At 50.0% G+C, this 57,671-nt stretch carries 58 protein-coding genes (2 of these 58 running past the window's edge); 36 read left to right on the top strand and 22 right to left on the bottom strand.

The features are described 5' to 3' along the window. Positions 1-921: the 5' portion of a hypothetical protein gene (locus H6624_11535; GenBank protein MCB9084971.1), read on the bottom strand. Its footprint begins 390 nt before the window's first position; the window shows 921 of its 1,311 coding nt (coding positions 1-921); the start codon lies at positions 919-921; its stop codon lies off the left edge, out of view. Between the two features lie 50 nt (positions 922-971). Next, positions 972-1,421 (bottom strand): hypothetical protein, encoded by a 450-nt coding sequence (locus tag H6624_11540; protein MCB9084972.1) that lies wholly within the window; start codon positions 1,419-1,421, stop codon positions 972-974. Between the two features lie 252 nt (positions 1,422-1,673). Between H6624_11540 and lexA the strand changes: the two genes are divergently transcribed. From lexA to H6624_11560, 4 genes are all read left to right on the top strand, one after another. Beyond that, positions 1,674-2,489, top strand: coding sequence for a repressor LexA (lexA, locus tag H6624_11545; GenBank protein ID MCB9084973.1), 816 nt, complete (start codon positions 1,674-1,676; stop codon positions 2,487-2,489). 175 nt (positions 2,490-2,664) lie between these two features. Further along, on the top strand, positions 2,665-3,309 hold the full coding sequence (locus H6624_11550) for a hypothetical protein (GenBank protein ID MCB9084974.1): 645 nt from the start codon (positions 2,665-2,667) through the stop codon (positions 3,307-3,309). Beyond that, the gene (locus H6624_11555; protein ID MCB9084975.1) at positions 3,257-4,567 is read left to right on the top strand and encodes a hypothetical protein; all 1,311 of its coding nucleotides are present in this window, start codon (positions 3,257-3,259) and stop codon (positions 4,565-4,567) included. The genes H6624_11550 and H6624_11555 overlap by 53 nt, the downstream gene beginning before the upstream one ends. Further along, the gene (locus H6624_11560; protein MCB9084976.1) at positions 4,551-7,835 is read left to right on the top strand and encodes an error-prone DNA polymerase; all 3,285 of its coding nucleotides are present in this window, start codon (positions 4,551-4,553) and stop codon (positions 7,833-7,835) included. Before H6624_11555 ends, H6624_11560 begins: the two co-directional genes overlap by 17 nt. A 39-nt stretch (positions 7,836-7,874) precedes the next feature. On the opposite strand, the gene H6624_11565 is transcribed toward H6624_11560, so the two are convergent. The 4 genes from H6624_11565 to H6624_11580 all read right to left on the bottom strand — a co-directional run bounded on the left by H6624_11565 (position 7,875) and on the right by H6624_11580 (position 10,375). Continuing rightward, positions 7,875-8,258, bottom strand: a complete 384-nt coding sequence (locus H6624_11565; protein ID MCB9084977.1) for a hypothetical protein — start codon at positions 8,256-8,258, stop codon at positions 7,875-7,877. A gap of 220 nt (positions 8,259-8,478) precedes the next feature. Continuing rightward, a complete protein-coding gene (locus tag H6624_11570) occupies positions 8,479-8,847 on the bottom strand; it encodes a DUF86 domain-containing protein (protein ID MCB9084978.1) in 369 nt (122 codons plus the stop codon). Beyond that, positions 8,840-9,397 (bottom strand): nucleotidyltransferase domain-containing protein, encoded by a 558-nt coding sequence (locus H6624_11575; protein ID MCB9084979.1) that lies wholly within the window; start codon positions 9,395-9,397, stop codon positions 8,840-8,842. Before H6624_11575 ends, H6624_11570 begins: the two co-directional genes overlap by 8 nt. A gap of 636 nt (positions 9,398-10,033) precedes the next feature. Further along, complete coding sequence (locus H6624_11580) at positions 10,034-10,375, bottom strand: CPBP family intramembrane metalloprotease (protein MCB9084980.1); 342 nt, start codon at positions 10,373-10,375, stop codon at positions 10,034-10,036. A gap of 64 nt (positions 10,376-10,439) precedes the next feature. Between H6624_11580 and H6624_11585 the strand changes: the two genes are divergently transcribed. Then, positions 10,440-10,883, top strand: coding sequence for a hypothetical protein (locus H6624_11585; protein ID MCB9084981.1), 444 nt, complete (start codon positions 10,440-10,442; stop codon positions 10,881-10,883). Between the two features lie 89 nt (positions 10,884-10,972). On the opposite strand, the gene H6624_11590 is transcribed toward H6624_11585, so the two are convergent. Together H6624_11590 and H6624_11595 are read right to left on the bottom strand one after the other, a co-directional pair. Beyond that, positions 10,973-11,347, bottom strand: coding sequence for an alpha/beta hydrolase (locus H6624_11590; protein ID MCB9084982.1), 375 nt, complete (start codon positions 11,345-11,347; stop codon positions 10,973-10,975). A gap of 226 nt (positions 11,348-11,573) precedes the next feature. Next, the gene (locus H6624_11595) at positions 11,574-12,068 is read right to left on the bottom strand and encodes a thermonuclease family protein (protein MCB9084983.1); all 495 of its coding nucleotides are present in this window, start codon (positions 12,066-12,068) and stop codon (positions 11,574-11,576) included. A 262-nt stretch (positions 12,069-12,330) separates the two neighbouring features. On the opposite strand from H6624_11595, the gene H6624_11600 reads away from it, so the two are divergent. Together H6624_11600 and H6624_11605 are read left to right on the top strand one after the other, a co-directional pair. Beyond that, a complete protein-coding gene (locus H6624_11600) occupies positions 12,331-13,179 on the top strand; it encodes a diaminopimelate epimerase (GenBank protein ID MCB9084984.1) in 849 nt (282 codons plus the stop codon). Positions 13,180-13,185: 6 nt separating this feature from the next. Then, positions 13,186-14,316: a ferredoxin--NADP reductase gene (locus H6624_11605; protein ID MCB9084985.1), complete on the top strand. Its 1,131-nt coding sequence runs from the start codon at positions 13,186-13,188 to the stop codon at positions 14,314-14,316. Between the two features lie 9 nt (positions 14,317-14,325). Here H6624_11605 and H6624_11610 read toward each other — a convergent pair whose 3' ends face one another. Next, complete coding sequence (locus H6624_11610) at positions 14,326-14,754, bottom strand: MerC domain-containing protein (GenBank protein MCB9084986.1); 429 nt, start codon at positions 14,752-14,754, stop codon at positions 14,326-14,328. A gap of 198 nt (positions 14,755-14,952) precedes the next feature. On the opposite strand from H6624_11610, the gene H6624_11615 reads away from it, so the two are divergent. Beyond that, complete coding sequence (locus H6624_11615; GenBank protein MCB9084987.1) at positions 14,953-15,255, top strand: DUF4156 domain-containing protein; 303 nt, start codon at positions 14,953-14,955, stop codon at positions 15,253-15,255. A gap of 103 nt (positions 15,256-15,358) precedes the next feature. Here H6624_11615 and H6624_11620 read toward each other — a convergent pair whose 3' ends face one another. Together H6624_11620 and H6624_11625 are read right to left on the bottom strand one after the other, a co-directional pair. After that, complete coding sequence (locus tag H6624_11620) at positions 15,359-15,877, bottom strand: hypothetical protein (GenBank protein MCB9084988.1); 519 nt, start codon at positions 15,875-15,877, stop codon at positions 15,359-15,361. 164 nt (positions 15,878-16,041) lie between these two features. Beyond that, positions 16,042-16,764: an esterase gene (locus tag H6624_11625; protein ID MCB9084989.1), complete on the bottom strand. Its 723-nt coding sequence runs from the start codon at positions 16,762-16,764 to the stop codon at positions 16,042-16,044. A gap of 111 nt (positions 16,765-16,875) precedes the next feature. Here H6624_11625 and purT point away from each other — a divergent pair, with 111 nt between their 5' ends. The 3 genes from purT (at position 16,876) to H6624_11640 (ending at position 19,688) form a co-directional block, all read left to right on the top strand. After that, the gene (gene purT / locus H6624_11630) at positions 16,876-18,036 is read left to right on the top strand and encodes a formate-dependent phosphoribosylglycinamide formyltransferase (protein ID MCB9084990.1); all 1,161 of its coding nucleotides are present in this window, start codon (positions 16,876-16,878) and stop codon (positions 18,034-18,036) included. A 235-nt stretch (positions 18,037-18,271) separates the two neighbouring features. Then, a complete protein-coding gene (locus H6624_11635) occupies positions 18,272-18,457 on the top strand; it encodes a hypothetical protein (protein ID MCB9084991.1) in 186 nt (61 codons plus the stop codon). Between the two features lie 100 nt (positions 18,458-18,557). Then, complete coding sequence (locus H6624_11640; protein ID MCB9084992.1) at positions 18,558-19,688, top strand: DUF2914 domain-containing protein; 1,131 nt, start codon at positions 18,558-18,560, stop codon at positions 19,686-19,688. A gap of 5 nt (positions 19,689-19,693) precedes the next feature. Here the strand turns inward: H6624_11640 and H6624_11645 are convergent, their stop codons facing one another. Further along, positions 19,694-20,254 (bottom strand): nitroreductase, encoded by a 561-nt coding sequence (locus H6624_11645; GenBank protein MCB9084993.1) that lies wholly within the window; start codon positions 20,252-20,254, stop codon positions 19,694-19,696. Between the two features lie 116 nt (positions 20,255-20,370). On the opposite strand from H6624_11645, the gene H6624_11650 reads away from it, so the two are divergent. Next, positions 20,371-20,850, top strand: coding sequence for a low molecular weight phosphotyrosine protein phosphatase (locus H6624_11650; protein MCB9084994.1), 480 nt, complete (start codon positions 20,371-20,373; stop codon positions 20,848-20,850). Next, positions 20,847-21,683, top strand: coding sequence for a fructosamine kinase family protein (locus H6624_11655; GenBank protein MCB9084995.1), 837 nt, complete (start codon positions 20,847-20,849; stop codon positions 21,681-21,683). Before H6624_11650 ends, H6624_11655 begins: the two co-directional genes overlap by 4 nt. 101 nt (positions 21,684-21,784) lie before the next feature. Here H6624_11655 and H6624_11660 read toward each other — a convergent pair whose 3' ends face one another. Then, positions 21,785-22,624 (bottom strand): hypothetical protein, encoded by an 840-nt coding sequence (locus tag H6624_11660; protein ID MCB9084996.1) that lies wholly within the window; start codon positions 22,622-22,624, stop codon positions 21,785-21,787. A gap of 175 nt (positions 22,625-22,799) precedes the next feature. Continuing rightward, complete coding sequence (locus tag H6624_11665; GenBank protein ID MCB9084997.1) at positions 22,800-25,685, bottom strand: M20/M25/M40 family metallo-hydrolase; 2,886 nt, start codon at positions 25,683-25,685, stop codon at positions 22,800-22,802. Between the two features lie 172 nt (positions 25,686-25,857). Between H6624_11665 and H6624_11670 the strand changes: the two genes are divergently transcribed. From H6624_11670 to H6624_11710, 9 genes are all read left to right on the top strand, one after another. Beyond that, positions 25,858-26,295, top strand: a complete 438-nt coding sequence (locus H6624_11670; protein ID MCB9084998.1) for a DNA-binding protein — start codon at positions 25,858-25,860, stop codon at positions 26,293-26,295. Between the two features lie 3 nt (positions 26,296-26,298). Then, positions 26,299-27,300, top strand: a complete 1,002-nt coding sequence (locus H6624_11675; protein ID MCB9084999.1) for a YhdH/YhfP family quinone oxidoreductase — start codon at positions 26,299-26,301, stop codon at positions 27,298-27,300. An 87-nt stretch (positions 27,301-27,387) separates the two neighbouring features. Then, positions 27,388-28,362 carry a deoxyhypusine synthase family protein gene (locus H6624_11680; protein ID MCB9085000.1) on the top strand — a complete coding sequence of 325 codons (975 nt, stop codon included), beginning with the start codon at positions 27,388-27,390 and terminating at the stop codon, positions 28,360-28,362. Positions 28,363-28,586: 224 nt separating this feature from the next. Next, on the top strand, positions 28,587-28,892 hold the full coding sequence (locus tag H6624_11685) for a helix-turn-helix transcriptional regulator (GenBank protein MCB9085001.1): 306 nt from the start codon (positions 28,587-28,589) through the stop codon (positions 28,890-28,892). Positions 28,893-29,089: 197 nt separating this feature from the next. Beyond that, positions 29,090-29,956, top strand: coding sequence for a ChaN family lipoprotein (locus H6624_11690; protein MCB9085002.1), 867 nt, complete (start codon positions 29,090-29,092; stop codon positions 29,954-29,956). A 162-nt stretch (positions 29,957-30,118) separates the two neighbouring features. Then, positions 30,119-32,311: a PAS domain S-box protein gene (locus H6624_11695; GenBank protein ID MCB9085003.1), complete on the top strand. Its 2,193-nt coding sequence runs from the start codon at positions 30,119-30,121 to the stop codon at positions 32,309-32,311. Positions 32,312-32,331: 20 nt separating this feature from the next. Continuing rightward, positions 32,332-32,955 carry a hypothetical protein gene (locus H6624_11700; protein MCB9085004.1) on the top strand — a complete coding sequence of 208 codons (624 nt, stop codon included), beginning with the start codon at positions 32,332-32,334 and terminating at the stop codon, positions 32,953-32,955. Between the two features lie 66 nt (positions 32,956-33,021). Beyond that, positions 33,022-33,849, top strand: a complete 828-nt coding sequence (locus H6624_11705) for an aspartyl/asparaginyl beta-hydroxylase domain-containing protein (GenBank protein MCB9085005.1) — start codon at positions 33,022-33,024, stop codon at positions 33,847-33,849. Next, the gene (locus H6624_11710) at positions 33,839-34,594 is read left to right on the top strand and encodes an aspartyl/asparaginyl beta-hydroxylase domain-containing protein (protein MCB9085006.1); all 756 of its coding nucleotides are present in this window, start codon (positions 33,839-33,841) and stop codon (positions 34,592-34,594) included. Before H6624_11705 ends, H6624_11710 begins: the two co-directional genes overlap by 11 nt. Here the strand turns inward: H6624_11710 and H6624_11715 are convergent. Beyond that, entirely contained in the window at positions 34,588-36,645 is a 2,058-nt protein-coding gene (locus H6624_11715) for a radical SAM protein (protein ID MCB9085007.1), read from the bottom strand. The genes H6624_11710 and H6624_11715 overlap by 7 nt on opposite strands. Before the next feature lie 223 nt (positions 36,646-36,868). On the opposite strand from H6624_11715, the gene H6624_11720 reads away from it, so the two are divergent. Then, positions 36,869-37,531 (top strand): hypothetical protein, encoded by a 663-nt coding sequence (locus tag H6624_11720; protein ID MCB9085008.1) that lies wholly within the window; start codon positions 36,869-36,871, stop codon positions 37,529-37,531. A gap of 63 nt (positions 37,532-37,594) precedes the next feature. On the opposite strand, the gene H6624_11725 is transcribed toward H6624_11720, so the two are convergent. Further along, positions 37,595-37,990: a hypothetical protein gene (locus H6624_11725; protein MCB9085009.1), complete on the bottom strand. Its 396-nt coding sequence runs from the start codon at positions 37,988-37,990 to the stop codon at positions 37,595-37,597. A gap of 342 nt (positions 37,991-38,332) precedes the next feature. Here H6624_11725 and H6624_11730 point away from each other — a divergent pair, with 342 nt between their 5' ends. After that, positions 38,333-38,986: a hypothetical protein gene (locus H6624_11730; protein ID MCB9085010.1), complete on the top strand. Its 654-nt coding sequence runs from the start codon at positions 38,333-38,335 to the stop codon at positions 38,984-38,986. A gap of 31 nt (positions 38,987-39,017) precedes the next feature. Here the strand turns inward: H6624_11730 and H6624_11735 are convergent, their stop codons facing one another. Continuing rightward, entirely contained in the window at positions 39,018-40,022 is a 1,005-nt protein-coding gene (locus H6624_11735) for a fatty acid desaturase (protein MCB9085011.1), read from the bottom strand. Positions 40,023-40,065: 43 nt separating this feature from the next. Then, complete coding sequence (locus H6624_11740) at positions 40,066-41,088, bottom strand: hypothetical protein (GenBank protein MCB9085012.1); 1,023 nt, start codon at positions 41,086-41,088, stop codon at positions 40,066-40,068. A 143-nt stretch (positions 41,089-41,231) separates the two neighbouring features. On the opposite strand from H6624_11740, the gene H6624_11745 reads away from it, so the two are divergent. Beyond that, a complete protein-coding gene (locus H6624_11745; GenBank protein MCB9085013.1) occupies positions 41,232-42,152 on the top strand; it encodes an SDR family oxidoreductase in 921 nt (306 codons plus the stop codon). Positions 42,153-42,171: 19 nt separating this feature from the next. On the opposite strand, the gene H6624_11750 is transcribed toward H6624_11745, so the two are convergent. Continuing rightward, the gene (locus H6624_11750) at positions 42,172-43,059 is read right to left on the bottom strand and encodes a LysR family transcriptional regulator (protein ID MCB9085014.1); all 888 of its coding nucleotides are present in this window, start codon (positions 43,057-43,059) and stop codon (positions 42,172-42,174) included. A gap of 112 nt (positions 43,060-43,171) precedes the next feature. Between H6624_11750 and H6624_11755 the strand changes: the two genes are divergently transcribed. From H6624_11755 to H6624_11775, 5 genes are all read left to right on the top strand, one after another. Further along, positions 43,172-43,561 (top strand): hypothetical protein, encoded by a 390-nt coding sequence (locus H6624_11755; protein MCB9085015.1) that lies wholly within the window; start codon positions 43,172-43,174, stop codon positions 43,559-43,561. Between the two features lie 11 nt (positions 43,562-43,572). Then, positions 43,573-44,274, top strand: a complete 702-nt coding sequence (locus tag H6624_11760) for a pirin family protein (protein ID MCB9085016.1) — start codon at positions 43,573-43,575, stop codon at positions 44,272-44,274. A 106-nt stretch (positions 44,275-44,380) separates the two neighbouring features. After that, complete coding sequence (locus tag H6624_11765) at positions 44,381-45,997, top strand: S8 family serine peptidase (protein ID MCB9085017.1); 1,617 nt, start codon at positions 44,381-44,383, stop codon at positions 45,995-45,997. Continuing rightward, on the top strand, positions 45,997-47,184 hold the full coding sequence (locus H6624_11770) for a hypothetical protein (protein ID MCB9085018.1): 1,188 nt from the start codon (positions 45,997-45,999) through the stop codon (positions 47,182-47,184). The genes H6624_11765 and H6624_11770 overlap by 1 nt, the downstream gene beginning before the upstream one ends. A gap of 184 nt (positions 47,185-47,368) precedes the next feature. Continuing rightward, a complete protein-coding gene (locus H6624_11775) occupies positions 47,369-49,093 on the top strand; it encodes a hypothetical protein (protein MCB9085019.1) in 1,725 nt (574 codons plus the stop codon). Here H6624_11775 and H6624_11780 read toward each other — a convergent pair. Continuing rightward, positions 49,090-50,685 carry an FMN-binding glutamate synthase family protein gene (locus H6624_11780; protein ID MCB9085020.1) on the bottom strand — a complete coding sequence of 532 codons (1,596 nt, stop codon included), beginning with the start codon at positions 50,683-50,685 and terminating at the stop codon, positions 49,090-49,092. The genes H6624_11775 and H6624_11780 overlap by 4 nt on opposite strands. Before the next feature lie 107 nt (positions 50,686-50,792). On the opposite strand from H6624_11780, the gene H6624_11785 reads away from it, so the two are divergent. Beyond that, positions 50,793-51,557, top strand: coding sequence for a CPBP family intramembrane metalloprotease (locus H6624_11785; GenBank protein MCB9085021.1), 765 nt, complete (start codon positions 50,793-50,795; stop codon positions 51,555-51,557). On the opposite strand, the gene H6624_11790 is transcribed toward H6624_11785, so the two are convergent. Together H6624_11790 and H6624_11795 are read right to left on the bottom strand one after the other, a co-directional pair. Continuing rightward, positions 51,543-53,042, bottom strand: coding sequence for a hypothetical protein (locus H6624_11790; protein MCB9085022.1), 1,500 nt, complete (start codon positions 53,040-53,042; stop codon positions 51,543-51,545). The two genes, H6624_11785 and H6624_11790, sit on opposite strands and share 15 nt — an antisense overlap. A 63-nt stretch (positions 53,043-53,105) precedes the next feature. Then, positions 53,106-53,723 carry a hypothetical protein gene (locus tag H6624_11795; protein ID MCB9085023.1) on the bottom strand — a complete coding sequence of 206 codons (618 nt, stop codon included), beginning with the start codon at positions 53,721-53,723 and terminating at the stop codon, positions 53,106-53,108. Positions 53,724-53,753: 30 nt separating this feature from the next. Here H6624_11795 and H6624_11800 point away from each other — a divergent pair, with 30 nt between their 5' ends. The 5 genes from H6624_11800 to H6624_11820 form a co-directional block, all read left to right on the top strand. Next, positions 53,754-54,434 (top strand): PIG-L family deacetylase, encoded by a 681-nt coding sequence (locus H6624_11800; protein MCB9085024.1) that lies wholly within the window; start codon positions 53,754-53,756, stop codon positions 54,432-54,434. Between the two features lie 97 nt (positions 54,435-54,531). Continuing rightward, the gene (locus tag H6624_11805) at positions 54,532-54,912 is read left to right on the top strand and encodes a response regulator (protein ID MCB9085025.1); all 381 of its coding nucleotides are present in this window, start codon (positions 54,532-54,534) and stop codon (positions 54,910-54,912) included. Between the two features lie 86 nt (positions 54,913-54,998). Further along, positions 54,999-56,135 carry an aminotransferase class V-fold PLP-dependent enzyme gene (locus H6624_11810; protein ID MCB9085026.1) on the top strand — a complete coding sequence of 379 codons (1,137 nt, stop codon included), beginning with the start codon at positions 54,999-55,001 and terminating at the stop codon, positions 56,133-56,135. Continuing rightward, the gene (locus H6624_11815) at positions 56,132-57,190 is read left to right on the top strand and encodes a branched-chain amino acid aminotransferase (GenBank protein ID MCB9085027.1); all 1,059 of its coding nucleotides are present in this window, start codon (positions 56,132-56,134) and stop codon (positions 57,188-57,190) included. Before H6624_11810 ends, H6624_11815 begins: the two co-directional genes overlap by 4 nt. Continuing rightward, positions 57,187-57,671: the 5' portion of a hypothetical protein gene (locus tag H6624_11820; GenBank protein ID MCB9085028.1), read on the top strand. It continues 505 nt past the right edge of the window; the window shows 485 of its 990 coding nt (coding positions 1-485); the start codon lies at positions 57,187-57,189; its stop codon lies off the right edge, out of view. The genes H6624_11815 and H6624_11820 overlap by 4 nt, the downstream gene beginning before the upstream one ends.

Genomic DNA, 57,671 nt, shown 5'->3' on the forward strand with positions numbered 1-57,671 from the left:
CCATTTAAACAACTCCCGATCAGAGCCGGCAAAAAAGGCCTCCCCTCCTTCGGCCTTGGGCAACTCTCCCTTAAGGCGAACCAGGTCGCGCATCAGTTGAGCTCCTAAGATACCCCATATCCGATGCACCAAGAGGGAGTGCTTCCAAAAGCCCTTCAATGTCGAACGAGTCAGATCCGCCAAAGCCTGACGTTTCTCAATAATCTCATGGGCCTTTTGGATCTCCTCCTCACCCCAGTCTGCGGTGCGTATCAGGTGTTCAAAATGGCTGAGGCGCACTCCGTCTGGCAACCAACCGGCCTTGTTGTTTTCCTGCCCACTCCAAATTTCATGAATACCATCAACAAAGACCACGGCATCAAAAGCTTCGCGAAAGTAGGAAAACACCTGTTGGGAAATGGTGCTGTTGTGGCCGCCGGCAGCCAGGTTGATCACGCGAACAGTTCGCCCCTTCAACCACCCACCGATAAGCTGCTCTAATTTATCTGCTTGTTCACCCACCATGTGGGCAAGGCTGCCGCCAAAGATACCAACAACAAAAGGGCGGCCCTGCTCTCCATCGGCTCCCGGCACACAGTAACCGGATTCACAGGAGCGAAAATCATAGCGGGTTTGAAAACCAAAGCGGTTCACCTCACCTTCTCCCTGTCGGTAGACATAGCCAAACAAGGGATGGAGTTTCAGGCGGGATTCCCAGGCCTTTTTGTCAGTTCCGACAGTAAAGAGATTGGTCAGTGTGCCCAGTAGCTCATTGCGCTCAACAATGTGAATTTCCCGATCCCAGCTTTTCCACTGCTGGTAGGATTGTATGGAAAGAAACCCTTCCAGCAATAAAATCCCGAGAAGAATAATTGTTGGCACCAGGACCAGAATCAGGCCCAGTCGTTTGAAGCGGAATTTAAAACGAAATTTGGCCGCCATGATGTCCTCTGTACTTGTTAATGCTCGCGACGTTGCCTTTTATGACTTCATTAGAGTGGGTACCGGACGCGATCTCTTTCCATGGGACTGAGCATAGGGTTTTGAACACTTTTTTTCCAAACGCCTTTAAGAGTCGCCATGGGGTGCCAGGAGTGAGTGGTTGCTTGAGAGTCACCTTCTCCCACCTTGATGTGTTGGTAATTCACAGTGGATGTTTTTCCGGTAACAAAGGGTATTAGCTCCATCGCCTGATAACGAAAGACATCAGTCGCCGTCGAACTTGCTCCGTAGGCAATTTCACAACGGGGCCACCAACGGGGAAAATTCCATTTCATTGTCAGTCCGTCCGGTAGCTGAATTTCAATCTGAGGACGAACTTTCTTCTCTCGGATGCGATGATGGACTTGGCTCTCGTCTTCATTGAGAGGAATTTGAAAGTTCTGATGTAAATGGATCTCCACCAGTCTCGTCATGTATCTTTTTAAATCTTCGATCTGCATTCGCTTTCCCCTCAATGGTGTCCAATTATAGAAGGCGAATCCCAAGAGGAACAGTCTCTCGACCTTGGTGCCACCAATTTAAACAGAGCATTAATGTAAGTCCTATTCCCCTTGAAGCCCGGCAGCATGGGTCTATGTAGGCGATTGCTTTGGCCTTTCTAAAAACACCTGGACCTTAGAACTTACATAATACCTACACTTGACTTACAAACTACTTACACATAACTTATACCTTACTTACAGAGGTGAAGCATGAAAAACTCTAAGACCGACTCTTCTCTCCGTCCCCTGACCAAGAAGGAAAAAAAGGTCCTGGAGTTTATTGAGAGCTATATGCAGAGCCAACAGGTGGCCCCTTCTTACCAGGAGATCCAGGATCATTTTGGTTTTAAGTCCATCAATTCGGTTCAATCTTATCTGCGCCAGCTCCAAGCCAAAGGTTACATCCATAATCCGGGTGGCAACCAGAAACGCGCCATCTCTCTTTTGCAGTCGGCCCAAACCGTTTCGTCTTCCCTAGGTTTAAGCACTCGTCGCTCCACTTCCCAGGAGCGACACCCTTCCAACTCCTTCTACCCTTCCAAAGAGGAGACTCCGGCTCTCGTTGCCCGACCACAGCCGGAGTCTCTCTCTTTGCCCCTTTTGGGTCGAGTGGCAGCTGGTGCACCAATTGAAGCTTTTGATCATGATGAGTTTGTCGAAGTGCCGGCCAACATGGTCCGCAACCCCAGTAAAACTTTTGCTTTGCGGGTTGAAGGACAATCAATGATCGAAGATGGCATTTTAGATGGTGATCTTATTTTTGTTCAGCAACAGTCCTATGCCAACAATGGGGAAATCGTTGTGGCAATTGTAGACAATGAGGCCACTGTTAAACATTTTTATTTGCATCGCGGGGACAATTTAAAAGTTATCCCCAAACATCCACAGAGTTCTTCACATCGCGGATCTGCATCTCGACAACAAGTGGAATTGCGTCCGGCAAATGCCACCATGGAATCCATGTGGTTTCAGCCGGAGCAAGTGGAAATTCGCGGCGTAGTGGTGGGTCTACTTAGGCATTATTGATCTAAGCCGGTCCCACGCTATGACTCTTGGGCGCAACACTTTCTGTGTATGCAACCAAGAGGTCAGCACCTGACTTTTTTTACTTTAATTTGTTTTGGCTTTGCCAGAACTGTGAGGATTTATGTCTTTCGGCGAAAGGCCTAGGGGCATCTTATTCTCTGAATAATGGATGACTATGAAGGACTCTTTACAAGCACTGTTTGTTCGCCCTCACGAACTGAAAACCCGGGAAGGTCTTCCCACCGGCTCGACCGAGTTGGATCAATTTTTGATTTGGCAGGGCATTCCTAAAGGTGCCGTTAGTTTACTTGTCAGCTCTCATGGCAGAGGTGCCACAAGCCTATGGGGCGATACGGCCATCCCCCTCACCCAACAAAAGAAGTGGGTAGCCTGGATGAACAGCAGTGAGCACCACTTGTGCCCATGGAGTTGGTGGCAAAAGAAGATGGACTTCTCACGCCTGCTCGTTGTCTCCTCCCCGGATAACCGCAAAAAATTCCTCTGGGCTTTACATGAGCTTTTGTCTTTGAGTCTTTTCGATCTCATTGGTTGTGACTTGGGGGAACTCCAACTCCGGGATAGCGATGTTCTTAAACTTTCCCGCCATGCCCGCCGCGCCCAGGCGGCTGTGGTCCTGACCAGCGCCAATCGCTTTGTCCGGCGCAGCTCTTTTTACAGTTTGATTCTTAATTTCAACAGTCCCCGCCTCAAGATTGAGCGTGCCCAACATCGACTCACCCCCCACACCATAAAAAGGAGAAACACCTATGCGGACCTTGTGCCTCAACTTGCACAGAACCGAAAAGCCCTCAGTAGCTGAAAACTTTTTGACCTTCAGCCCACGGGTGCAGTTCCGTGAGCCAGGCCTGGTCTTTGCTGATATCACGGGCACCAGTCATTTGTTTGGCTCAGAGAAAAAGTTATTGAGTGAGGCTCTGCAAATTGCCCGTGACTTTTACCCCCAAGCCACCGGAGCTATTGCTGACACTCCCGCTCCCGCGCAGGTTTTCACCTTTCTCCAGGACACCACCATCGTTCCCCCCACCCAGGAATCTGATGACTTAAAGACTCTACCCCTGGACTCTCTTTTACACCTTGAAGGCCTGATCACCTGGCACAGCACTCGCGAAGTGGAAGACATCATCTCTTTCTTTCAAGTGTTGGGCATGAAAACCATCGGCGATTTGGATCGTTTCCAAATGGAATCCCTGCGCGAGCGCTGGGGGGACACAGGAGCCACTCTGTGGAAGCGCCTCCATGGTATGGAAAGGCAAGTGATCTCGCCCCTGCTACCCACGGAATCTTTGGTAGACTACATCCACTTGGATTTTCCAGTTTCTCTGCTTCCTTTTTTACTTCACTGTCTGGAAAAATCCCTACGCCACCTGTGTCGCCGCCTGCAGGGGCGGGCCGAGTTTGTCCGCAAGGTTCGCATTCATCTGTATTGTGAGTACTCGTCTAAATGTCATGTCCTGGAACTCACACCGGCCAGCCCGGGGCGAAACCTGGAACTTCTTATGAAACTCATGGAAAACAAATTGGCTGAAGTGGATTTGGAAAATCCCATTCGTGAAATGGAAATTGAAATTGTCCCCTGTCCGGAGAAAATCCAACAGCTCGACTTTTGGGAGCCACGCACCCGGGATCAGGACAAACTGGATCAACTGGTTAGTCTTTTTAACCAGGCCTCTTTGACCACAGGTTTTTTTAAACCCCACAATGAGATTTTGCCGGAAAAGTCATGGGACCTGACTCCTGAGTTTGAAGATTTTGACGCCATTGAAGACGAAGTGGAGGTCGAGGGGCAGTCTTTTCGTTTAAGACCTGCTTACAGTCACCAACTGGCTCATTCACCCCGCCCCACTCGTTTATTGAAAAAACCCAAGCGCCTTGCCCAGCAGGAGCTGCGGCAGTTGCACTTTTTAAGCTCTTACCCCGTGGAGCGCCTTGAGGACGGTTGGTGGGACGACTCCCGAGGACGCGATTATTACTTCGCCCTGTCTTCACAGGGCCAATGCCTGTGGCTGTTTATGGACCGAATCGAAAACGAGTACTATCTCCATGGCTACTTTGATTAGAAAAAACTCCCAGCTTGTTTCAGCTGGGACTTCAATTGAGTACGTGGAGCTTTTAGGTCGCAGCAATTTCTCCTTTCTCCAGGGAGCCTCCCATCCAGAGGAAATGGTTTTACAGGCAAAAGCTCTCGGTTATCGTGGATTGGCCATCTGTGACATCAATGGCCTGTATGGTGTGGTTAAAGGTTTTGAGGCCGCAGAGAAACCCTCCCACTTTAGCGTTCAGGAAATTCACACGCAGGCCGCCCGCAATAAGAACTTTCGCTATCATTTGGGGGCAGAACTCACCTTAGCCGACAAGAGTTCACTGGTTCTTCTCCCCATGAACAAAGACGGTTATTCGCGCCTGTGCCAACTGATCACTCTGGCCCGGCGTAAAGCGCCAAAGGGATATTCGGACCTCACTCTTCAGGAGATTCTCCTTCACAGCGACGACCTGATTGCCTGTCCACTTCCACCCTGGAACCTAAAGACACTTAAAAGTCTCAGGGAGATTTTTTACCGCCGGCTTTATCTTCCGGTGTGGAAAGACTTCTCCTGGTCGTCGGTGCAGCACTTTCAACAAGGACTACAGATCGAACAACAACTGGGGATCCCACTGTTTGCCACGCAACGTCCTTTTATGCACCACCCGGATCGCAAGCCTCTCCACGATGTGTTGACCTGTATCTTCCATAAGACCAACCTGACGGAAGCCAAATCCCTACTGCTTTCCAACCGTGAGCGCCACCTAAAGCCCCTTCATGATTTGGCTTACCTGTGGCGGGAGCGCCCTGATCTTTTGACCCGTACCGTGGAAATTGCCAATCAACTGGAGTTTTCTTTGACCGAGCTGCGCTACCAGTACCCTCAGGCTAATTTGCCTCCAGGAAAGTTGCCCGCACAGTATTTGCGTGAGCGCGTGGAGGCCGGCGTTCTTTGGCGGTATCCTGAAGGTGAACCCAAGCAGGTTCGCCAACTGATCGAGCATGAGCTGGACGTCATCACTGAGCTTCAATATGAAGATTACTTTCTCACTATCTGGGACATTTGCGAGTTCGCCCGACGGGAAAAGATTCTCTTTCAGGGCCGGGGGTCTGCGGCCAACTCGGTGGTGTGTTATGTCCTGGGACTCACTGCGGTTGATCCCACCCAAATTCAATTGTTGTTTGAGCGTTTTATTTCCAAAGAACGGGGAGAACCTCCGGATATTGACATTGATTTTGAAAGCGGCCGCCGTGAGGAGGTGATTCAATACATCTACAAAAAATACGGGGCCCAGTTCGCCGCCATGGTGGCCACCGTGATCTGCTACCGCACACGCATGGCCCTTCGTGAATCCGCCAAAGTTTTGGAGATTCCCACGGCCACCATTGACCACATGATTAAATTTATGGGCCGCGAGGGCCTTAAACGCCTGATGGAAAACCCGGATAAAGCGGTTGAGTTAAAGATCCCGCCTGAGAAGTTCCAACTGCTGATGGAGGTCAGTGCTTCTCTGCAAGGCTTTCCCCGCCACCTGGGTATTCACACCGGGGGATTTTTAATTTCCCAAAGACCCATCACTGAGTGTGTCCCGGTGGAAAAGGCCACCATGGAAAATCGCTATGTGGTGCAGTGGAACAAGGATGACCTGACCACCTTAAACATGATGAAGATTGATGTCTTGGGCTTGGGAATGCTCACCGCCTTGCAAAAGAGTTTTGCCATGTTGAGTGCGGACAAGGGCCTCTCTCTTGACCTTTCCAGCCTTCCCCCTCGTGACCAGGCCACCTATGACATGATTCAAAAGGCCGACACGGTGGGCGTTTTTCAAATTGAATCGCGGGCGCAAATGTCTCTTCTCCCCCGCTTTAAACCCAACTGTTTTTATGACCTGGTGATTGAGGTGGCCATTATCCGCCCTGGCCCTATTCAGGGCGGAATGGTCCATCCCTTTATTCGCAGAAGACATGGCAAGGAAAAGGTCACCTATCCCCATCCCGATCTAGAACCTATTCTCGGTAAAACCTTAGGAGTTCCCATTTTTCAAGAGCAGATCATGCAGATTGCCTCAACGGTTTGTGGCTTTACTCCAGGTGAGGCTGATGAACTCAGGCGCCTGATGTCCTCAAGTTGGAAGCACCCGGATGTCATGCAAGGTCTTAGACAGCGAATTCTCAACGGCATGCTCAATCATGGGATTAGCCTTCAGGATGGCGAACAGATTTACCGCACCATTGAGGGTTTTGCCTCCTACGGATTTCCCGAAAGTCATGCCGCCAGCTTTGCTTTGATTACCTATGCCAGTTGTTATCTCAAACGCCACCATCCGGAGGTTTTCACCTGTGCTCTTTTAAATAGCCAGCCCATGGGCTTTTACTCCCCTCGCACATTGATTGGCGATGCGCAAAGACACAAGGTGCGCTTTTTGCCCATTCACATTCAACGCTCTGGCTATGATTACTCTTTGGAGAAACTGGTCACACTCGAAGATCGCAGCCGATGGGCCGTGCGCCTGGGGTTTCGCTCGATTTATGGCATTCAGGAAAGGCACATCCAAAGCCTTTTAGAAGAGCGACAATCCAGCGGTGAATTTAAAAATCTGGAAGATCTTGTCCGCCGCACTCGTTTGCCAAAACATATTTTGATTTCCCTGGCCGCAGCCGGGGCTTTTGAGTGTTGGGGACTCAATCCCCGAGCAGCCCTGTGGGCCTTGCAATCCTTGCAACTGGACCAACAGAGTCTTTTGTTTGGTCAGCCCCGTGAAAGCTTTGGCCAGCCCGATCAACTGATGGCTTTGCCAGGCGTGGAATACATCCCCGATGAGAACCAATGGGACAAACTCAGGCGGGAGTATCAGTCCAAAGGCTTTGCTTTAGATCATCACCCCTTAAGTTTGTTACGCCCCTCCATTGATCAGGCCAATGTAGAATTACGCAAGAACAATTACATTTGCTACATTCAGGCGAAAGACTTAGGACAAAAACGCAATGGCTCCAAGGTGCGCGTGGCAGGCCTCTTGAGCATCCAACAGCGCCCCCCTACCGCCAAGGGTTTTGCCTTCCTCACCCTCGAAGATGAAACTGGTTTTTTTAATATTGTCATGACCCCACCCATTTATCAGGCCTACCGCCTGACCCTTATCCAGTCGCCTTTAATTGAAGTTCAGGGTGTTCTCGAAAAGTATGATGGGGTTCTCAATATCAAAGCCATACGACTTTGTCCCTTGCCACTCAGAGGCTGGCTCCAACCAGAACCACCAAAGTCGCTGACTTCTTCAAAGCGAGGTCTTTCGCAAAGATCTTATTGATTTAAAACCGACCTATTTAACTGTTTGTATTGAGCTGAGTTAGCGAGCCGCTTTAGGAGCAGTTTCAGAAGTGGGAAGGCGGGCCGGCTGAGAACCGTAGTAAAGAAGCTCATCCACGCGCTTTTGCACGGAAAGGATTTGCTCTAAATCAGTCGGCAGTGGAATTGCCGTATTGGTGTCGGGCCCATCGCCCTCATTGTCGATCATATTGGGATCGTTTTCCGGTTTAAACTCAATCACCTGTTCGCCAGTAGATAAAGATGGCAGTTCACTGACTCCCTCTTTTTGAACCGAGTCAGCACTGGCTGCCGTCACTTCCTCATCAGCGTAAACAGAAGTATGAAGTAACCCCAAAGCCATCAATCCAGTCACTAAAAGACTGAGCCAGATTGTCTTAGGTTGTTGTTGTTTCAAGTGCCCCATGGGGTCCTCCTGACCTCTCATAGTCCAAGAAGCGCGCCAAGGCCTGTTTTTATTAACCACCTGAAATAACAGAGAATCTTCTGAACCGGGCCAACCCTGATCAACAAAAGCCTGTCGAACTATCAGTCGCCAGCCCATTTCCCAATCAAAAACCCGCAATTATTGACCACTTACACCGTCACCCAGCCAACACCCCTTGGAGCTCATTTCCGTAGAGTGACTACTGCCCATATCGCTTCTTCAGGATTCTGCGCAGGGAGGACTCTAGTTCTTGTGTTTTTTGGGTGACGAAATCCCAGATCATTTGGGCGTCGATTGTCATGTAGGCGTGGCCGATTCTGTTTCTCAGGCCTTTTAGGGCTGGCCATTCTAAGTCTTCGGGAAAGTGTTGGATAATTCGGTCTGGGGAGGATTCTAGGTTGGTTACCTGTTCTCCCAGGTGGGATAGTTGCATGCAGATGGCATCAAAGGATTCACGCTGTTTAAGGAAGTCCTCTTTGCTGGTGTTTGCTGCGTATTCTTGAATCTTTACGCAGGCATTGATCATTTCCGTCAAATAGAGATCGCTTCCTTGGTACTTTTTAGACATAGATTAAATCCTGTCGGGCAGAGGCCAAAACTTCGGGGATCATTTTATCAAATTCAACCAAATCGACTTTGTGTCCGTCTAGAAGGGTTTCTAGAAAGGTTACTACTCTGCCGATGGTGGTGAAGCTGGGTGGTTCTGAGAACCGAACGGCTATATCCACATCTGAATTAGTTTTGGCCTTGTCCCTTGCACAACTCCCAAAAAGGGCGATTTCTTCGATACCGAATTTTTTCTTAAGGACAGGTCGAACTAGTCTGAGAACTTCAAGGATCCGTTTCTTGCGGGGTCGCGACTTGGGAGGTGGTTTTGGTGAAACCACGAAATCCCCAATACGTATTTCCTTGCCAAAGATCTTTAGAATTTCCAATACAGTTGAGAAGCTCACACTGCCAATGCCTTGTTCAAGATTTCTCAAAGCCTTTAAGCTAATGCCGAATTTATTTGCCACTTGGACTTGAGTCATGCCCAGGGTCATACGCTCCTCTTTCAGAGCGGCTCCTATGGCGGTCAATTCTGGCAGATTGCCTGGCATTCGTGGTTGTGCGTTCAATTCGTTAATCCTTACGTTATTATCCCTAACCAGTATAATAACATGTAAGTAGCTAAAAATAATACAGTAAATTTAAATTATCCTAAATTGGGATAATTTGTGTTTTCATTCATAATATCAATAGATTAATGGAATACCAGAAAGCAATAAGGGCTAAGGCGTATAAACTCCATATTTAGCCATCGCTCAATGTATAGCACTTGATGTCAGCCGACTCCCCGATAGAAATCGGTTATGTTACTCTGGACTTCGGGCCGCCGGATTCTCTGATTACGAAAACCTGGAAAACTCCAACTTACCCATAGAAGTGGATATGGTAGCAGATCAGGATCTGGCGACCGACTACCGAGAAAGTGTCGAGCGAGATTAGGTTAGGATTTAGTTTTTAAGACCGCAGCTCAAACGTCGGAGTAGTGGATTGGGCGGCTGACAGGCGCCTGAAATTTGGGAACTCAGATTCTGCACATCTTGGGGGAAAGTTCCCATATGTATTTTGTTGGGTCGGGGCTTCCAGAAGTTCCTTTGTAAGTTAGTATAAATCGGTTGATGTCAAGATCACCTAAATCTAAATGGTGAAGGTAGATGCGCCCCTGTTGGTCTGTAAATAGTTTTCCTAATCGCTTTTGATACTGCCACTCAACAGGTTTTCCAGGCATAAATGGTAAAGGGAATAGCCCAAATTCCTGTTCCGATGGTGTCCCAAAGACCCAATCCCCAGCGCATGGTACCAAAGGCTATACAACAGACGGCGATCCCAAGGCCTGCGCTGAGCTTAGTGGCTTTGAGGTGTTTGATCATCAGTGAGCGAAAAAGAACCTCTTCTGAAACCGCCACAAGCACTAAGCCTATGGTCAAATCAAAATACCGAATCCAATCAGAGGGGTAGCGCGGATACCTGAATAGAGCTCCGAACTTTAAGTTGGGCGGGGGATCACCGGTTGTCATTTCCAAAAGTACTACGGCAAGGATGGAAAGCAAAACTGTGTCTCTCAACAAAACCTTAGGTTTCCAGGGTGTCAACCCAAGCGACCCGAGAGAAAAAGTGCTTCGGGCAAAGGCCAAACAGCCGCCGATGACGGTTTACGAGAGAGTTTTCAGATCCATTTTGAAGAGGGTCGTGGCCTTCCTTGTGGTTTACCTGTTATCTTCCATCTGGCTGTGGGGATCGGGTTGGCTATTTTCCGCAGGTACTGAGATAGTCCTGGCGGCGGCCGTCGCACTTTTGGTGATGGTTGGTGGCCAAGTCGTTCATATCGATTACCCAGGTGAAATTCGAGATACCACACGAGAGTTTGTTCGATGGCTTTTCAGGTTTGAGTACCTAAAGGAACCCAGGCTCGTAGCGTATCTGTTTTTGTTAGTGGTCGTGGTGGGTTTGATTGCGATTTTTAAACCTCATGTTGAACAGGCCGCAAATGGAGATGAGTGGATACTAGCTCCGACTGAAAAATTTTGGATTATCGCCCCTGGGAGCTCGGATGAGTGAGAAAGCTCCAGAGAAACAGCCGGGGAATTTCCCTCGTCGGCAAATAGGCACCAAAAGTGATTTGCTGTTTGCCATCTGGTTCATTGGATTTAGATAGGTACCAGAACAGGCTTTATCTGACATCTCCCCAAGGCCTCCCCAAGATCAGATTGAAGGAGAATGGCCTTCAGCAGGCTCTCATAACAATCATCCAGACCATAGCTCAAGGGGTTATGGCCGCCCTCAGGAACCTTGATGAAGGTCTTTTTCGCCTGGATTTGATTCTCATAGTGGTAGAGGGCTCCAGCCAGCGGGGTGGCCGGATCCTGTTCTCCCTGGATATAGTAGATGGGCACTGGAATTTGCCACTCACGGCTATCATAGAGGCGGGTCACGGGATAGGGCCCACAAGCTGAAGGTCCGAGGGTGACACCTACCAACTCCCCTTTTTGCAGCTCCCACTGGAAATTGCCGGGCAGTCGCATCGGATTACATCCAACCCCTCTGGGGCCCACATCAATTCTTCCCCAAGGTAAAGCCCTCAGCAGTAGTCTTGTCAAAAGGGCTTAGATACATCTATCTGCATATGAGACAGGTCAAATGACCTTAGATGCAAGGCGGACGGTTTGAAGCGAGTGGAATCGTACTAACTGGTACGTTGGAGCGAGATTCAAACCGTCCAACGCCGCAGATGAGGTCATTTCACCTGTCTCAGAGGGAGCACCAGTCGATGACGGGTTTCGTGCCCCCATCATACCTAAACCCCAACTTCCTCCGCAGCAACAAATCCCCAACCGACTTGTTACCGTCATAAATCACATCAGCCAGGATTCGAAAGTACTTACCTCGTCCGACATCAAGGAGATCAATCCGCTTGGCTTTGGACAATTCCGTTTGCACCAACATCTGAGCCCGATAAGCCACATCTCTTTCACAAGGATCGAGAGAGCGCATCTCAGCGGTGTTGATCCCGGCAATGCGAATCTTAGCGTGGTGACCAAGCAGGGGATGAACGTTTTTGATATTAAAAGTCAGTGTGTCGCCATCGTAGTTGTCGACGTACTCCACACAATTGAATCTGGTTTCCGAATGTCGGCAGGTAGCCGCCATTGGGTTCGCATCAGCTTCGGCCAATGAAGTCGATGCTGTTAGAGAAACCACGCTTAAGAGAAGACCAATGTTGAAAATCTGTGCTGCTTTCTTCACTTGTTACCCCCACATCCCTATTAATACCCTTCATCCTGAAGAAGTGATTGGTCTATGGGTACCGCACCAAATTTCAACAATCCACTAGATCTAGTGTTTTAAGCGCTGCATTTCTATGACCCGGGAAATCATGCCTAGTAAGTAGACATCCCTGACGCTGATCTCAGCAAATCCCTACACAATCCTTACCTGGTGCAACTTGTTCCCCATTGACAGTTTGAATCCCCTTGCGGCATAGGCGCCCCCTTAGTAAGAATCACCTATGAAGCCAAACACATTCACATTTACCAAAATGAGTGGGGCGGGAAACGTCTTCCTGATGACCGACCTAAGATCTCCTGAATCCCAAAAGTTGTGGTCCCAGTTTCCGGCCAGCACCATGGATCGCAGCCAACTTTCGGGCCTGCTCTGCCAAAGTCCTTTGGGCTTTAATGCTGATGGTCTGCTATTTGTCGAACCTTGCGAGGGAAGTGAAGACTTCCAGTGGGATTTTTATAATGCCGATGGAAGCCAAGCTGAAATGTGCGGCAACGCCGCCCGCTGCGTGGCCCGCTTTGTTCACGATCTTGGTGACGTGGGACCCTCGATGAACATTCGCACGATTGCCGGACCGGTGGGGGCTCGTATCATTGACGACTCTGAGGTCGAAGTACAAATGCCGCCCATTTCCGGAACAAAGTGGGATCAGTATGTGACCATCGACGACCTGAAAACCCATTACCATTTTGTGAATTCAGGGGTTCCTCATGCGGTAGTAGGAAATGACAATGTGATTTTGACCGAAGAAGTGCGCTTCTTTGCCTCGCGCCTACGCAACCATGAAGACCTCCAACCCGACGGGGCCAACGTCACCTTTTTCAAACCAGTCGCAGCCGGTGAGATTCAAGCGGTCACTTACGAGCGTGGAGTGGAAAACTTCACCCAGGCCTGTGGAACGGGAGCCGTGGCAGCCGCCTGGTGCCACCACCAAAGACAGCAGGGACCCGCAACAGTTAAAGTGGGGATGCCGGGAGGACTTCTTACTGTGAACTTTTCAGGAGACCGCCCTCTTCTGGCTGGGCCGGCGGTTTATCTGGGCGAAATTAAGATCCACAGCGAATTTTTTGGGTAGTGGCTTATGGCAAACAAAGAAAAATTGGCCCATCCCCTTAAAGTCGAAAAAATCATTCAGGAGACCCCTGATACTAAATCATTGGTCTTTACCATCCCCCCAGAGCTGGGCGAGGACTATCGCTATGAAGCCGGGCAATTCACTAGCCTGTTTATGAATGTTGGCGGCGAGGAGATCGTGCGCAGCTATAGTCTTTGCACGGCTCCCGAAACCGATTCTGAATTTAAGATTACGATCAAAAAAGTTCCTCATGGGAGAGGCAGCACTTATTTGGTCGATGAAGTCCAAGTCGGTGACGAGATCTGGTGTGGCAAACCCAAAGGTCACTTTTTTAAAAAACATCCTGATGGCACTCACTTGATCCTGGTGGCGGCCGGCAGCGGGGTCACTCCATTGATGTCGATTCTCAAGCACACCCTGGCAACGACGGCCAAATCAACCGTGAGTCTTGTTTTCTCCTGCCGGGATCAAAATCAAATCATCTTTAAAGATGAGCTGTCCAAGTGGCAAGAGAGTTTTCCGGAGCGGTTTCGCCTGATACAAGTATTGACCCGGCCTCTGCCGGGATGGTCCGGACTGAGTGGTCGGCTCAATGCAGAAGCCCTTGATGCTTTATTTGGACCACAAGAGAATGGTCCCTCGGTTTCCCGCCAAGCCTATGTGTGTGGCCCCACCGAGTTTATGAATATGGTGAAAGAATCATTGGAGTCGATCGGCATGGACAAAAAATCAATTCACAGTGAATCATTTGGCAGCTCTCACCCTCATCAAGCTTCCGCCGGCCAGGCTGGCGAGGGCCCCCAGGCTGACGGTTCAGTTATTGTTGGAGATCCTATGGCCGACGCCGGCGAAAAGCCTGAGGTGATAGAAGCCTATTTTGATGGCGAAAGAGTCGAAGTGCCGGCTAAAGAGAACATGTCGATCCTCGATACGCTTTTAGAGGCTGGCCACAACCCGCCTTACTCCTGCATGAGTGGAGCCTGCACCGCTTGCATGGCAAAGGTGGAAGAGGGTCGCGTTCGTCAGAGGGAACCCGGCTCCCTGTCGCCTGAGAACTTCTCAGCCCGAGAAATTCTCACTTGCCAATCAGAACCCATGAGCAAACGGGTGAAAGTTCGTTTTACATCCGGGGATTAATTTTTCCGATTAGTGGCAGCAGACCGGTTTTTTATCGAGTGTTTTGCACAAGCGGCATTGCTTGCGATTGAGATAGTGGCCGCGCAAGAGAAGCAGGCTTCCCATTATGGTCAAACCATACTCCCAGTTACCATCTAATCCGAAAGTGGCAACTCCCACCACGGTGAGACCAGCAAAGAGCCAGGCAATCGGCGCCCATTTATTATGGCGACGAAAGCCGGCAAAAACAGAAAAACTGGCAATGATGACAAGAAGAAAGAAGAACCATGCGTGACCGTGCCCTTCAGCCTGTACCCACTGGGGCACCAAATTGGGAAGCACCACCAGGAACACTGGAGTCAGCAGGCAATGGACAATGCAAAGCCCGGATAGCAATAGCCCCCAAAAATCCCATTGGGGAATTTCAGCCGTTGGTTGTGTTGACGGGGATTTTTCCATGCCCCAGGTAAATAGAGCCCGGGACTCAGCGAGTCAACGTTAATTCTGTGAGCCGCCCTGAGGTAAGGAATAGGCCCAAATAAGGTGTTTTTACTTCGTCCAGGTGGACGCCAATTGAGAATAGAATTGCACCTGGAGAGAGCTGTTCTAGAATACGACAGTGTCTCAAGAAATCTGGCTCAAACCTGGAGAGTGTTTATGACAAAAAAATTCGTACTCATATTGAGCTTAGGCATCGGCCTGACTGGGCTCATGGGATGCTCGACTCATTCTGTATTACCAGACAAGGAAGACATTAAAACTTCCCGTGAAAAGCCAGACGATGACTGCGAGGCACTGGGCAAGGTCACGGGAAATAGCATCTCCACCAAGGCCACGCCGGAACAAGTGCTGGAAGACATGAAGCAGGAAGCGGCCAATAAGGGCGCCAATTACGTCATGGTGGAGCAGTACTCCCCAACCGGCACCTCGGTGACTGGCCTCGCTTACAAATGTCCCTGATTTAAAAACTCAAGGGACTGGAGATGAGCCAGTCCCTTGTATGACCTTTAGAAAGTAGAAGATAAACAGCCTGCTGCCGCAGGAGAAAAACCCAACAACAAAACTAACGATTCAGTGGCTCAAACTGCCAGTCGCCTGCACGGTTGAATCCGGCCACCATTCTGTCCGGCAGTGTCCCGCCCTGGCGAGCGGCCTCAATAATCTTACTGACCACCTCGGTGTTACGGTCCCAGGGACGGTTCATAAAGGCGACGATGCAGTAGCTTTGATATTCAAAAGACTGGTCTTCATGGTTAAAGCCCTGAACAAAATCAACTCCGGACATACGCCACTCAGAATATACGGCCTGCCCCACATAGCGCATGAGATACTCTTCAGCTAAGGGGCTGACCTTCCCTGGTATGTGGCAAACCTTGCGGGCCTCACCAATTAAAAGATCCAAAGGAGTTTCCGGATTGGCCGCATACGGAGAGGGCTCGGAACTTGAAAGCAGAAGACCAAAGTACTGATCAGGGGTCATTCCCATATAGTGATCAGTCTCACCTTCTCCAGCGCTGGCACCCAGGCAGGATGCAGCCAGAGCCACACAACAAACCCATTGATAGAACTTTTTTGCTTTCATAACAGTCCCCTCTTGGCAAAGAACCCGTTTTACCCATTTGCTTACACAACTGCTTTTGTCACAGCTGACAAAAAAAAATGAGTGCCAACTGGGACACCTAAATTTTTAACATCGGACAATTGGAAATCTTGGATGGGGTTTTAGCCCACCCCTGAAGGGAGCCATTAGGAATTCTTATTGCCGCCCTGGATTATGCCGTGAATGAAGGCCTTGAGCTCCATAAGGACCTGGAAGGGAATTTCGTGCCCCCCGCGAAAGGCCCGCAGGTGGCCTTTCCAGCCCCCTGCGCGGAGGAGCTGCTCAAGCTTTTGAGCTGCGGAAAAGGACAAAAGAGCGTCCTGGGTCCCATGGGATTGAAAGAAGGGGACTGGTGGCCGGCTTTTCACCTTTTCCCGCCAGGCCGCCTGATCCAGGAGAGTTCCTGAAAGCAAAACAGCTCCATCCACCTTCATGGGAGTCGAAAGCACCACCTCGGTGGACAGCATCGCCCCTTGGCTAAAGCCGCCGACAATGACCTTTGAGTAGTCTTCGGGACCCAGCGCTTTAAAGAGCTTTTGGACGTCGAGGAGGACCTTATCCATTTCTACGGGCCGCAGATCCGACATCTCTCGATGGGTGCCAGCTGCCATGGCCTGCTCCAGGCCTTGAACATCAATTTGAAACCAGGCCCGGCCTGTCCAACCGGGGCCAATGGGGACTTCCAGGGTACCGTTGGGAAAAACCCAAGTGGCTCCTTCAACTCCCAGTTCGTGACTGAGAGGGGCCAAGTCCCAGGCGTCGGCACCATAGCCATGAAAAAACACGATGAGCGGTCCACAATCTTCACCTGGAAGATAAACACAGTCCAGTCCACCAATTTTTTCCAGTCGTTGCTTGCGAAGTCCCATGGCAGATTGTTAAACCCTCTTTAGGGAACAAACAAGGGAAATGAGGGACTTTGACATCGGTGCTGAGCCATGTTGTTTTAGGCCCTTCATCCCCACGGCAAGGAGTGAGAAATGAAGTCCATCAACACGATTTTATTGCTTGGCTCAGGTGAACTTGGCCGCGAGCTGACCATCTCGCTCAAAAGACTCGGACAAAAGGTAATTGCCGTGGACAAATATCCTTTAGCTCCGGCTATGCAGGTTGCCGATGGGTTTGAAGTCATCGATATGCTAAACGGAGACGAGCTGCAGAGTTTGGTCGATAAACACCAACCCGATATTATTATTCCTGAGATCGAGGCAATCAGAACCTCTAAGCTTCAGGAGTTTGAATCTCAAGGGACCATTGTGATTCCTACGGCCGAGGCTGCCCACCTGACCATGAACCGGGACGCCATTCGTGATGTGGCCGCCAATGAGTTGGGATTGAGAACTGCTCGCTTTGCTTACGCAGAAAGTGAAGAACAACTGCTTGAAGTGTGTCTGGACATTGGCTTCCCTTGTGTCATCAAGCCCGTGATGTCCTCATCAGGCAAAGGTCAAACTGTCGCCAAAAAACCTGAAGAGGTAAGGGCTTCGTGGCAGGCGGCCCAGGAACAAAAGCGAGGAGACCAACTCAAGGTCATTGTTGAAGAGTTTATTGATTTTCACCTGGAAATTACCCTTCTCACAGTTCGTCAGCGCAATGGCCAGACTCTCTTTGTCGATCCCATCGGCCATCGCCAAGAGAGAGGTGATTATCAGGAGTCCTGGATTCCTGCCGAGATGACACCCAATCAACTTAAAGAAGCCAAGTCGATGGCCAGGAAGATGACTGATCGCCTTGGTGGTGCAGGGATTTTTGGCGTCGAGTTTTTTGTAACTCGGGATAGCGTTTATTTTTCTGAACTCTCGCCCAGACCCCATGATACGGGGATGGTGACCTTGATCTCACAAAACTTCTCGGAGTTTGATCTTCACGCCAGAGCCGTTCTGGGCCTGCCCATTCCTGAGATTGAATACTTTGGTCCGTCGGCCTCAGCTGTGATTCTGGCTGATCGTGAAATGGAAAGTGTTAAGAGTTATGAGGGAGTAGATAAGGCCCTCGGTGAAAAGGGCACTGACATTCGCTTGTTTGCCAAGCCCAATGCCCGCCAGTACAGACGGATGGGAGTCGCTCTGGCGCGCAGTAAGAGCACCAGACAGGCGCGAAACATGGCCGCCAAAGCCGCCTCACAGGTGAGCCTGAAGTAAAAAAGCTGTTTCATCACGAGACAGCTCGATCCTAGTCATTTTGGGAAAAGATCCAAACTATTGACAATTGGCCGTCGAGAATCTTGACACCTGGCCAATTGCTGAACGCAGAAAAAGGCGAATTACTAAATAATTCCGTGGGCTTCTGGCGATATCGTCTAGTCCTTTGTATACTATGTACAGGATTTAGGGGGGACGTCGTTCGCGATCAGTTTTTTTTTCAATGGGGTCACATATGGAAGTCATGGAAAAAATTGTTTACGAAGTTAAGCCCTACGGTTGTCTGGCTCTTGCTTTCTTTGCATTGCAGGTGGCAGACGTAAACTCCACAATGGGTAAGGTTGCAGCCCTCACTCTTCTCATTTTGGGAACTGTGTTGGTCTATGCGCGCCTGCGCGGTCGAGGCATCATTAAGTGGTAAGCGAGGCTTCGTGCCTCTGAACTGAGAGTGCTTGGGGAAGAGTTCTCAGATCAACACCATCCATAAAATGAAGGCTCAAATATACCGAAACATGAGGTAGATGGAACTACCTGATCTTAATCAACAGCCTGAGTCTGTACCGGCTTGGGTCAAAGTCCGCAACCTGTGGGTCAAAAATGAGAAGTACTTGGCCGCCGAGTTCTTTCTTGCCGGTTTTCTATTCGACATCATCACACTAAAGCGCATCGACGAATGGTTGACGATCATTCAGCAGGGGATCTTTCTTTTGGCTGCGGTTTTTCTTCTCATACTCAAAACCAAAAACTGGAGTCCACCAGAAAAATGGCCTGGTTTCCTTCATAAGGGTTGGGGTTATCGGGTAGAAGCCATGCACTTCCTATTCGGAAGTCTTCTCAGTGCCTTTACCGTCTTCTATTTTAAGAGCTCCTCGCTCGTGGTGTCTTTTGGCTTCCTCGCTGTTTTGTGCGCATTGCTTGTTGCCAATGAACTTAAGAGGTTCCAGGGCCTGGAGCTTCCTTTTAAGTGGGCCCTGCTGACCTTGTGCTTGGTTTCCTATCTCTCCTATTTGGCACCTATTGTATTAGGATTCATTGGCGTCACCACATTCCTGGTCTCGGTTGTCCTCACTTCACTGGTTCTCTGGTTGGTCTACAGACACCTGGCCAAAGGCAATCAATCGGGAAATCTGAACCTTAAGAAACTTCTGCTCTATCCTGCCGTTGGCGTCATGGTGTTTTTTATTGTCGCCTACATGATGCAATGGGTACCACCAGTCCCCTTGTCCCTGAAGTTCGTGGGCATTTACCATCAGGTTCAGCGCACCGAGGATGGCCACTATGAACTCCACCACCAAAAACCCTGGTGGAACTTCTGGCACAACGGGGATCAAGATTTTAAGTCGCTCTCTGGCGACAAGATCTACTGTTACTTTCGCTTGTTTTCACCGGGTGGTTTTAAGGATGAGATCCGCCTTCATTGGCTGCTCAAAGATCCCAAACGGGGATGGACCACCCAAGACAAAATCCCCCTTAAAGTGACAGGCGGCCGCGCCGAAGGATTTCGTGGGTTTGGGGCTAAATCCAATTACTCTGCAGGAAAGTGGCGGGTGCAGGTGGAAACCACTGAAGGACGGGAAATTGGCCGCATTTATTTTAATGTTAGCGAAGCCAAAAACCCCTTCGATCGTCAGTTCATGATTGATCGTCAATAACCCTCTTAAAGCACTTCCATTAGGACAGCTGCGAGGTTGGGCCTCTCCATCATCGGGGGAACCCTTAAAGGATAACCAATCCACAAAAAGCCCACCAGCTCCACTAAAGCGGAGTCTGCTCCGAGAATGCGATAGGTTTCCGGGTGCCGGGTTGGCTTTCCTGTGGACCATTTGCAACCGACTCCCTGCTCCCACAGAAACAGAGCCATGTTTTGCACCCCACAGGCAAGCGTGGCGTAGTCCTCTCGGGCCTGAAAGGCGTTTTCACTGCGCTTAATTCCCAGGGCTATCAGAACCGGAGGTTCAACAAATTTTTTTCGGGTTCGCTCAAGCATGGTCGGCGACACTGGGTCTCCAGGAGTTTCCTGTTTGAGTTTTACAGCCAGGTCTGCCAGCTGGGCTCTTGTCTGCCCCTTGGGCCAAAAATACTGCCAGGGGAAAGTCAATTTATGGTTAGGCGCAACAAGAGAGAGCCTTAGAGCTTCCTTTATGAGGTCATTAGCAATAGGATCTGATTTGAAATCATGTATTGTCCGCCGTCCGCGAATAATCTCTTCTAAAACCAAAGTGTCTCCCCTTTTTCAAAAACAGGTTCTACAAATCCTTTTTACTGTTACGCACCAGACTTTTCAAGTTCCCCGGCTGCTGGTAGGCTTGAGTTTCTGACAGGGAGAAGGGTTGTATGGTACGAGTCCTCTTTGTTTGCTTAGGAAACATTTGTCGCAGTCCAGCCGCCGAGGGGATTTTTATTTCCATGGTGGAACAAGCAGGCCTCACCGATCGGATTACCATCGATTCCGCTGGGACTTCCGCCCATCATGTGGGTGAGCCCGCTGATGGACGCATGCAAACCCATGCCCGCGACCGGGGCTATAAACTTCCCAGCCTGGCCCGACAGTTTGACCACAATAAGGACTTTGATCGATTCGATTATATCGTCACCATGGACGAGTATAATTACTCGGACATTATCGATTTGGCTCCCAACCGGGACTACCACAACAAGGTGCGCCCTCTGGTGCAGTTTTGCCGTATTCATAACGTTCCCCGTGTGCCTGATCCCTATTATGGCGGGGACGACGGTTTTCGCCTGGTCCTAGATATCCTGGAAGACGGTTGTACCGAGCTTCTTGAGGAAATAAAAAAAGAAATGAAGATATGAAGTCCAAACTTGAGGATCTGCTCAACAAAAGGATCCTCAACCTGGCGCCTGTCTCTGGCGGCTGTATTGCTCAGTCTTATCGGGTGAGCTGTGAGGACGGAACTCAGTTTTTTGTGAAGACCCACAATCAAGATTCACCCCGACTCTTTGCCTGCGAGGCCCACGGACTCAGTGAACTGGCCAAGGCCGAAGCAGTACTTGTTCCTTTGCCGATCGGTAACTCCAAGGATTTTTTGATTTTACCTTTCATTGAAACCTCCTCTCCGAAATCCGGATTTTGGCGTGAGTTTGGTATTCAACTGGCCCACCTTCACAAATACAAGGCTGATGAGTATGGCTTCTATGAAGACAATTTTATCGGCTCAACCCCTCAGTCCAATCGCCCTCACAAATCTTGGCTAGATTTTTTCTGGCAAGAGAGACTTCTCGTTCAACTTCATCTGTTAGAACAAAACGGCCTCGCCGATAATGAGATTCGCCAGGGAATGAAACGTCTGGAATCTCGTCTCCCCCAACTGCTTGGGGAGCCGGAATTCCCCAGCCTCCTGCACGGTGATCTTTGGAGTGGGAATTTCATGTGTACCGCCGCCAACGACCCGGTTTTGATAGACCCGGCCGTTTACTATGGGGATCGGGAGGCTGACCTCGCCATGACCCGACTGTTTGGCGGATTTCATGGCGACTTTTACTCAGGTTACGAGGAGGTTTTTCCACTGCGCGAAGGATCTGAGGACAGGGTTGATCTTTACAATCTCTACCATGTCCTGAACCATCTCAATCTCTTCGGCAGCAATTACTATGGCCAAGCAGTAAACCTACTTGGCAAACTCTAAAGGTGCCAGGTTCCGAATATGCGTCCGTATGCGACAAATCTGAGGATCATTTTCATTCCTAGATTTGTCGCATACGGACGCATATTCGGAACCTGGCACCTTTAGAGAAGCTTTTGCAGCTCAACCACTTCGGCCCAGAACTTTCCGGCAGCACCGGCAAGACGATGATCCAAGGCCAAGGGAGCCTGATTGGATTCTGACAAATAGCCTTGGCGCAAATACTCGGCAATATTCCAATTGAGCTGCGCCAGTCGCAGCAAGGCCGCGATGGTTCTTTGTGTGAGGGGATCCCCTTGGGTGGCTTTGAGGTTGGCCAAAACTCCATCGTAGTGGCTCACCTGAGAATGCCAAAACAAAGTCTCCAGGTAATACTCGTAGGCCTTTTGGCCGGCGACCCTCTGGCCATTTTCAGACTCACGTCCGTGCGACAAATCAAGGCGTGAATAGAAATCCCTTAGGTGAGCAGCCAATTCCCCGGGTAGGCGACCCAAGTAGGGGTCTTTGGCCGAAAGGGCTGGTGACCAACGCAAAAAATCCCGCAAATGGTTTCGCGATTTCTCAAAGCGAGTCGAACCCATCGAGTGATAGGTACTGAGAGCGGCATTAGCTGCAAGATCGGCAAGAAGCTGTTGCGCTTCATAAAAGTCATCCCTAAAACTCCGATCCTGCTGGGATCTGGAAACCCGTTTCATCTGTCTATTGGCGAATTGCCCCCACTCCTGGTACTGCCACTGCTCAAAGCTGATGTCCTTGTTGGCGAGAATCTGGCGAATGTGATCTCGATAGGTGCGCTCGGCCTTGCGAGCGGCGGCCTTGGCCTGGATGGTGGCGTACCAGGTACCAATCCCACGCCGACAACTGCCGATTAAGTCCGCCCTAGCGGAAGGGGCTGCTATCAGCACGAATACTAGAATTGCATATATGAAAGCACAGCGGATCAAATCTTCACCTCGAATCAGTGATCCTTCATAGCAATGATAGGGCCAGGCGAATGGGCCCTAGCCCTCTGCTGACGGCTGGGTATTTCGTGATCTTTGGGAATCAATTGGTCACTGGGCCCAAATTTGGCACTCCCGAAAGGTACAGGGCTTCTTTCGGGATTGGAGCTCCGTCCCGCTAGTTGCGGCTTTCGGGCACAATCCAAAGCTGAACGAGCTGGCTTTTGCGCTTTACCGTTACCTTGGTTTTCTCGCCAATTTTGAGGTGATCCAAAGCATTGGTGTAGTCGTAGATATTTTCAATCTTGTGTCCACCCATTTCAACCACCACGTCTCCCGCCTGGATTCCCGCCTTCTCAGCAGGGCCACCCTTTTTAACTCCGTTGATCGGCATTCCCTTGCCACTGTCGTCGGCGTAGTTGGGGATAGTACCGATATAGATACGCAAGCGGCGGGTTCCCTCACCCTTTTTGACCGCCACTTCGGCATACTGGAGACTCTTGCGCTCCTGAGCCAAAGAATGGGTCAGGTCTCCAACCAGGGAAACAATGCGGGTGGCATCTTCAAAATTCACCTTGTCGGCAACATCCCGAGGGCTGTGGTAGTCCTCATGGGCGCCGGTGAAAAAGTTGATGGTGGGAATCTTTGCCAAGTAAAAGGGCGTTGAGTCCGTCGGCAAATAGGGGTCGGCCTGGAGAGCCAAAGGCAAATGCTTATTGGCACTCACCTGCTCCAAAATGGAAAACCAATCGGGACTGGAGCCAAGTCCCTGGACGATCAGCTTCTTGTTCATGCGACCAATCATGTCCATGTTCACATAGGAGTGGACCTTTAATTTTTTAGCCTCAACAAAATCCTTAATGAAGCGGTTGGAACCCAGTGTTCCCAGCTCCTCCCCGGACCACAAAACAAAGACAACGTCGTGATATAGCTTTTTGCCTGTCGTCTGAACTTGATTTTGTAATTGAGCGGCTATTTCCAAGACTCCGGCGACACCCGAGGCATTGTCATCCGCTCCTGCATGAATTTTATTGGCCTCTTCAGGTCGGGCCAAGGAATTCATCTTGTGCCCCTGGCCCAAGTGATCGTAATGGGCACCGATGACCACGGCTTCAGAGGACTTGCCGGGTAGAACTGCCACCACATTGCGCCCTTCGGACTTGATGCGCGTGAGTGCAATCCTTCCCGCCAGACTGATCTCATTGAGGTCAATAGATTTAATGGTTTTGCCTGTATCCAACTCAGTCTGGTAGGTGTTCAGTTTTTCCCTGGTGCGGGCCATCAGTTTTTTGGCCACATCCCGGGTGACAGAAATCACCGGCAAACTCATACTGCCGGAAACTTCGTTGCCCTCAAAAGGAATCAGCTCATTTTTGACTTTGGAGTTGGGACCACTCACGAGGATCAGGCCCTTTGCACCCAGGTCACGCGCCACCATGGCCTTATCCCGTAAGGTTGAATAGCGAGACAGATGCTGGCGCGTCTTGCTGTCAGCCTTTTCGGGCAAAAAGCGAAAGACGACAACCCATTTATCTTTCACATCTAGGTCAGCATAGGAATTGTACCCTTCAAATTCGTCGGTCTTCGGGGCCCGAATGCCATAGCCGGCAAAAACGGCCGCACCACCTAACAAGTCCGCGTTCGCCGAAAAGTTCAGTGGCAACCAATCCTTGTTGGCCACCAAAGACACCTGTTGACCACGAAAGTTCATCGCCATCTTGTTCTCCGCCGCCATTTCCACCCGTGCGGTAAAATCAAAGCCATGGAAAAAGTCCTTTTGACCTTTAATTGGTTTAAGAGCCAAATGACCAAAGGTCTTGGCAATGTAATCACCAGCCAGGCGCTCACCCTTTGATCCCGTCAAGCGACCGGCCAACTCTGGTGCAGACAGGTAGCGAACATGGGACTCAAACCCCTGGCGGTCGACCTCTACCCTCAACTGATGAGCCGGGATCGGCGCCACTCCCAGCCCCAAGGCTTTGCGAGCCGCAGAATCATCCCAATCAGCCATAAAAATCTGGGCCTTGCCTTCCTGAGCCCTTGTTGCCGTCCAAGCCAGCCTCTGTCCATCGGGCGAAAACACCGGCAGACTATCGAAGCCTTCATTGTTTGTGACTTGCACCACCTTGCCCTGTCCATCAGTTCTCACCAAATAGAGTTCAAAGTTGTGCCCGCCGCCCAGATTACTGGAGAAAATCAAATAGTCCCCACTGGGGTGGAAATACGGCGCCCAGGAAATCGCACCAAATTTTGTTAACTGTTTTTCGCCCGACCCATCGCGATTCATCACAAAGACTTCAGCACTACGGGCATCGGGGGCAAACCTGCGCCAAGTGATCATCGTGGCGTCGGCATTAAAGAAGGGACCCCCATCATATCCCTTGGATGTAGTGAGCCTTTTCACATCCTTGCCATCAAAGCGCATGATGTAGAGATCAATCTCGTAGGACGGGTCTACCTTAAAAATTTTGGCATCCTGTTCAGAGAGCTTTTCCGCATAGCCGCTGCGATTCGAAGCAAAGACAATCCACTTACCGTCGTAGGAGTAAGAGGCTTCGGCGTCGTAACCCTTTTCTTTGGTCAGACGTTTGGTGCGTTTACCGTTAAAATCTGAAACAAAAAGATCATAGTTCTCATCATAGTCCCAGGCATAGCGTCGCTTCGTGGCCTCGGCTCTTTGTTTGAACTCGTCCTTTTGCTTGGCCTTAGCCTCTTTGTCCAAATGGGTGGAGGCATAGAGAACCTTTTCTTCGAGCGGGTGAACCCAGGAGCAGGTGGTTTTACCGTGGCCGGGAGAGATGCGCTTGGTTTCGCCAGAGACAAGATTCATTAAGTAAATCTGATAAAACGGATTATCGACATCCCTTTCACTTTGGAAGACCATGTAGTTTCCGTCTAGGCGAAAGTATCCCTCACCGCTGCGACTCCCAGAAAGTGTCAACTGGTGGAGGCCAGTCAAAAACTGGTCTGCCTCCGCCTTTTCCACCTGGTTGGCCAATCCCCAAGATGTGGAAGCCAAAATCAACAAACCAAAGATCACTGCCATTCTCAACACAGACAACATGAACGCCCTCCCTATACCTCTGCGGAAGGGACAAATTACAAAAGGTCCCTGGGAGTGTCTATTCTAGAAAGAACCTACTAACGCGGCCACCCAATAGCCACCCATAGACAGATCGTCTAATTGTCGGTAACAGTGGCACCACTCCGCATCCATAACTGCAAAGGAGAATAAAGTGGTCATTGAAGGACAAAACGGACAGCTCATGGTGATCGTCGAGAAGGGACAAAACCTGGTGGAAACTCTCACCTCCGTAGCTAAAGAATTTAAACTCAAGGGCGGCCGCATCTCAGGAGTTGGCGCAGTTGAACATGTGGAGCTTGGCTATTATGAACTCCACGAAAAATCTTACATCCGCAAGACCTTTTCCGAGGGTGATTTTGAACTGATTTCCCTAAATGGCAACATCACTCTTAAAGGTGGCGAGCCCTATGTCCACGTTCACACCTCGATTGGCGATAAGAATTTTCAAGTCTATGGAGGCCATTTGTTTGAAGCCGTAGTGGCTGTTACCGTAGAGGTTCACATTATCCCTTTGGGTGCCATGCCCGAGCGCCTACCGAATGCAGACATCGGTTTGGACTTGGTTTGCGGTATTCGCGATCAGGATTGAGACATGAAACCCTTTCGTAGTTTTCGCGTTTATGAATCGGATGGCAAAATCTGCGGGCGCCTTGAGGCCACTGAACTTGAACAGCTGGATCCTGGAAATGTGGTGATCCAGTCTCATTACTCCAGTATCAACTTCAAAGACGCTCTGGGTGCGACGGGGGCGGGTAAGATTTTGCGTCGCTTCCCCATGGTGGCCGGAATCGACGTGGCGGGACAAGTCTTACGCAGTGAGGACCCTCGGTATAAAGTCGGACAAGAAGTGCTCGTCACCGGCTGTGGCCTGGGCGAAGACCATGATGGTGGGTATTCCGAAGTCGTCCGCGTCCCTGGAGATTGGGTCGTTCCCATCCCCGAGGGACTGACGACAAAAGAGGCCATGATCTTGGGAACAGCCGGCTTCACTGCCGCCTTGTGCCTCCACCGCATGGAACAAAATGGCCAGGCTTCTGATCAAGGACCCATTGTAGTAACTGGTGCCTCCGGAGGAGTGGGGCTATTGGCCACCCAGATCCTGAGTCAAGTGAACTACCGAGTCCTTGCGGTGAGCGGAAAGTCTGATTCCCACAAGTTGCTCAAAGACATGGGAGCGATTGAGGTCTTAGAGCCAGGCGAGCTCGACTTAGGCTCGCGCCCCCTAGAAAAAGCCCGCTGGGCCGGTGCCATCGACAATGTTGGAGGAGACTTACTTTCAGGACTCATTCCTCACATCGATTTGTGGGGCAACATTGCCTGCGTCGGCATGGCGGGAGGGCACTCCTTAAAAGCGACTGTATTCCCCATGATTCTTCGCGGAGTTAGTTTACTAGGGATCAGTTCCACCAATTGCCCTATGCCCTTGCGTCAAACTCTCTGGAAACGCCTGGCTCAAGAGTGGAAGCCTCACGCTTTGCAGCAGACCCTCAGCAAGACGGTAACCCTGGACAACTTAGAGGAAGGTTTTGCTTCAATTTTGCAGCGAAAAAACTGGGGAAGAATCCTGGTCGACTGCCGAGCACAGGACAACTAACTCGGCGCTTTAAAAAACTTGACCTGTTCCCGGTTTGACGCAAGAAGAGTCTACCTAACCAAACCTTAAACCAAGGAGCCTGGCCCCATGAGTGGACCGATTACCCAGTTCATCGATACCCACTATCGACACTTTAATGCAAAAACCCTGCGTTGGGCGTCCGAGGCCTACAAGGAGCACATCGATAAGGGCGGACAGATGCTGGTGGCCCTTGCCGGTGCCATGAGCACAGCAGAACTGGGTAAATCCTTGGCCGAAATGATTCGTCAGGGGCAGGTACACGCCATCTCTTGTACCGGAGCCAATCTGGAAGAAGATGTTTTTAATCTTGTCGCCCACGATCACTACAAACAAATTCGCGACTTCCGCAGTCTGACCAAAGAAGACGAACACCAACTTTTTCTGGAAGGCTACAATCGGGTCACCGACACCTGCATTCCTGAAGACAAAGCTTTTAAGGTGATTCATAAACATTTTGTTCAAATTGTTAAGGATGCCGAGGCTAACGACGAGCGCCTCTTCCCCCATGAACTCTTTTACCGTCTGTTTGATACAAAAAAACTAGAAGGATCATTTCAAGTAGATCCAAAAAACTCCTGGCTCTACGCTGCCTGGGAAAAGAAGCTACCGATTTATGTTCCCGGCTGGGAAGACTCCACTATGGGTAATCACGTGGCGGCCTCTTGCTTAGACGGAACGTTCAAAAGCCCGCGAACCATTAAAAGTGGCCTGGAGTACATGATGTCCCTTTCAGAGTGGTACCGAGGAGCTACAAAGCAGTCCAGCATTGGATTTTATCAAATCGGTGGGGGCATTGCGGGAGACTTCCCCATTTGTGTTGTTCCCATGTTGGAAAAAGATTTGTTGCTCGAAGACGTTCGCAAGTGGGGTTACTTCTGTCAAATCAGTGATTCCACCACCAGCTATGGCTCTTATTCAGGAGCCTTTCCCAATGAGAAAATCACTTGGGGAAAACTCACCAAAGAAACTCCCAGTTTTATCATCGAGTCCGATGCGACCATCGTTGCGCCATTGATGTTTGCCTATATTTTGGGCTGGTAAAAGAAAAATTAATATTTGCGTGGCGGCAGAAATGTCGCCACCGGACAATCAGCAAATTTCACCAACGCCACTCCCCTCTAGCTTCTTAGAGAGTGAATCTTCTCGCGACCGTTCTCGTTAAAAAAAATTCAATGACACCATTCAATTCATATCAATTTACATAGAGACGAAGCTTCGTTAAAACTCCTCCATCCGGAGATATTTTTCTCCGGGGGGGGAAGACCATGTCAGCTACATCCGTAATTACCGTACCATTTCATGAGCGACTGCGTTCGCTCAGGAAAGCAAAGGGACTCACCATGCGCGAGATGGCTCGCCGGGTTGGAGTACCAGAAACTACCTACAGAGAGTGGGAAGTGGGCCGCGCCATTCAAGGTGAGCCCTATGTCAGAATGTCCGAAGCCCTTGGGGTCAGCCTGAGCGAGCTATTGACCGGACATCGTCCTGATCAAGCCAAACTCCTTGTAGAAATCGAAACCATGGAAGAGGGCCTTCGCCAGCTTAAGAACAAACTCAACGCGATGCTCTAGTCCTGAACTTCCCCGGGGTTGAAAATTGACGCTCCCCGGGGGATCAGCTCGACTCCTGCCTAAATCCAGTAAATTTCACCTGAGAATCGCCCCTGTCCTTCTGCAATACTTGCATTACTCTTGTTTATTTGAATTCCATTGCGACGCCCCCCTAGGGCGGGGTAAGCTCTGCGCAAATTTCTAAGGGAGGGGTGTTCGTGAGACTATTGGGTCTATTTATTCTTGCTATTGGAGTGGCCGTTTCTGCACAAGCCTATGACAACAATCAGATCTACACCGGAGACACTCTTCAACCCGTGACCCTTACTGAGGCTTTGGCACAGGTGACCCCTGGCACCATCGTCATCGTCAGTGAATTTCATGACCATGAACCCCACCACCGCCACCAGGTCGAAGTCCTTAAGGAACTCAAAAGAGCCGGCGCCCCAGGGGTGAGCTTGGGAATGGAGTTTTTTGAGTACACCAAGCAACATGTTTTGGACGCCTTCATGACCGGTAGCCTGCAAGAGGGGGACTTCCTCAAACAAATCGGTTGGGGTGGCAACAAGTGGGCGAACTACCGTGAGCAGGTGCTTTTTCCCCTCTCGGCGGGTGGAACCTCTTGGGCCCTCAATGCCCCTCGCGCAGTGACCGGCAAGGTCGCACGAACCGGCATCAGCAGTCTGACCCCTGAAGAGGCGGCGTTGCTTCCTCCAAACTGGAGCCTGGGTAACGATCTCTATTACGAACGCTTCAAAGCCGTCATGGGCGACGGGCATATACCTGAAGAGGCTCTACTTAGATACTTCACCGCTCAAAGCTTGTGGGATGAAACCATGTCCTGGCGAGCGGTGGACTTTGTTCGCCAGAATCCTGACCAAGTGTTGGTGATTTTGGTCGGCGACTTCCACGCTGTGTATGGTGGAGGCCTTGCCGACAAGATTCATCAGCGTGGTTGGAATCAAATTTTGACAATTGGCCAAGTCAGTCTCGAGGGAGCCACTCCCCAAGAGCAGGACGAGATCATGAAACCTCACCCCGTATATGGAAAGCGGGCTGATTACATTTGGGTAGGTGATCGTTAAGGTTTCCTTTATGGTCTCCCCCTTGCACACCTGTGATATGACTCGGGAAATTGGTGGCTCAGGGATATCTCACAGGGATTTTGTGACGGCTTTCGTCACTTACATCCCTTAGGGAGACTAAGTACGGCTCTGAGAGCCTTAAATGGGAGCTAGACCCGGACGATGGAACAACCGTATAGCCAAGCATATCGGGCCTATCTGTGGGCCCAATACCGAGTCTTAATGACCTGTCTTGTGTTCGGCATTGGCTGGGTGGTCTTTGCCGAATACCTGGTCACTCCTGAGACCTTTGGTGCTGAGTTTTATGTGTGGCTGGATAAGTACAGCCATTGGATGCTGATTCTGCTGACCTCTCTGTTGGCCTATTTTTTCGTCCACCAACAGCGCAACCGACACCACAAACTTCAGCATATCCTATCCCGCGACGCCAAACGCTTTCATGCCATTATTCAAAACGTCCCCAACATGGTCTTTGTCACCGACTTGCGGGCCAACATCACTTACATGAACCGCACCCTTCCGCAGCTGACCCTTGATGATGTGATTGGCCGCAACGTTTTTGAATTTGCCGATCCAGATGATCATGAGGTGATTCGTGCGGCGATTCGCAAGGCCCTGGAGACCGGTGAGCCCGTCTACTACGAGGCCGGCAACCCCAGGGATTTTGGTGAGGCTTGGTATGCCGTGCAGATTCAACCCTTGTTTGCTGCGGGGAAGATTCATAATTTAGCTTTCTTTCTTACCGACATTACAGATCGGAAACGGGCCGAAGACGCTCTGAGGGAAAGTGAAGCCCGCTATCGTGATGTGGCGTCTAATATTCCCAACATGATGGTCTATCAGTTTGTGCTGACCGCAGGTGGCGATTTCAAGATGCCATTTGTGAGCTCTAAATCTTACGAAATGTTTGGCGTTACACCAGAGGAAGCACAGGAAGACGTCGAAACCCTATTGTGCTTGGTACACCCAGAGGATGCTGAGGTTTTTTACCAAAGCATTGCTGATTCAGCCAAACACATGTCCATCTGGGCTCATGAATTCCGTGTCTGCCTGGACAAGGGAAACACCGTTTGGATTCGCGGAACCTCCACTCCCCGAAGGTTGGAAAACGGCGATATTCTTTGGAACGGAGTGCTTGTCGATTCCACCCAAGAGCATCAGGACAAAGCCCATCGGGAAGAGTTAGAAAAACAGCTCCAACATGCGCAAAAGATGGAGGCTTTGGGTACGCTCGCAGGCGGTATAGCCCACGACTTCAACAACTTCCTGCAGATCATCACCATGTCCTTGGAGCTGGCCCAGCAGAATATTAAAAAACCGGATCAAGCTCTTCAGTATTTGGAGCGAGCCCTTGCCACCTCCTCCCGGGGTCGCCACTTGATTCGTCAAATTTTGACCTTCTGTCGCAACGAAGAAGTAGAAAGAAAATCTTTTGATCTCAGTTCTGCCATCACTGACTTCCTGCAAATGATTCGGGCGACGGCTCCGCCCACGACTCGGTTCAACTATCAGATTGAACCAAGGCTATCTATTTATGGGAACATGACCCAATTCCACCAGATCCTGATTAACCTCTGCACCAATTCCTTCTACGCTCTGAAGGAAAAAGGGGGCAGCATTAATATCCATCTGTCTTCGGTAAGCGTCAGTGACAAAGAAGCGGAATCCCTAGGCCTTGCCACTGGAGCCTATGCTGAACTTGTGGTTGAAGACGACGGAAAGGGCATGACTCCCGAGCAGGTGAACCGTATCTTTGACCCATTTTATACCACAAAACCAGTGGGCCAGGGAACGGGACTGGGGTTGTCCGTGGTTCATGGAGTGATTAGATCCCATGGTGGCCACATCCAGGTTCGTAGCGAGTTGGGCCAGGGAACTCAGTTCCGCATTCTTTTACCTCTTGTACAACTCCCTGATACAAGTGCCGAACAGTCGTTGATGAGCCCAACCCCCGGAAGAGGCCAATGGGTTCTGGTGATTGAGGATGAGTCGGACTTGCTTGATTTAGAGACTTCCATGCTCGAAGGCATGGGCTACAACGTGATTAAAGCTTCCACTGGAAAGAAAGCCCTTCAGGTCTTCCAGGAACTGGGTGACAAGATCGAGCTCGTCATCAGTGACAACTCACTGCCCGGCATCAGCGGCCTGGAAGTATTTCGCGAGCTGAGAAAACTCAACCATCAAATCCCGCTGGTGTTGACATCAGGACTAGGAGAAGAGGAGCTGCGGCAAGAAAGCCAGTTGGCCTCGGTCCAAGTCGACCACTACCTGCCTAAGCCCTTCACCCATCAGGAGTTAGGCGAAACTTTGCAGCGCATTCTGCCGACCTACTCCCCAGCTCATCCAACGCCATAATCGAAACTGAGGGGGGACGGATGGAAAAGATTTATCAAATAAATGATCAGTTTGAAATTGAGGTTTTAATCGAGACCAACGATCGCTTCGAAAGCATTCGTCAGATCTGCGTAAAGGACCCAAAGAATCGCTTGGCCGACAATTACCAGCCAAATCGCCTCGTCGTTGAGGAACACGATCTCTTCATGGTCATTTGGGATCGAACCAACAAGGAGCCGGTGAGTTTTTCTGGAATCTATAACGGGGGAAGGTACCCGGGTGACGTGGCTCGTTTTGCCAACCGCAGCTATGTTTTTCCCAACTATCGAGCCGTCGCCAATGCCAGGACCTCCAGACCCTGGGTTTACGCCATGATGCTTCCATTGCAGGAGAAGCTCAATCCCATGAAACGCAAGCTTGGATTTATTTCGGTTGGGGAAAGACTGGGAAAGTCGGGACGCAAAGTGAATGTCCTTGAGCGTAACCCCCCTGAAGGATGGCTGGCCTCTAAAGAGCTAGTTAGAGTCTGCAATGGCAAGGTTTATGACTGTGTACAAAGGGTTCTCTATAAAGAACTTCTTCCGGGATACCGTTTCGACGACTGGAATGCTGAGCGAATGGATGAGGAAACCTGGCTTCGCCGCGTTCGCGGAGAGGGGCTTTAGAGAAAGCCTTTGCCAAAGTCTTGGATGAGCAGGAGAATGGGCCCCTCAGGGACAGAGGAGGGTTCTTTGGAAAAAGCCGACTTGCCAGATTTTCACCAGCTGTTTCCCGACCGTGACATTGCCAAAGAGTGGAACGAACGACTCGATAAATATGAAGTTCCTGCTCTCGTCGACCTGGAGAGGCCTGTTGATTCAGACCGCCTTTACAAGGTTTATGAAACCATCCAACCACAAATGGAAAACGAGTACGAAAAGTGGGTCATGGCTCGCCGAAAAGACATCACCCATGATTACTCACCAAAGACCTATTACCGAAAAATTCTCACTCACCCCACTGAGCTGGCAAAAAAAGTTCAAGCTCAGGTCGATGAGATAAAAGGGGCCAACTGGAAAGATCGAGGGGGAAAGCCAGACCCTCGTAAAATGATAGAAGCTCTAAGAACACTAAACGAAAACTATGAGCCCCTATTTGATGAACGCAACTACAGCGTTTGGGACCCGGCTGTATTTGGGACATATCTTGAGGACGTATTTCGCATGGTCAAAGGGCGCATTACCAGGGCCCGGTTTGCGGTTTTACCACCCAACTCTGGGGTTGTTCCCCACATTGGCATGGTCACCAAGTACACGGTTCGTCTTCATGTCCCTATTAAAACCAACCCCTATTGCTTTAACTTTGCCATGGTTCGTGGACGATTGGTGATGTACCACATGCAGCCTAACACCTGGACTCTACTCAACACCTCTTACCAACACTGGGCCTATAACTATGGAAGTGAAGATCGAGTTCACCTGATTTTGGCTGTCGATGGTGATGAGGATTTGCGGGACTACTACCAACGGAAAAGTATGACCCCCGGTCAGTTTAAGGAGTATTTCGTCGATGAAGCGTGAAGAACTGATGGAGCTCTTTGTTGGTAGAAATCTGGATGAGGAACGCCGATCGCGAAAGGGCAAGGATGAGATCCCCTTTTGGGTGAGTCTCAATTGGCAGTTCGATATTGATGCTTTGGAAGCCCAGGTGCGAGAACTCCACAAATGGCATTGCCTTGAGTTTGAAAAGACCCATGTGGAGACCTACCAGGGACTGTTGGCCGGTGGCAATTACCAGGACTATTTTCACCTCTCCCTTTCTCACCCCAAAGCCCTGGCGGTGGACCTACAAAAGAGGCTGGATGAGGAGCGCGGCATTAAGTGGCAGGACCGCAAACTCAGCGTGCAAAAGCGCATGCAGTCCATGTGGAAAATCAACGAAGACTACGACCCACTGATCGATGAAAGAAATTTTGAAGTCCCGGAAGAGGCACTGGAAAAGGCACCCGAGTTACGCAAAGTTTTGCAACAGTGCAAGGCCCGGGTGACGCGGGTTCGAGTGGCACGCCTAAACTCTTTCCAGCCGCTCGCCCCTCATGTCGACTTGTCGCCCAAATTTGCCTTAAGAATTCACATACCACTTGCGACCAATCGTCTGGCTTTTAATTTTGCTATGCCCGAGGATCAGGTTCATGCACGTCACATCAAGCGTGGTGAGGTGGTTTTGCTTAACTCTGGGGTCACCCACTGGGCTCACAATTTTGGCGAAACCCCTAGGGACCATTTAATAATTTGTATTGATGGCCAAGAAGATCTAGATCACTGAGCTAGCAGGTCTTCTGGCGACACCTCTTTGGCCAGCTCCCGTCTAAAACTAGTCAGGTTAGTTGTGTTGTACCGGTAGTAGCGGTGACAAACCACTGTGGCAAAGAAGTTCCAAAACCTTTCGCCCGGGGTGTCCATCTCATGCCACTTTATTTTCATCTGAGACAACCCGAAGCCTCGATGAGTATCATTGGCCACCAGTCGATAGCCAACAGGAAGAAGCTTCACCGGAGTGGCATCCGAACAAAAGTAATTGGCCCAATCATACCTACAGGTGAATTCTCGCCCCAATCGTGGATCGTAGTCTTCTGTCACGATCACCTGCCTTTGAAAACCTAAGAGGTCCTGATAACGAGGGTCTCGTTTTACTTTGCTCTCCAAAAAACCATCCAAAAACTGAGCCAACTCCTCAAAGTAACGTCCCAGATTGCCAAGCGTGAGGTGAAGAGCGTACTCCTCGGGTTCATAGAGGGCCGCCCCTTTGCCCAGATCAAAAACCAGATGGGTATCAGGATCTTTAAAAAACTCCTCCATCTTCTGATCCACTCCAATAAATGCCTCTCCAACCAGGGTCTTATGGCCTCGCAAATAGGCATAATATTCCCCGTAAAATCGAGCATAAGAGATGCCGAATTCCTGATTTAGAAAGATGGCCATGAAACGACTGAGGGCAAAGTTGTGATTTAAGAAAATATGCACCGCATAGCACATCTCATCTTTTAGGCCAGCTTGATCCAGGGTTTTATGTCCAACAATAAAATGAGATCGACCCCCAAAGGGGTTTTTAATTAGGCTTCGATCCACTCTCTGCTGATTCATGGGCCTCTCGATCACCTCAATGCCATGCTCATTCATATATTCCGGGCTGGCTGCCGGAGCATTTGGGAGAATGGAATACAGGTGGGTGCGAATCTCATCGTGAAATCCCATCTCCAGGAGGTCATGCAAAGACTGACGAAATTCCCGGGCTGATTCTCCAGGGCAAGCCATGATCAAAACCCCGGTGAGAGGAATACCCTTTTCTCGGTAACCCCTAATGACCTTTTTGTGCTTTTCCTGCCCCAAGTTCATACGCTCCATAACTTGTAGGGCCTGGTCCTGGGTGGACTGAAAGCCAACAATAACGCTATGGAGAAGTCCCGCACCATAAAACCGCTCAGAGATTTCTCTCACCCGATCGATTTGATTTTTAGCGGGCATCCAGTGGACATCTGCTGGAAATCCAGTTTTCTGTCTGGCTTCAATGAGCATTTCGGTGATCTCAACATCACGGGGAAACATCCCAAAGTTGGCGTCGGCTATAAACACGCGGTTAATTTGGTGTCGAGAAAACCACTCCACCTCCGACCTCAGTCTCTCCATCGGATACAAACGCACTTTTGAGAAGGTGTTGGAGCCCCAGTCGCAAAACCGGCACTTATAGGGACAGCCCCTATTGGTTTCCCAGAAGGCCGCAAATCTTAAGTTGGAACGGTGGCGTTCAATGAGCTCTTCAAAAAAGGGATACTGAACGTAGGGGCTTACAGGGCCAAAATCTTTAATCTTTTCCACTTCCCCCGTGGAGCAGGCGCCGTCCTTACCTGGCAGAACCAATCCAGGGATCGAGGCAAAGTCAGGTTCTTCTTTGAGGGCTTCCTTGAGAATTCTGGCAAATGCCAGTTCACCATCCTCTTTGACGATCACATCAACAAAAGGATGGCGGTCAAAAAACCCTTTGTCGCGATAGGGAGGTTCGGGGCCGCCCATGACAACTAGTGTATGCGGCGACTCCGCTTTTACCTGGCGGGCGATTTCAATTTGTAGCTCCCAATTCCAATCATAGCAACTTAGGCCTAAGACATCGATTCTCTGCCCTCGATAGGGGGCTAACAACCGCTGTGGCTCGGCAAACAAATAGATGGGATCTAACCAGGCATAGTGGTCCTGAATCAGGGGGTCTCGCTCGGCCTCCTGACGAAGCAATCCATAAACGTAGGGCAAATAGATTGACGAGAAATAGGGCGGAACGCTGATTAAGATCCGCTTTTTTGCTGACTCCTCCAGATGGGCCACCCCGCACATCCCTCCCTGCAGGGAGCATAACCGCAGTCGCACCAATGTAAAAGAAATTTAGACACATGGGACCTATCGAGACACAAGCTAAGCGTGCCTAACGCCCATTGGCATCTCGGGTATCGCTCAAGACACGAGAAGCTATTGTATGACAACGAGAGAAACTTAGGAGGAAGATAGAGGGCAATATTTATTGGCGGGACAAGAACTGAGGAGTTGCGGAATGGCCGAACAGTTTACCTTTTGGTCTTTTGATATGGATCTCGATCCCTATGATCGGGAGGCTCTGGCCCGGGAGTTGGATCAGGTTCCTGAGGAATACTGGTATTACAGTGCATTTCGCCGCTGTGACTTGTTGATTCTCTATTCCACCAGCGGACGTTTTGTGCAAAAGGACCTGGTGCAGTCTCAGGGAAGCCTGGATTGGAGTCCCCCCTCGGCCCACACTCCATTGCTTCGCGAATTCGCTGCGGAGAAACTTTTTCCATTGTTCAAACCTATGGGGCGAATTGCCATTATCCGCACCCGCCCTGGACAAAACATGGCTGTCCATATCGACTGCAGCAAAAAAAATTTCGACCAAATGAACGCGAAATTTCGCTTGGTTCTGCGCGGCCGAATTGACACCTTGTATTTCTTTGATCGAGAGGGAAACAAAACCTATATCAGGTCCAATAACCCCGCCTATGTGATGGATGGGGCCCACGTTCACGCCATGGACAATACGGGAGATGAGGTAAAATACACTCTTTCTGTGGGCTCCCCATGGATGGGAGAAGGACCTATCAATGACCTACTAAAAGAGAACGGGCTTGAAAGGCTGGATCTGTCCAAACCAGATTTTAACCCCGAATGGGAAGATCCTCTGGTCAAAGAGCCTTATTGAGCAAAAAAAAAAGAGGCAGGGTTTGACCTGCCTCCGAGTGTTCCAAATTTAAAGCAATTGGGGTCAAACCACTTCGTGGCGATAACCCAAACGATACAGCTCCTGCATTTTTGCATGACCACTAGACACTTGCTCTGAGTGCCATACCTGAAAATCTGCATAGCTGGCAAACTCGTGCTCTAGCTCAACATGGGTCTCCCGCAAGTTGATGTAGTTCACACGCATTCTTCCAGCATTCTGCAAATACCGCTCAATCTTTTTGATCGCATCGAGGTTGGCAAACCTCTCACGATCTGCCTTGTAATCTTCCAAGGTTTTTCCCGCTGGGAAAACGATCCGGCGGCCATAGCGATAGGTCTTCCCACTAGATGCAAAGGCCTTCTTGGAAAAGAAAACTGAGAAGACACCGATGCTTCCAATATAGGAAAGAAGAGAGGCCAATATCTTACGCCGACTCACACTGATCTCCTTGTTTAGATTGAGCCAAACAACTCCCTCAATTATAGACTTATTCGGCTAAAATCCGCAAAAAATAAATAGGTTATCACCCCTTCTAGGGGTCACAAAGGGGGTCACTGTTCCCCATATTTCGCCTCACCATCGGCGATTCCCCGAATCTCGGCCGTCTGTCTCATTTTGAGAACCTCCACCAAGGACCAGGGATCTCATAGCTCATCCATCCGAAAATAACGCTCCGCCAAATTGATTCAATCTGAGTCAGGAAACCGCCAGATCCGTAGGTCTCCTTGACCCCCATGGCCTCTTCTCCTAGCATGGGTTCCACACGACGAGGTGGAAATTATGAATGCCGATGCCCGCGCCTATTGCGAAGCCAAAACCCTGGAAAGTGCAATGCACTCAGAACTTTGGAGCTTTCACGACACCTCGGACAAGTACAAGGTGTTTCCGACTGAATTTCTCAAAGGCCAGGTTGACGATGAGGAGCGCCACACCGAGATGCTCAGGCGTGTCCTCGAACTGGAAGGCTTTCCAGCTGAGCCCAGTGAAAACCTCTCAATGCAGAAAGTGATCTACCAGAGAGTCCTCGGCCTGGATCTGAACAACACCCGAGAAGACGAGAACCTCTTCCACGCCGTCCATACTATGGTTGAGAGAAGAGCAAATTGGATTTACAAAATGTATTTACTTAACGGAACGAATGAGCGCTTCAAAAAAGTCATCAAGCTGATCGTCAAAGACGAGCGCCGCCATATCTCCGGGCACCGGGATCAATTGGTTCAAACTGACCCCAAAATCACCGCTCTGTTCGATTTGGATAACTGGTTTTTCCGCGAGTACTACCCTGCCCATTACGGCACCGATAGCCTGCAGGTGAATCCCACCTTCTGGGATGACTACTTCAGCAACAAAGGCCTTATCACCGATCCCAAAACCGTCCGCCCAATGAACGACATTATTCCCGGCCCGCTGAGAAAGCCTGAAATACTGATCTAAGGTTTTTTTAGTTTTTGGGCTGTAATACTGCTTAAAGAGTTTCAAACTTCTGACCAGAATAGGGATCGATCAGCCCTTCCGTGCCATTATAGATTCGTGGAGTTTTGTAGAGCCTCATGAGAGCCTCTGACTTCCGCATTTCTTTAAGTCGTCCAGGAAATTTCCTGTGGATTTCCTGATGGATGAGCTTTGCGTAACAGGGGCTTACTTCGGGGAACAAGTGATGTTCGACATGATAACCGAAGTTCAAATTCATCCACTCAAGAATAGGCCAATTTCTTACAGTCAAAGAGCTATCGAAAACATCCGGGTACTTCACTAAGGGCATCAACATGTGGTTAGTGGATATGTAACTCATAACAATATAGTTCATCACCGCAAAGGGGATGACGTGAGTCCAAATGAATTGATCAAAACCAATCAACCAGGTTCCGCTAAGGTGCACAGACCATATAACAATGATCTCCCCATTTATGCGCAAGTGATTGAGGCGATGAAATCCCCTCCTTCGAAAGCGTAAGTAGACCTGCCCAATAGTTAAATGACTGCTAAACCAATAGAAGAAATAAAACAGACTGAACAGTGAGCTCGATCCCGGCAGAAGGAAGTAAAGCCTTTGAAAAACCTTGTTGCGCTTAAATACTCCCAAGGTTGGTAGGGCATCCGGATCTTTGGCCAACACTTGGGTGAACCCATGATGAAGGGAGTTGTGCCAAAATCGCCAAAACGTGGGTGATACCCCCAAAGGCAAAAATGCTATGAGTCCCAAAGCATCCTGCCACTTCCGGCTCCTGACCACAGACCCATGGAGAACTTCGTGGGCAAGAAAGCCCATTGTGGCTCCAGCATAGCCAATGGCTAGAGCCCCCAAAAGCTTAACAAGCCAAATTTCGGGAAACAACTTGATGCAGGTAAGTCCTAAAGCGATTAGCAGAAGACAGGACAACAGCCAAAGCAGACGCCATTTGTTTAACCTGAATATCTTATCCGGCAGCTGCTGTTCCAGCGCCTGCCGATATTGCTGACGAGGATTCATGCCGTGATCCTAGTCAGACAAGCTCTGGCTTTCAACCTCTAACTCACATGGCCGCCTTTGACTCAAGCAAGCCCAGAATCCAGTCCGCCTTGCCCTTTTCAAAGCCGCGACCGACAAACTTCGCCAATTGGCCTTCGAGGGCTTTCAGGTCCTGGTTCTCCAGGTACCCACTCCAGATGGCATTGAACTCTCGGTACACGGCCTCCATTCCAGTTCCCTTGGCTTCTGCAGTTAGGGCCTTCATTCTTGTCTCGGCCAGGGCCCGATTACCTGCAACCACCGCAAGAATAACTTCATCTTCCATCAGCACGAGCCTAGCAAATCGCAGGGATGGCTTAGATAGCTTAATTTTCTCCACTCCCACCTGAAGCTCCTTCTCGGCCTCTGCAATTTGGCCCTGCTTGGCTAACATTCGAGCCTTACCCCGATGGTAAAAGGACCAATAGGACTGATCCTCCGGCTTGAGTCCTTGCTTGAGTGCGGCCTCTACTGCCTGAAGGTCCTTTTTCGCCTCATCGATCTGATCCATAGACATAAAATTGGCACTGCGATGGAGGAGGGCCCACCCCAGAGATCCTGACTTTCCCAGCTTCTTAAAGGACGCAATGGCCATATCAAGGCTGCGATTGGAACCCTGATAGTCACCAACCGCTGATAAATAGGAGCCCCTCAACCTTTGCACCCTGCCAAAGAACATTTCCCGTTCAAAACTGGATTTCCATGCGTACTGGTTTACTGAGCTAATGAGCTCATCAAAGTACTTTTGATTCCTTTGGCTACGTAAACCCAGTAGGTCCATTTTTTCCTTGCGAAGCAAGGCTTCGAAATAGATCTCCGTAAAATCCTTTCGGCTTTCATCCGTCACAAGTTCACCAAATTTCCGACTAGAATCTGCAAACCGGGAATCATTCCAGGCGGCAAATCCTTCGGATAAAGTTGCCTTGGCCTTTTCAATGTAAGCCGCTCTCGGATTACTTTGGGTCTCTTCCTCAGCTGTTTTCTCAACGGCTTCGGCGAAAAAGCAAAATCCGATAATCATTGAGAATAGGAAAACCACTCTTTTCACTTTTGTCCTCCCCTTGCAATTGTGACTTCCACAAGTTCTGCGGTTAAGAATGTGTAAAGTTTGGTCCTGATGACTCACATCCTACCGTCTACTTGTTTTTCACCCACACACAAGCAATTATAATCAATAGGGTGCTTAGATTAATTAAGATTCTCAAAAGACGACGTCACTCCCAGAGATATAAACCCGTTATTCTCGTAACCGGGTGTAGTTCCGGGATCGGTCTCGCTTTGGCACGACGACTCTGGACTCTGTATGATTATAGGGTTGTTATCACCGTGCGACAAAATTCCCTAGATAAGATCAAAGATGATAAATTCCATAATACCGATCGTTTCTGGATCCAACACCTAGATGTGACATCAAGCGAAGACCGAAAGCGATTGATCGATGAGATCCTAGAGAAATGGGGAAAGGTCGATATTCTCGTTAACAATGCAGGCATCAGCTTTCGTGCTGTCGTCGAGCACATGGATTCGCAAACCGAGAGATTACAACTTGAAACTAATTACCTGGGACCTATGGGACTTATTCGCTTAGTCCTGCCAAGTATGCGTATGTCCGGAAGAGGTAAAATCATTAATGTCTCCTCTGTGAGCGGAATGCTGGCCATGCCGACCATGGCATCCTATAGCGCATCCAAGCACGCGCTTGAGGGAGCCAGCGAAGCCCTGTGGTATGAAATGAGGCCTCTCGGGATTAATGTCACTTTGATTCAACCGGGATTTATTCGCTCTCATTCCTTCCGCAATGTTGTTTACTCTGCACAATCAGCCCTTTCTCAGGCTGCTGGCGGTCCCTATAGCGATTATTACCGACACATGACGCCCTTTATATCCAAGACCATGCAGAAATCGAGAACCACTCCCGAAAAGGTGGCCCGCACTATACTCAATGTGATTCGCACCGAGAATCCACCCCTAAGAGTGCCAGCCTCATTGGATGCATTCTTGTTCTTCTACATTCGCCGCTTTTTTCCTCGTCGATTTCTTCACCCCTTTTTGTTTTTCTGTCTACCGGGCTCCGGGAAGTGGGGTGAGCGCTACTCCAAAAAACGGGATTAGGTGAACTGACTTTTCAGAACTAGATTTTACGTTTTGCAACTTTGGTGAGCTCCCGCCAAAGGTACGCCTGGGCCAGCCCAGTATTTTGGCCGCGACGGCGAACGACCCATTGATTTTCTTCAAGGCCTTTAAACTCAGGTACTTTTAGTTTTACCAGAACCTTCGCCCTGATCTCCTTTTCAACCAGATGATGTGGCATATGCCCCCATCCCAATCCCGCCTTGAGCAGAGTCATTTTGGTCTGAAAATCCGGCAAACTCCAGGTAAATGCTCCCTCCATAATTCCGGCCGAACTTCGGCCATCCACGGATCCCGTGCTTCGCAATATAAGATGAGGAAAATTCATCAACATGGATTGGGAGATCTCCTTTTGCCTGCGACCCAGAGGGTGTGAGGGGGCCACCACCGGAATGAGCTTAATCGGACAGTGTGGTTCAACTTCAAATTGGCCAGGATCGAGATCTCTTCCCTCCGTAATCGCCAGTTGAGCGCGCCCATCTCGGACTTTTTCCAATGCTCCAAAAATTTCCACACTCATCCTGAGGCGGGTGTGAGGAAACCGCTTCGCAAACTCGCGCAATACTGGAATAAGTGGCGGCAGTGGTGTTAACGCACTGAGGGCAAGATCAACCTCCGCCTCCACGCCCTGACTCAACTGCCTTCCCAAATCCTCAAACTCAGCCACATTCTGAAGGAGACCTTTTGCCCTCTCGTATAGAGCCCTCCCGGCATCCGTCAACTCCGGGCGGTAGGATTCTCTTGAAAACACCCTTAGTTTGAACTCATCCTCCAATTGCCGAATTGCATAGCTGAGTGAACTTTGCGACTTGTGAAGCCGCTCGGCCGCCGGCCGAAACCCTCCCTCCTCTACAATTGCGCATAGGGTGCGAATCTGCTCAAAAGTCATACTCCATTATAATCTAATTTTTCGATCATTTTAATAAATTTATTATACTTTTTTTAGATCATCTGACGGGCGAGAATTGAGGGGGTCGTGAACACTAGAAAGGGGATTCAAGATGAAAGAAAAATTTTTTGTAGCCCTCAGAATACTTTTTGGCCTGATGCTCGTGACATTCGGCCTCAATGGCTTCCTCCAGTTTATGCCAATGCCAACACCTCCACCTGAGGGCGCCGCTTACCTGGGAGCCCTAGCTGGAACCGGATATTTTTTCCCAGTTTTGAAGGCGACAGAAGTATTGGTCGGAGCGGCCCTCCTGTCCAATCGCTTTGTTGCCCTGGCCCTGGTGGTCATGGCACCTGTTAGTATCCACATTTTGCTCTATCATATTTTTCTGGACACCAGTGGATTGATCATGGCTCTCTTCGTCTTTGGTGCGAATCTTGGCCTTGGCCTTTGTCGTCTGTCTGTCTACCGAAGTTTGTTAAGCCCCAAACCCAACATTTAAGGAGGTCTGGCATGAGGCAGGTTCGCAAGAGTGAGGAGCGTGGTCGAGGAGACTTGGGGTGGCTAAAAGCCAAATACAGCTTCTCGTTTGCCGACTATTTTGATCGCAACAACATGGGCTTCCGCACTCTCCGAGTAATCAACCAGGACGTTATTCAGCCCTTGGGCGGATTTGCCACCCATCCCCACCAGGATATGGAGATCCTCACCTATGTGATCCGAGGCGCTGTCGCTCACAAAGACAGCATGGAAAACTCCACCGTCATCCCAGCTGGGGAAGTCCAACTCATGAGTGCGGGAACCGGTGTCGAACACAGCGAGTTTAACCCCTCCGACACAGATACACTGGAGCTACTGCAGATCTGGATGATCCCGGACCAGAAAGGATACAGCCCCACCTACCAGCAAATGCAGATCGACCGCGATGCCAGACGCAACGACTGGTTGCAACTAGCGGGCCCCGGAAATCGCCCACATGAGGGCATGTTGATTCGCCAGCAGCTGGCAATTTACACTTCCGCACTTGAATCGCGAAAGAGCCTCACCTTCGAGCCCGAGTTTGGAGGGAACGTTTGGCTACAAGTTGTGGATGGTCAGATTGAAGTGGAAGGGGAATCCCTGGAACCTGGCGACGGTCTGGCGCTGACCGAAGTGTCGCGAATTTCAGTGCGGGCGATTAACACTGCTGAATTCCTAGTTTTTGATTTGAGCTAGCTCGACCCGCGATTTTGGCCCTGTCTCATTATGAGACACAACCGGGTTTGCGGTTTCCCTCCCTTCATCGCTGGTTCATAATGGCATTAGGTGGAGGGTATTTCTAGTGATCCGGGATAAGCGCAATGGAATGTGCTACCGGCCAAAGCGGCAACGTTTCCTCTTCATAGGCTCGGCAGCACTTTTAGGGTTAACACTTCTACTATTTCAAAACTGTCAACCAAACTATCTGATCAAGGTAGCGCAACTGGCTCTGCACAGTTCGGACTCCGACGCCGAAACTGAAAGTACACCTTTGTCTTCACCCTTTTCAGAGGGAAAACTCCAAATCTCCTGGTCACAGCTGTTGGAAAACCCCGAATTCAGGCAGAGAAATCAAGGAGCCTTTGCGAAGGCTTCCGATTCCGTTTTCTCTTTGGGATCAACCCTGCCCTTGGGACTTGCGGATCCTATCCCCAACGAGTCTGATATTCTTGTCGATGAAGATGCTGCCGTCTTTTTGCCTGGCCAAGCCATGGTGGTTTTGGTCGACAATAACTGTCGGCGGACAAGAGCCAGTACAGCCACTTTTTCGGCAGATCTGGAAGACAACTCCCCAGGTAAACCTCAGCTTGACATTGAAGCCTATAGCTACGGGGTCAAGGATCCACTACCAGTCAGCCAGTTTCGTAACTGGCTGGAAAGTGACCCTTGCATTGTTGGAGCCAGTGAGGATCTGGAAGTTTCGGTAACCGAAACCATCCTCAACAATGATCCGATGTTTGATAACTTGAGTCATTTGAAAGCTATAAACTACGTTGCTGCTCAGGATTTGTTTCATCGTTCAAGCCTGAAAATTGACCGTGATGTGGTTATTGCCATCGTCGACACAGGTATCGACTACCGCCACAACGACTTGCGTAATCGAATGTGGACTAATGGTAGTGGCAACTATGGGCACGACTATATCAATAATGACACCGATCCCATGGATGACCACAAACATGGAACTCACTGTGCGGGACTCGCCGCTGCCGAAAACAACAATAATGTTGGAGTTTCTGGGGTCATGGGATTTAACGCCAAACTCATGGCGGTAAAAGTTCTTGCCGCTAATGGTTCTGGTAGCACGACCACTGTCGTCAACGGGGTCAACTTCGCGGTAACAAACAAGGCTGATGTCATCAACATGTCTTTAGGTGGCAAGGGAACCAGTGCCGCCTATCGTGATGCCCTGGCCCGCGCGGTGGCGGCCAATGTCTTTGTGGCTGTCGCAGCCGGAAACGATAATGTTCAGATTAATTCGGGTACGAACTTTTTCTCACCCGCTGGGTACGCCAAAGATATCAACGGTGCCATGGCGGTAGGATCATTCGACGCTCTCAGTTTTGCCAAGTCGGGCTTTTCGAATTACAGCACAACCTATGTGGAAATCGGCGCCCCAGGCTCCGCCGGGTCAGCTCGATTGATCTCCACGGTTCCCAACAATGCTTACGAGGGACTACAGGGTACCTCCATGGCCTCGCCGGTCTTGGCCGGAGCTGCTGCCTTGACCATTGGAATTTTACGCAGTCAGGGGATCTCTTACACCCCTGCTGACATCGAAGAGATTCTAACTAACAGCTCCCCCTCCCGGTCCGGCCTATCCTCCTATTTCAAGGGTGGAAAGTATTTGGATGTGGAGAGAACTGCTGAGTACGTTCAACGGGTTTATTTGTTTAGTGCAACTGGGGGCTTTAAATAATGAACTCTCTGTTTAGGCACCTATCATTTATTATCACCGCCACCACATTAGCTGGATGTACTGGCGATGGTTTCATGCCCAAAAAGGGCGGCGTGGGCGGGCTGTCCTCACAGGACATATTGAGAAGAATTCCAACCACCGACAAGGTCGACAGGGATTGTAGCACTTCCGGCGCATACTCCATGTGCCTCTACATGAAAAATCCGGTGAGCCAGTCCGCAACTGTATTAAGTGATCCTGAAAGTGCCACCGAGCTAAACCAACAGCGAACCTTTGGCGTCAAACTGACTGGCATTGATGGTTCAGGAAAGCTGCAAAACAGCTCCATTGAAGTCGTCACATTGGAAGGAACTGCTGTAGACACCACTCAGTTACAGAACTATAAGGAGCTCGGGGTCGATGACAGCTCCAACTTTTTGGAGCAGCAAATGGCCTATTATTGGGCCAATCGATCCATTGAGTATCTAAGCGCCTGGACTGGTCGCCTGTACGTCAAGGATCAGGGTCTGAAGGTCATTGTCGATGACCGCACTCACGGCTGGAGGCCCGGCACCAAATCCATTCACTTAAGAAAATCTAGTCTCGGCAAATCCATGGCGACTAACGGAGGTTTGGTGATTCACCTGCTCGCCCAGGCCAATCTGTGGCTGGCGACGGGTGGTGAAATTGACAACCTCAATGGTGATTCCAAACACCAGGCCTGCGGCACCCATGAAAAAGGTTGTTGCCGCAATCCCACGGGCTGCTCCAGAGCTGTGGCTTCGGGCGCCGCAGATTACATGGTGGCGATCATGTTCCCGGACGATCCTGGCCTGGGTGAGTTTTGGTCCAACTCCCTTGATGGGGTAAAGTCCTGTTCCCAGTCTCGTAACTTGAAATTCATGAGCACGATCACTGCAACCAATGCCCACCAGGCTTGCTCAAGCAGTAATCAGGCTGGCGAGGTTCATGCCTTAGGAAGTCTTTATGCTTCCATATGGTGGGAAGTCCGCAAGCGGGCCGAAGAGGATCGACCGGGCTCCGGACGGGAAGTGGACACTCTTTACATGGAACACTTGTCCAAGCTTCGCGGGGATGATGATTTCCTCTCGGCACTCAATAAGATTGAGCAAATTGACGCCGAGAAGTTCTCCAGCCGCTACTCCTCCTTGTTTAGATCAGAATACAGCAAGAGGGAACTCCTGTAGTTCTGCTTTACCTCCCTGAAAATCTCAGGCGTTCACTCCTTATACATCGTTTCGTCATTAGTCATATTCACCCACTCTAGTGACTATGTTTTCACTTACAATTGGCCCAATTTTGGCAACGTAACGGGTGGGGATGACTTGTTTGTTAGTCTTTCGCGATAGTATGGGTGAAGGGTAAAAGGTCATGGTCTATGGTTACAGCCGCTGGCACGGCTCGATATTAGGTATTCTTGTCTTTCCATTTTTATTTAGCTGCTCCGACGTCAGAATCAATCCCTTACGTCAGGTATCAAGTCATGCAAGTAAATCCCAGCTTTGCCTAAGGCCGCCCGAAAACCGGGTGAGGGTCAACAAGGTTCTCTTTGTTGTTGATAAGTCCGGTTCAAATGCTGGCAATGGCGGTAACCCAGGAAACGATCCTGATGATGTCAGACGGGCCGATAATATTCAGGCCTTTTTTGATATGCACCGAAATGAACCCTACTACAAATGGGGTTACATCGTTTTTGGAGTTGAAACCAACAAGGCACATGCCTATATCAACGATGGCAGCATCAGCAGTCCCATATTTGGAGACGCCAATCAAATGCAGGCGGCCATCGACCAACATAGGGCTGTCCCAGACGATGGTTGCACCCCCTATTTGGCCGCCCTTCAGCTGGCTAAGCGAGCCGTCGAAAATGATATGCGCAACTTCCCGGACGAAGACTCTGTCTACAACATTTTCTTTATGTCCGATGGATTTCCCAATGATGCTAATTCGGCTGTCAATTGTGGCAGCACCACGGCGGTGACCTCATCTCCCACTGATCCTTATATTCTGGGCGTTAAGGATCTGATCCGTGTGGCTCCAGATCGAATCTTCTTTAGTACCGCCTATTACGCTCTGCCGGAAAATGATCCCGGCCGTGCCGCCGCCGACGGACTTCACTATATGGCGGATGCCGGTGGGGGCAAGTTTGCCGACCTGCAGGGCAGCGACACTCTTAATTTCGAGGAGCTCAAACTGGGGCCAAGACCCGAGTCATGGATTTTGAAGCGGATGTCTATCTATAACTTCAATGCCGCCTACTGTACTGATGGAACCCGGGACGCCGATTCTGATGGAGATGGTCTATGCGACAAGGACGAAATTGATTTCAATAATAAATTTGCAGACCGGCTCACCGGCTCCAAGCGGTTTGATCCGCGTGATCGCAATTCCATCAACCCCAAATACTCGGATTTATTTTCCTTCAAGTTTGAGGTTCTCCCCACGGGTGATGGCCTCAAATCCTGTGCGGATCTGGAGGAGGATCAGGATCATGACCTCCTAAACAGCTGCGAAGAGCGTATGCTGTTCGACAATCAGGCCAATGGCCCCACTCCCCAATGGACAGAGCAAATGCGTGAATCCGGTGGCGGCACTGCCAATCCGAAAAACCCGGATACTGATGGAGATGGCTTCATTGACAGCATCGAGTACTTTTCATTTGGCGTGAAATCAAATCCGGTCAACTATAACAATATTTTTGATCGTTTTACGGGGGGGATTACGGCCGAAACTCTCATGGCCGAACACCGGCACCCGATGAATCCAACAGTTGCCGGGGCCGATTCGACCGACTTCAGAGTGACCTTCTCGGGGATCAATACCAAGGGCGAAAACTGCTATAATGTCGATCTCAGGCATCTCCCACTTTACCGCACACAAGGAGTCGGCATCACTCGCGTGAGCGGAATTCCTGAGCTCGTCCACAACGACGATGAATCCGTGATTTTGATTTACTATTTAATGACCCAAGAGAGAAATCCCAACGGGCGGGGCTACTACTTTTTCTCCTACAAGAAGTTGCACAATCAGCAAGGCTGGTCCAACGGGCTTCAGTTTGACAACTTTAGCGCTTATAAGGTTCCCGAAATCTTTTAGATCTCCGCTCCCGAATGACGAAAGCTGTCGGGGCTTGCGGCCTGGCAGGCACGCTTGTAGGTCACTGGGAGTTCCGCACGCAACAGGTCTCCTGGATTCAGGTACTCATAGAGTTCCCCATAGTGCTTTACTTCCATGGGGCTGATTCTTCTCATCAAGTGCCAAGGACGAAGATCTTCCGTTTTTTCCACACCCATGGCGCCAAGGATTTCGGCCGCACTTTCAATTGTCTCTTTGTGAAAGGTCGCCACCCGGTGACGCTTATCTGGCACATGTAGGCCAGATGCTAGATTCCGGTCCTGAGTGGCCACACCCGTTGGGCACGAGTTGTTGTGACACCTGAGGGCCTGAATACACCCTAAAGACATCATAAAAGCCCGGGCCGAGTAGACCATGTCCGCTCCCAAAGCCAGTCGCTTTACAATACCAAATCCAGAAGTCACCTTGCCTGCGGCAATCACCCGCACTCGGTCCCGGAGATTGAATCCCACTAATGAGTTGTGAACAAAGATTAAGGCCTCTACGAGTGGTGTTCCGATGTGGTTGGAAAACTCCAAGGGCGCTGCTCCCGTCCCACCCTCAGCACCATCGACGGTGATGAAGTCCGGAGTGATCCCGGTCTTGTGCATTGCCTTGCAAATTGCCAAAAACTCCCGACGCTTGCCCAAACACAGTTTAAATCCAACTGGTTTTCCTCCAGACAACTCTCTGAGCTGCTTAATAAACTGTAACATCTCCAATGGGGTGCCAAAGGCCGAATGCGCTGGAGGCGAAAGAACGTCCTGTCCCATCGGGACTTCGCGGATTTTCGATATTTCTGGGGTGACCTTGGCGGCTGGCAAGATTCCACCATGGCCAGGCTTGGCACCCTGAGACAACTTAATCTCGATCATTTTTATAGAAGGACCCTTGGCTTTTTCAGCGAACTTATCTGGATTAAATCTTCCATCCCCAGAGCGGCATCCAAAATAGCCCGTGCCAATTTGCCAAATCAAGTCTCCGCCGTTCTTGAGATGGTAAGAACTCATTCCTCCCTCACCAGTATTGTGGGCAAATCCTCCATCCCGAGCACCGCCATTTAGGGAGAGGACAGCATTCGAACTTAGCGCCCCATAACTCATTGCCGAGATGTTCATAACACTTGCCAGGTAGGGCTGAGTACAATCTGGGCCACCAACTTTTACACGCAGAGACTCTGGATTTACATGAACTGGGTGGAGGGAGTGATTGAGCCACTCAAATCCCACCTCATAAACATCGCGCTGAGTCCCAAAAGGCAGGGTATCCAGGGTTCCTTTGGATCTTTGGTAAACCAGGCTTCGCTGCTCACGACTAAACGGGACTCCATCCGTATTGGACTCAACAAAGTACTGGTTAATCTCTGGGCGAATTGCTTCGAAAAGATAACGAAAATTTCCTACAATTGGAAAATTTCGACGAATGGTATGCTTGGTCTGGAAAAAATCATTAACACCAATCAAGATAATGGGGCCCAAAAAAACAAGCGACCAAAGGGTCGGTGGATAGTAGTAAGCACCCACGCAAAGAAGCGCAATAACTGCCAAAAGGCCAATGATGAATTCTCGTCTCATGTAGTCCCGCCTTTTTAATATTGTCAGCCATAAGTGTTGGAGTGGCAAGAACGGACTGTCTCCACTTGCGGACTGGTAAACCTCGCCCTACAATTGAGCTAAAGCCAATGATGAATAAACTTATTGCCTATATCCGGAAACACTTCTTGCCCGACACTCTACCAAAGTTGAGTGAGCGAGGCCTTTGGCTAAGTCTTCCCTTGGTAGCCCTGGTTCTCCTCATATACGAGTACTATGGTTGGCAAATCCCGTTCATGAAGATGGCTCTCCATTACGCCTGGCTGCCCAACTACTCCCAGAACAACGTCAAGTTTATTGCCCAGGCCTATACCTCAGCCAGCTTTGTCACATTGTTTGTTCTTGTTCCTGTAATCTTTGGCCGTATGTTTCCCTATGACGGTCCCAATCCCTTTGCCTTTCGACCGACTCTGGTCCGGGAGTTTATCCCCTCTTATCTACCCTTGATTCTCGTTATGACTCCTGTCCTGTGGATCGCCTGTGGCCGTACCGACTTCAATCGCTTCTATCCATTATATAACCCTGCCTCAATACACCACCTAATTGCCTACGAGACCATTTACATGGTTCAGTTCATCGCCGTGGAGTATTTGTTTCGTGGATTTCTGCTATTCCGCATGGAAAGGGCGGCCCCAGGGTATGGAGTCTGGGTCATGGTAATTCCCTATGCCTTAATTCACATCCACAAGCCATTTCCTGAAGCCGTGGCCTCGATTTTTGCCGGAGTTGTACTAGGGTTCCTTGCCCTTAAGAGCAGATCTATCTGGCCGGGAGTATTCGTCCACTGCTACGTGGCCCTGGCAACTGATTTATTTTCGCTGATTCGCTCCGGACGCTTTTCAGTTTTGTTCTGAAGTTGCTGGTTCTCGCGATTCTTCTTGAGCCTGAGTTCCCTTTGGACTGACCTTTGATTTCTTGCGCGCGTCCTGCTGTTTTACCGGTTGAGGACGACACAAACGAACAACCGAACTCGTGCTATGTATTCCGCCCTTTAGATAATGAACGAAACCGCCATCGATATAGTGGATGTCAAGACCCATTGATTTCAGCTTCTCATCTACATCAGTCTGAAATGGCGCAAAAGCCTGGCGAGCAATCACAACCAGAGATCCAATTGATATGACATTAACCGGATTCACATTCATCGACACCGCATGGTCGTCCCACTGGCCATACTTGGCTTTGATTTTCTCTGGAGCGAACAACAGCGGCATCGGCACGGGCTCAATTTCGTTGCAACTAGTTCTCTTCTTTACCGACTCCACGATCTCGTTCAAGCCGGATTCTATAATTTCGGAGTACGCCTCATTAGCCTTAATGAACTCAGAACACTTCTTGCGCAACTGAGAGGGAGCGGTAGACACCTTGTCATGGGCAATCCATTCGATACATTTTGAAAAGTCTTCGCGATCCACCACTGGAATAGAATCCTTACCCTCGGGCACGGCCGGACTAATATCGAATTCTGACTGCTTGCTGCCCTCAGCCTTGATCAACTCCAAAGCTCTTTTCGGGGAGGCATAGGTGACAGCAAAATCACAGGATTCTTTGTCGGCCCTTCGGTAGGGCAGAACACTGTAAAGCTCATCTGCTAGACCTGGCTCTCCCCAAGCCGTATTAACCGTCACCACATCCTGGGAGAGGTTCACATCCAAAACCTTCTGAGTCGTAGCTGAAAGATTGTTTCCGGCCACAATCAGGTTTCCTGGAAAGGGTTCAATGTTGCCGCCAAAATCCCCGTGTCCCGGATAATCCTTCGCCTTAGGAAGCTCCTCCTGGGCAACCATTCCCATTTGGCAGCTTAGAGCAACAGCGGACGGAATCGACTCCTGCTGCCTGCTGACGTAAGGCAAATCGATCAAAGTTCCGCGACCCGAGATTGTCGAGATAGCAACTTCAAAGTAATCCTGGGTCCACAGAGCATCTTCTGCTGGTACGGGAAGAAAGCGCACAAAATCGGAATACGGCGGTTCCAGATACTTACTAAAGAGTCTGTAGACCTCAGCGTTTTCATAGCGAGGAATTAGAATTGCAATTTGTGGCCGACTTGTATCCTCAACCAGCTTCTCAATGAGCTCTCGTAAAAATTGAATGTGGACGGGTTGAGGGGAGTATCCCAAGAAAACCAATCCCGGTGGATAAGATGGCGGAAGGAGAACTAAGCCTTCGTTTTCAGGACAAAAGGGGACTGACTGACCTCTCCACTTGGCTTGAAAGAAGTAATTACGGCACCCCGAAAAAAACTCCTCGTCATCGGAGTCCCCGTTGATGGCATTGGTAAAGGTGGCACAAGACGCGACTGAGGCAAACAACAACAGTAGAACAATCACACGCACCAAGACATCCTCCTCAATTGCATCAAATTTACACCGGGATTGGAGCGGGAGCAACAGTAAGGTCGCCTAGGAGGGAGATGCTTCCTCATCGGCCAAAACCGTTAGGTCGGGATGGAGCGTGACAAGATCTGCCGCCGGAGAATCATGGGAGCCACCTAACACTTCTCGCAAGATGAACGCCTTGCCTGGCCCACGAACTAGAAGCAATGCTTTCTTGGTCGCCAACAGGGACCGTAGCCCATAGGTCACCCCCCAACATCCTTGGGGGATTTTCAGATTTTCGCAGGTCTGATCCTGAAGAGGAACGCATGCCTGGTACAGGGACCTCTCCAGATTTGGCTCGTGAAACCCCACATGGCCATTTAATCCTAAACCAAGAACAGCCGCATCACCCGAATGGTACAGACCATCCCGCCGGAACCGGCCTGCCCAGTCAGGTAATTGTTCACTAAAAAAACGCCGAAATAAGCCATGGTGCGGCGAAGTGATCACGTCATCCAATTGAATCAAATGACTCTCGTCCAAGAAGCTAGGACGAACCTGACGCCAGTACTGATATAAAGGTACCGGAGTGGCACCAGCTGGCAGATAAAAAGATCTACACCCAGAGTCCGCCGCTTGGACACACCAATCATGGGCACTTAAAACCCAGTCTTCCAATGTCTTGCAAACTAACAATCTCATAGGACAGAATTATTTCCTGAGGGCGAATCGATGAAAAGTAAAAAATGCGATTTAGTGATTGTTGCTCATCCTGACGACGAAACCTTGTTTTTTGGCGGGCTCATTCAACAGTCCAAAAGAAACCCTTGGGAAGTGATTTGCGTTACCGACGGCAATGCCGATGGCTTTGGCGACAAACGCAAGCGGCAATTCCAAAGGGCCTGTCGAGCCCTAGGCGTTCGAAAGAACCACTGGCTGGGATTCCCCGACATATACGAAGATCGCCTCAACCTGTCGGACCTCTGTCTAAAGCTCAAGTCCTTCAAGAATGTATCGCGAATTTTTACTCACAACATTCTTGGTGAATACGGTCACCCACATCACCAAGATGTATCTGCCGCAGTCCATATGGCCTTTGCCAAAACTCACCAGGTTTTTAGCACCGCCTATAACGCCTACCCGGACAGGATTATTCGGCTCAAGCCCAGGGAGTATCAGGTAAAGACCGAAATCCTCACCCGAATTTACAGCTCGGAGACAAGGCGATTTACTCACCTACTCCCCGCCACCTGGGCAGAGGGCTTTGTTCGCGTCTCAATTAAAGAAGTGGAAATGCTCTATGACTTTATGGTGACAGGAAAGGTTCCCTCTCAAAGACATCTAAAGGTCTTTCGCTGGTACCGGCCGTACCTGATCGACGGTGACCTGAGAATGGCGCCAAGGCCCTTCTGATCGATTTTCCAATATTGAGACAATTATGCGATGAAAACTTAACTTAACCTGGTCCTGACACTAGCCGAATGATTAGTGAGGGAGGGTTGGGAAGTCCATGTCCGCAACAAAAAGATTTACCATCTTAATCGTCGAAGACGAAGAGGCCCTGCGCGAGTTTTTGGTCGACACCCTTCTAGCCGAGAATTTCCAGGTTTTATCTGCAGACGGGGGAAACACGGCATGGGACCTTCTCCAATCCCACGAGGTTGACCTTCTTGTCACGGATTCGGCCATGCCCGATGGCAATGGCTTTCAACTCATCAGCAAGCTGGAAAAACAAGGCAAATCCCTGCCCATCCTTGTTTTATCAGGCTACCTCAGCTTGGACGAAAACAGTGCCAAAAAGCGTGGAGCCACTGCCTACCTGCGAAAACCGGCGACCGCCGACGAGCTCGTCTCTGCAGTCATGGCGCTCCTGCACTCACACGCCGCTTAAATCCAATCCCTGACGGATTTTCCGTTGAGTCCGCCACCAACAGCCGCTACAATCCGTCCCGTCTGAACTCGAACCGGGATCAATTCATGAACGCAGTCAATTGGCAAGATGAGCGCCGCCTGTACCCAGCCGCCTCAGCACAGACCTATTTGTTGACAGCTGCAGTTGGCCCGATTTCCTCACCCGTCATGTCCAGCTATCAGAACCACTATCAGTCCTTGCTGCAGTCGGGAGACATCGACTGGATGGAAAACGTGGAAATGCTGGGACACGTGCGCGAACTGACTGCCCAGTTTATCAATGCCCATGGAGCCCACGAAGTTGCCTTTGGACCCAACACGAGCATGGCGATGAATTTTTTGGCAATGGGCTTTTCATCCCTACTGAAAAGTCATGGAAAGAAACAAAAGATTTTATCCTGCCGGGAGGAATTTCCCTCTTCGACTATCCCATGGCTCCATCACAAATATGAAGTGACTCAGGTGCCCGCAAAGGACCTGATTCAAGAGGCGGAACGGGGAGACTACTCGATGGTCGTCTGCAGTGCTGTACAGTTTGGCACTGGCTACAGGCAAAACCTGAGAAAGCTTGGTGAGGTCTGTCGCTCCCGGAATGTTTACTTTGTTGTCAATGCCACTCAGGCTCTTGGCGCCTACCCGATTGATGTCCAGGCCTGTGGAATCTCGGCAATGACGGCTTCTTGCCACAAATGGATGTGCTGTGGATACGGCCTCTGTGTGATGTACCTGTCCCAGGAACTGCTTAAGGAGTTCTCGTCTCCCATCGCCGGGTGGTTGAGCATGAATGATCCTCTCGCTATGAATAATCGCCAATTGGATCTCAAATGTGAGGCCAGTGTTTTAGAAGTGGGAATTCCCAGCTTTGCAATTGTTGGCGCACTTGGGGAACACTTGAAACAGTTAAATCGAATTGGCATTGAAAACATTGCCGAAAGAATTCTTGAACTCTCCAGATACGCTTCAGAAGAACTAAGCCGTTACCATGAAGTCGCGAGTGAGCGCACTAGCTCACCAAGCCTGAATACATGTGACAGTGGAATACTTCTCCTCTCCACTGACAAGGCTGGTATGCTTGAGGAGAAGCTTGCCTCCCGTCGTATTCACGTTTCGGTGAGGCAAGGGGGACTGCGTATTGCCACGCACTTTTTTAATGACCATAAAGATATTGATAATCTGACAGATGTATTAAAGGAGATCCATTGAAGATCGAGATTCTTGGCCAGTGCAAATCACTCATTGAGCAGACTTCACTTCCTCAGGATCTGGGGTTTGGACGTTTTTTTTCACCAGTGATGATTGAATGTCACTTTCGTCAGGGCGAGTGGCAGATGCCGCGATTGAAACCATACGCCCCCCTTCAGCTGGATCCGGCGACTATGGTGTTCCACTATGGTCAGAGTATTTTTGAAGGTCTTAAAGCATATCGCAGTGGATCCAATCTTCACCTCTTTCGACCCTGGGATCATGCGCGAAGGTTTATTAAGTCAGGGCAGCGGCTGGCCATGCCCGCCCTTCCTGAAGATATGTTTATGGAAGCTCTTGTCGAATTTTGCCGGATGTCGGCCCCTTTGGTTCCAGAGGATGACCAGTCGACACTCTACCTGCGACCTTTTATGTTTGCAGACCAGGTCGGCCTGGGCGTGCGGCCAGCGGACTCCTATGTCTTCATGATCATTGGCTCGCCTTCGGGTAGATACTTTGCCGACCAGTCAGTTCGTGTCATGATCGAACGAAAGCTGAGTCGTGCGGCATCGACCGGGGGAACCGGAGCGGTTAAGACAGCCGGAAATTACGCCTCAAGTTTACTCAGCGATCGCACGGCCAAGCAGGCGGGATTTCACCAAACCCTTTGGTTGGATTCCGCTCAAACCAAATACGTCGAAGAACTAACCGGGATGAATATCTTTTTTGTCAAACGCGGCAAGTTGGTTACCCCAAAACTAAACAACTCAATTCTGGCCGGAATCACACGGGACACACTAAAGGTTTTAGCCGAAGACTTGGGGGTTTCCTTTAGTGAGGAGCCTGTCGCCATCGACGAGATTCTATCTGATATCAAGTCTGGCACCTGTGAGGAGTGCTTTGTCTGTGGTACGGCCGCGGGTATTACTCCGGTAGCAATGTTGGGTGACTTAAATGGAGAGTCATTTACATTCGACCACGCCAATGGGCCGACCACCCAAAAAATGGCTAAAGCCCTATTTGCAGCGCAAAGGAACCAACGGCCAACGCCTGAAGGGTGGATCATTTCCATATGAGATTAAGCAAATGGGTGATGCCCCTGATTGTTCTTTGCGCCCTCTATGTTTTTTGGTCGCAGAATCAATCCCCACCCGAAAGTGGCCTGGACAGGACGACACAGGAAGACCGAGACACTAAACCTGTCCTACGGCAGAAAACGGTGGAAGTAGATCCAGTTCCTCCAGAGGCTACACCCAGCAAAGACATCCATCTGCCCTCCAAGCCTTATGCAAAAGAGATCAGACCTGTCGGTCCGCAAATCCCTATCAAGACCGAATCACAGTCGACCAAATCGGGAAATCCATATTTGCTCCCCACCGACTCCATTCCATTCCGCATCGAGGGCAATTGGGCCATCGCCTACGGAGATGTTTTGCTGGGAACCGTGACCGCACCCAAGGGTGTGACCACAGGCAATCACCGACCCGAAAAGCCACGGCTATGGGATTCCGCCATCATTCCCTATGGAATTCACGCAGATCTCCAAGGTAAAGAGAG

It is taken from the genome of Pseudobdellovibrionaceae bacterium (genome assembly GCA_020635075.1).
In the GTDB taxonomy this organism is placed as follows: Bacteria; Bdellovibrionota; Bdellovibrionia; order Bdellovibrionales; family UBA1609; genus JADZEO01.

What these genes read in the sequence shown, in the direction of transcription:
- H6624_11540 (MCB9084972.1), bottom strand. Translation starts at nt 1,421, where the DNA reads ATGCAGATCGAAGATTTAAAAAGATACATGACGAGACTGGTGGAGATC.
- lexA (MCB9084973.1), top strand. Translation starts at nt 1,674, where the DNA reads ATGAAAAACTCTAAGACCGACTCTTCTCTCCGTCCCCTGACCAAGAAG.
- H6624_11550 (MCB9084974.1), top strand. Translation starts at nt 2,665, where the DNA reads ATGAAGGACTCTTTACAAGCACTGTTTGTTCGCCCTCACGAACTGAAA.
- H6624_11555 (MCB9084975.1), top strand. Translation starts at nt 3,257, where the DNA reads ATGCGGACCTTGTGCCTCAACTTGCACAGAACCGAAAAGCCCTCAGTA.
- H6624_11560 (MCB9084976.1), top strand. Translation starts at nt 4,551, where the DNA reads ATGGCTACTTTGATTAGAAAAAACTCCCAGCTTGTTTCAGCTGGGACT.
- H6624_11565 (MCB9084977.1), bottom strand. Translation starts at nt 8,258, where the DNA reads ATGGGGCACTTGAAACAACAACAACCTAAGACAATCTGGCTCAGTCTT.
- H6624_11570 (MCB9084978.1), bottom strand. Translation starts at nt 8,847, where the DNA reads ATGTCTAAAAAGTACCAAGGAAGCGATCTCTATTTGACGGAAATGATC.
- H6624_11590 (MCB9084982.1), bottom strand. Translation starts at nt 11,347, where the DNA reads ATGCGACTGCCCGGCAATTTCCAGTGGGAGCTGCAAAAAGGGGAGTTG.
- H6624_11600 (MCB9084984.1), top strand. Translation starts at nt 12,331, where the DNA reads ATGAAGCCAAACACATTCACATTTACCAAAATGAGTGGGGCGGGAAAC.
- H6624_11605 (MCB9084985.1), top strand. Translation starts at nt 13,186, where the DNA reads ATGGCAAACAAAGAAAAATTGGCCCATCCCCTTAAAGTCGAAAAAATC.
- H6624_11610 (MCB9084986.1), bottom strand. Translation starts at nt 14,754, where the DNA reads ATGGAAAAATCCCCGTCAACACAACCAACGGCTGAAATTCCCCAATGG.
- H6624_11615 (MCB9084987.1), top strand. Translation starts at nt 14,953, where the DNA reads ATGACAAAAAAATTCGTACTCATATTGAGCTTAGGCATCGGCCTGACT.
- H6624_11620 (MCB9084988.1), bottom strand. Translation starts at nt 15,877, where the DNA reads ATGAAAGCAAAAAAGTTCTATCAATGGGTTTGTTGTGTGGCTCTGGCT.
- H6624_11625 (MCB9084989.1), bottom strand. Translation starts at nt 16,764, where the DNA reads ATGGGACTTCGCAAGCAACGACTGGAAAAAATTGGTGGACTGGACTGT.
- purT (MCB9084990.1), top strand. Translation starts at nt 16,876, where the DNA reads ATGAAGTCCATCAACACGATTTTATTGCTTGGCTCAGGTGAACTTGGC.
- H6624_11635 (MCB9084991.1), top strand. Translation starts at nt 18,272, where the DNA reads ATGGAAGTCATGGAAAAAATTGTTTACGAAGTTAAGCCCTACGGTTGT.
- H6624_11640 (MCB9084992.1), top strand. Translation starts at nt 18,558, where the DNA reads ATGGAACTACCTGATCTTAATCAACAGCCTGAGTCTGTACCGGCTTGG.
- H6624_11650 (MCB9084994.1), top strand. Translation starts at nt 20,371, where the DNA reads ATGGTACGAGTCCTCTTTGTTTGCTTAGGAAACATTTGTCGCAGTCCA.
- H6624_11655 (MCB9084995.1), top strand. Translation starts at nt 20,847, where the DNA reads ATGAAGTCCAAACTTGAGGATCTGCTCAACAAAAGGATCCTCAACCTG.
- H6624_11665 (MCB9084997.1), bottom strand. Translation starts at nt 25,685, where the DNA reads ATGTTGTCTGTGTTGAGAATGGCAGTGATCTTTGGTTTGTTGATTTTG.
- H6624_11675 (MCB9084999.1), top strand. Translation starts at nt 26,299, where the DNA reads ATGAAACCCTTTCGTAGTTTTCGCGTTTATGAATCGGATGGCAAAATC.
- H6624_11680 (MCB9085000.1), top strand. Translation starts at nt 27,388, where the DNA reads ATGAGTGGACCGATTACCCAGTTCATCGATACCCACTATCGACACTTT.
- H6624_11685 (MCB9085001.1), top strand. Translation starts at nt 28,587, where the DNA reads ATGTCAGCTACATCCGTAATTACCGTACCATTTCATGAGCGACTGCGT.
- H6624_11695 (MCB9085003.1), top strand. Translation starts at nt 30,119, where the DNA reads ATGGAACAACCGTATAGCCAAGCATATCGGGCCTATCTGTGGGCCCAA.
- H6624_11700 (MCB9085004.1), top strand. Translation starts at nt 32,332, where the DNA reads ATGGAAAAGATTTATCAAATAAATGATCAGTTTGAAATTGAGGTTTTA.
- H6624_11710 (MCB9085006.1), top strand. Translation starts at nt 33,839, where the DNA reads ATGAAGCGTGAAGAACTGATGGAGCTCTTTGTTGGTAGAAATCTGGAT.
- H6624_11720 (MCB9085008.1), top strand. Translation starts at nt 36,869, where the DNA reads ATGGCCGAACAGTTTACCTTTTGGTCTTTTGATATGGATCTCGATCCC.
- H6624_11730 (MCB9085010.1), top strand. Translation starts at nt 38,333, where the DNA reads ATGAATGCCGATGCCCGCGCCTATTGCGAAGCCAAAACCCTGGAAAGT.
- H6624_11735 (MCB9085011.1), bottom strand. Translation starts at nt 40,022, where the DNA reads ATGAATCCTCGTCAGCAATATCGGCAGGCGCTGGAACAGCAGCTGCCG.
- H6624_11750 (MCB9085014.1), bottom strand. Translation starts at nt 43,059, where the DNA reads ATGACTTTTGAGCAGATTCGCACCCTATGCGCAATTGTAGAGGAGGGA.
- H6624_11755 (MCB9085015.1), top strand. Translation starts at nt 43,172, where the DNA reads ATGAAAGAAAAATTTTTTGTAGCCCTCAGAATACTTTTTGGCCTGATG.
- H6624_11760 (MCB9085016.1), top strand. Translation starts at nt 43,573, where the DNA reads ATGAGGCAGGTTCGCAAGAGTGAGGAGCGTGGTCGAGGAGACTTGGGG.
- H6624_11770 (MCB9085018.1), top strand. Translation starts at nt 45,997, where the DNA reads ATGAACTCTCTGTTTAGGCACCTATCATTTATTATCACCGCCACCACA.
- H6624_11775 (MCB9085019.1), top strand. Translation starts at nt 47,369, where the DNA reads ATGGTCTATGGTTACAGCCGCTGGCACGGCTCGATATTAGGTATTCTT.
- H6624_11780 (MCB9085020.1), bottom strand. Translation starts at nt 50,685, where the DNA reads ATGAGACGAGAATTCATCATTGGCCTTTTGGCAGTTATTGCGCTTCTT.
- H6624_11785 (MCB9085021.1), top strand. Translation starts at nt 50,793, where the DNA reads ATGATGAATAAACTTATTGCCTATATCCGGAAACACTTCTTGCCCGAC.
- H6624_11795 (MCB9085023.1), bottom strand. Translation starts at nt 53,723, where the DNA reads ATGAGATTGTTAGTTTGCAAGACATTGGAAGACTGGGTTTTAAGTGCC.
- H6624_11800 (MCB9085024.1), top strand. Translation starts at nt 53,754, where the DNA reads ATGAAAAGTAAAAAATGCGATTTAGTGATTGTTGCTCATCCTGACGAC.
- H6624_11805 (MCB9085025.1), top strand. Translation starts at nt 54,532, where the DNA reads ATGTCCGCAACAAAAAGATTTACCATCTTAATCGTCGAAGACGAAGAG.
- H6624_11810 (MCB9085026.1), top strand. Translation starts at nt 54,999, where the DNA reads ATGAACGCAGTCAATTGGCAAGATGAGCGCCGCCTGTACCCAGCCGCC.